At 62.9% G+C, this 55,155-nt stretch carries 56 protein-coding genes and 1 riboswitch (1 of these 57 cut by a window edge); of the genes, 21 read left to right on the top strand and 35 right to left on the bottom strand.

Going from position 1 to position 55,155, the window contains the following annotated elements:
* Window positions 1–154: 154 nt before the first annotated feature.
* The 11 genes from IGS58_RS07950 to IGS58_RS07900 form a co-directional block, all read right to left on the bottom strand.
* Window positions 155–490 carry a sigma-E factor negative regulatory protein gene (locus IGS58_RS07950; RefSeq protein WP_230521034.1) on the bottom strand — a complete coding sequence of 112 codons (336 nt, stop codon included), beginning with the start codon at window positions 488–490 and terminating at the stop codon, window positions 155–157.
* A 72-nt stretch (window positions 491–562) separates the two neighbouring features.
* Window positions 563–1,186, bottom strand: coding sequence for an RNA polymerase sigma factor RpoE (gene rpoE, locus IGS58_RS07945; RefSeq protein WP_070280215.1), 624 nt, complete (start codon window positions 1,184–1,186; stop codon window positions 563–565).
* A 66-nt stretch (window positions 1,187–1,252) separates the two neighbouring features.
* Window positions 1,253–1,741, bottom strand: a complete 489-nt coding sequence (locus IGS58_RS07940; RefSeq protein ID WP_070255342.1) for a hypothetical protein — start codon at window positions 1,739–1,741, stop codon at window positions 1,253–1,255.
* 162 nt (window positions 1,742–1,903) lie between these two features.
* Window positions 1,904–3,154, bottom strand: coding sequence for a beta-ketoacyl-ACP synthase II (gene fabF, locus IGS58_RS07935; RefSeq protein ID WP_070255345.1), 1,251 nt, complete (start codon window positions 3,152–3,154; stop codon window positions 1,904–1,906).
* A 29-nt stretch (window positions 3,155–3,183) separates the two neighbouring features.
* On the bottom strand, window positions 3,184–3,423 hold the full coding sequence (gene acpP, locus IGS58_RS07930; protein WP_008449912.1) for an acyl carrier protein: 240 nt from the start codon (window positions 3,421–3,423) through the stop codon (window positions 3,184–3,186).
* Between the two features lie 178 nt (window positions 3,424–3,601).
* Complete coding sequence (gene fabG, locus IGS58_RS07925; protein ID WP_034749638.1) at window positions 3,602–4,345, bottom strand: 3-oxoacyl-ACP reductase FabG; 744 nt, start codon at window positions 4,343–4,345, stop codon at window positions 3,602–3,604.
* Window positions 4,346–4,394: 49 nt separating this feature from the next.
* Complete coding sequence (gene fabD, locus IGS58_RS07920; protein WP_230521033.1) at window positions 4,395–5,336, bottom strand: ACP S-malonyltransferase; 942 nt, start codon at window positions 5,334–5,336, stop codon at window positions 4,395–4,397.
* Window positions 5,337–5,368: 32 nt separating this feature from the next.
* Entirely contained in the window at window positions 5,369–6,367 is a 999-nt protein-coding gene (locus IGS58_RS07915) for a beta-ketoacyl-ACP synthase III (protein WP_230521032.1), read from the bottom strand.
* A 15-nt stretch (window positions 6,368–6,382) separates the two neighbouring features.
* Entirely contained in the window at window positions 6,383–7,450 is a 1,068-nt protein-coding gene (gene plsX / locus IGS58_RS07910; RefSeq protein ID WP_034779241.1) for a phosphate acyltransferase PlsX, read from the bottom strand.
* A gap of 210 nt (window positions 7,451–7,660) precedes the next feature.
* Window positions 7,661–7,843, bottom strand: a complete 183-nt coding sequence (gene rpmF, locus IGS58_RS07905) for a 50S ribosomal protein L32 (protein ID WP_034749653.1) — start codon at window positions 7,841–7,843, stop codon at window positions 7,661–7,663.
* 332 nt (window positions 7,844–8,175) lie between these two features.
* The gene (locus tag IGS58_RS07900; protein WP_034779242.1) at window positions 8,176–8,673 is read right to left on the bottom strand and encodes a YceD family protein; all 498 of its coding nucleotides are present in this window, start codon (window positions 8,671–8,673) and stop codon (window positions 8,176–8,178) included.
* A gap of 223 nt (window positions 8,674–8,896) precedes the next feature.
* Between IGS58_RS07900 and IGS58_RS07895 the strand changes: the two genes are divergently transcribed.
* Both IGS58_RS07895 and IGS58_RS07890 read left to right on the top strand, forming a co-directional pair.
* Window positions 8,897–9,505: a Maf-like protein gene (locus tag IGS58_RS07895; protein ID WP_230522211.1), complete on the top strand. Its 609-nt coding sequence runs from the start codon at window positions 8,897–8,899 to the stop codon at window positions 9,503–9,505.
* An 18-nt stretch (window positions 9,506–9,523) separates the two neighbouring features.
* On the top strand, window positions 9,524–10,273 hold the full coding sequence (locus IGS58_RS07890; protein WP_230521031.1) for an SAM-dependent methyltransferase: 750 nt from the start codon (window positions 9,524–9,526) through the stop codon (window positions 10,271–10,273).
* Window positions 10,274–10,350: 77 nt separating this feature from the next.
* Here IGS58_RS07890 and IGS58_RS07885 read toward each other — a convergent pair whose 3' ends face one another.
* Window positions 10,351–11,268, bottom strand: a complete 918-nt coding sequence (locus tag IGS58_RS07885; RefSeq protein WP_034749665.1) for a 23S rRNA (adenine(2030)-N(6))-methyltransferase RlmJ — start codon at window positions 11,266–11,268, stop codon at window positions 10,351–10,353.
* 277 nt (window positions 11,269–11,545) lie between these two features.
* Here IGS58_RS07885 and IGS58_RS07880 point away from each other — a divergent pair, with 277 nt between their 5' ends.
* A complete protein-coding gene (locus IGS58_RS07880) occupies window positions 11,546–11,974 on the top strand; it encodes a thioredoxin family protein (RefSeq protein WP_230521030.1) in 429 nt (142 codons plus the stop codon).
* Window positions 11,975–11,980: 6 nt separating this feature from the next.
* Here the strand turns inward: IGS58_RS07880 and IGS58_RS07875 are convergent, their stop codons facing one another.
* Complete coding sequence (locus IGS58_RS07875) at window positions 11,981–14,254, bottom strand: xanthine dehydrogenase family protein molybdopterin-binding subunit (RefSeq protein WP_230521029.1); 2,274 nt, start codon at window positions 14,252–14,254, stop codon at window positions 11,981–11,983.
* Between the two features lie 10 nt (window positions 14,255–14,264).
* Window positions 14,265–17,402, bottom strand: a complete 3,138-nt coding sequence (locus tag IGS58_RS07870; RefSeq protein ID WP_230521028.1) for an EAL domain-containing protein — start codon at window positions 17,400–17,402, stop codon at window positions 14,265–14,267.
* A gap of 259 nt (window positions 17,403–17,661) precedes the next feature.
* Here IGS58_RS07870 and IGS58_RS07865 point away from each other — a divergent pair, with 259 nt between their 5' ends.
* Complete coding sequence (locus IGS58_RS07865; RefSeq protein ID WP_070255365.1) at window positions 17,662–18,168, top strand: DUF1993 domain-containing protein; 507 nt, start codon at window positions 17,662–17,664, stop codon at window positions 18,166–18,168.
* 107 nt (window positions 18,169–18,275) lie between these two features.
* Here IGS58_RS07865 and IGS58_RS07860 read toward each other — a convergent pair whose 3' ends face one another.
* Together IGS58_RS07860 and IGS58_RS07855 are read right to left on the bottom strand one after the other, a co-directional pair.
* Window positions 18,276–18,470: a DUF1289 domain-containing protein gene (locus tag IGS58_RS07860; RefSeq protein ID WP_070255368.1), complete on the bottom strand. Its 195-nt coding sequence runs from the start codon at window positions 18,468–18,470 to the stop codon at window positions 18,276–18,278.
* A complete protein-coding gene (locus IGS58_RS07855) occupies window positions 18,470–19,042 on the bottom strand; it encodes a DUF1415 domain-containing protein (protein WP_034779269.1) in 573 nt (190 codons plus the stop codon). The genes IGS58_RS07860 and IGS58_RS07855 overlap by 1 nt, the downstream gene beginning before the upstream one ends.
* Window positions 19,043–19,380: 338 nt before the next feature.
* On the opposite strand from IGS58_RS07855, the gene IGS58_RS07850 reads away from it, so the two are divergent.
* The 5 genes from IGS58_RS07850 (at window position 19,381) to IGS58_RS07830 (ending at window position 24,352) form a co-directional block, all read left to right on the top strand.
* Window positions 19,381–20,793 carry a transglycosylase SLT domain-containing protein gene (locus tag IGS58_RS07850; protein WP_034779271.1) on the top strand — a complete coding sequence of 471 codons (1,413 nt, stop codon included), beginning with the start codon at window positions 19,381–19,383 and terminating at the stop codon, window positions 20,791–20,793.
* Window positions 20,794–20,896: 103 nt separating this feature from the next.
* Entirely contained in the window at window positions 20,897–21,685 is a 789-nt protein-coding gene (fabI, locus tag IGS58_RS07845; RefSeq protein WP_034779273.1) for an enoyl-ACP reductase FabI, read from the top strand.
* Window positions 21,686–21,757: 72 nt separating this feature from the next.
* On the top strand, window positions 21,758–22,036 hold the full coding sequence (locus tag IGS58_RS07840; protein ID WP_230521027.1) for a hypothetical protein: 279 nt from the start codon (window positions 21,758–21,760) through the stop codon (window positions 22,034–22,036).
* Between the two features lie 5 nt (window positions 22,037–22,041).
* Window positions 22,042–22,563, top strand: coding sequence for a helix-turn-helix transcriptional regulator (locus IGS58_RS07835; protein ID WP_230521026.1), 522 nt, complete (start codon window positions 22,042–22,044; stop codon window positions 22,561–22,563).
* A gap of 382 nt (window positions 22,564–22,945) precedes the next feature.
* Window positions 22,946–24,352: a DEAD/DEAH box helicase gene (locus tag IGS58_RS07830; protein WP_035820280.1), complete on the top strand. Its 1,407-nt coding sequence runs from the start codon at window positions 22,946–22,948 to the stop codon at window positions 24,350–24,352.
* A gap of 85 nt (window positions 24,353–24,437) precedes the next feature.
* Here IGS58_RS07830 and IGS58_RS07825 read toward each other — a convergent pair whose 3' ends face one another.
* The 4 genes from IGS58_RS07825 to IGS58_RS07810 all read right to left on the bottom strand — a co-directional run bounded on the left by IGS58_RS07825 (window position 24,438) and on the right by IGS58_RS07810 (window position 26,024).
* Complete coding sequence (locus tag IGS58_RS07825; RefSeq protein WP_034750191.1) at window positions 24,438–24,896, bottom strand: acyl-CoA thioesterase; 459 nt, start codon at window positions 24,894–24,896, stop codon at window positions 24,438–24,440.
* A gap of 84 nt (window positions 24,897–24,980) precedes the next feature.
* On the bottom strand, window positions 24,981–25,349 hold the full coding sequence (locus tag IGS58_RS07820) for a hypothetical protein (RefSeq protein ID WP_034779283.1): 369 nt from the start codon (window positions 25,347–25,349) through the stop codon (window positions 24,981–24,983).
* Window positions 25,350–25,478: 129 nt separating this feature from the next.
* On the bottom strand, window positions 25,479–25,616 hold the full coding sequence (locus IGS58_RS07815) for a hypothetical protein (protein WP_162483240.1): 138 nt from the start codon (window positions 25,614–25,616) through the stop codon (window positions 25,479–25,481).
* A gap of 234 nt (window positions 25,617–25,850) precedes the next feature.
* Window positions 25,851–26,024, bottom strand: coding sequence for a hypothetical protein (locus tag IGS58_RS07810; RefSeq protein WP_230521025.1), 174 nt, complete (start codon window positions 26,022–26,024; stop codon window positions 25,851–25,853).
* Between the two features lie 134 nt (window positions 26,025–26,158).
* Between IGS58_RS07810 and IGS58_RS07805 the strand changes: the two genes are divergently transcribed.
* The 3 genes from IGS58_RS07805 (at window position 26,159) to IGS58_RS07795 (ending at window position 29,664) form a co-directional block, all read left to right on the top strand.
* Complete coding sequence (locus IGS58_RS07805) at window positions 26,159–27,391, top strand: glycosyltransferase (protein ID WP_230521024.1); 1,233 nt, start codon at window positions 26,159–26,161, stop codon at window positions 27,389–27,391.
* Window positions 27,392–27,578: 187 nt separating this feature from the next.
* The gene (locus IGS58_RS07800; protein WP_070255383.1) at window positions 27,579–28,559 is read left to right on the top strand and encodes an EDSAP-1 family PEP-CTERM protein; all 981 of its coding nucleotides are present in this window, start codon (window positions 27,579–27,581) and stop codon (window positions 28,557–28,559) included.
* 109 nt (window positions 28,560–28,668) lie between these two features.
* Window positions 28,669–29,664 carry an EDSAP-1 family PEP-CTERM protein gene (locus IGS58_RS07795; RefSeq protein ID WP_230521023.1) on the top strand — a complete coding sequence of 332 codons (996 nt, stop codon included), beginning with the start codon at window positions 28,669–28,671 and terminating at the stop codon, window positions 29,662–29,664.
* A 26-nt stretch (window positions 29,665–29,690) separates the two neighbouring features.
* On the opposite strand, the gene IGS58_RS07790 is transcribed toward IGS58_RS07795, so the two are convergent.
* The 5 genes from IGS58_RS07790 to IGS58_RS07770 all read right to left on the bottom strand — a co-directional run bounded on the left by IGS58_RS07790 (window position 29,691) and on the right by IGS58_RS07770 (window position 36,601).
* Window positions 29,691–30,791, bottom strand: a complete 1,101-nt coding sequence (locus IGS58_RS07790; RefSeq protein ID WP_230521022.1) for a nitroreductase family protein — start codon at window positions 30,789–30,791, stop codon at window positions 29,691–29,693.
* The gene (locus IGS58_RS07785) at window positions 30,792–31,661 is read right to left on the bottom strand and encodes a ThiF family adenylyltransferase (RefSeq protein ID WP_230521021.1); all 870 of its coding nucleotides are present in this window, start codon (window positions 31,659–31,661) and stop codon (window positions 30,792–30,794) included. It lies immediately after the preceding gene.
* Between the two features lie 86 nt (window positions 31,662–31,747).
* Complete coding sequence (locus IGS58_RS07780) at window positions 31,748–33,331, bottom strand: methyl-accepting chemotaxis protein (protein WP_230521020.1); 1,584 nt, start codon at window positions 33,329–33,331, stop codon at window positions 31,748–31,750.
* A 144-nt stretch (window positions 33,332–33,475) separates the two neighbouring features.
* Window positions 33,476–33,673, bottom strand: coding sequence for a hypothetical protein (locus IGS58_RS07775; RefSeq protein ID WP_010399555.1), 198 nt, complete (start codon window positions 33,671–33,673; stop codon window positions 33,476–33,478).
* A gap of 93 nt (window positions 33,674–33,766) precedes the next feature.
* A complete protein-coding gene (locus IGS58_RS07770) occupies window positions 33,767–36,601 on the bottom strand; it encodes a M16 family metallopeptidase (RefSeq protein ID WP_230521019.1) in 2,835 nt (944 codons plus the stop codon).
* A 185-nt stretch (window positions 36,602–36,786) separates the two neighbouring features.
* Window positions 36,787–37,056, top strand: a riboswitch (FMN riboswitch).
* A 95-nt stretch (window positions 37,057–37,151) separates the two neighbouring features.
* On the opposite strand from IGS58_RS07770, the gene ribB reads away from it, so the two are divergent.
* Window positions 37,152–37,799, top strand: coding sequence for a 3,4-dihydroxy-2-butanone-4-phosphate synthase (gene ribB, locus IGS58_RS07765; protein ID WP_070255398.1), 648 nt, complete (start codon window positions 37,152–37,154; stop codon window positions 37,797–37,799).
* A gap of 1 nt (window position 37,800) precedes the next feature.
* Here ribB and IGS58_RS07760 read toward each other — a convergent pair whose 3' ends face one another.
* A complete protein-coding gene (locus IGS58_RS07760; protein WP_230521018.1) occupies window positions 37,801–39,177 on the bottom strand; it encodes an MFS transporter in 1,377 nt (458 codons plus the stop codon).
* Window positions 39,178–39,311: 134 nt separating this feature from the next.
* Here IGS58_RS07760 and IGS58_RS07755 point away from each other — a divergent pair, with 134 nt between their 5' ends.
* From IGS58_RS07755 to IGS58_RS07735, 5 genes are all read left to right on the top strand, one after another.
* Window positions 39,312–40,187, top strand: a complete 876-nt coding sequence (locus tag IGS58_RS07755) for a LysR family transcriptional regulator (RefSeq protein ID WP_230521017.1) — start codon at window positions 39,312–39,314, stop codon at window positions 40,185–40,187.
* Between the two features lie 61 nt (window positions 40,188–40,248).
* Entirely contained in the window at window positions 40,249–41,067 is an 819-nt protein-coding gene (locus IGS58_RS07750; protein ID WP_092605990.1) for an MlaE family ABC transporter permease, read from the top strand.
* A 55-nt stretch (window positions 41,068–41,122) separates the two neighbouring features.
* Window positions 41,123–42,154 carry an MlaD family protein gene (locus tag IGS58_RS07745; protein ID WP_034779304.1) on the top strand — a complete coding sequence of 344 codons (1,032 nt, stop codon included), beginning with the start codon at window positions 41,123–41,125 and terminating at the stop codon, window positions 42,152–42,154.
* Window positions 42,151–42,822 carry a hypothetical protein gene (locus tag IGS58_RS07740; RefSeq protein ID WP_070255404.1) on the top strand — a complete coding sequence of 224 codons (672 nt, stop codon included), beginning with the start codon at window positions 42,151–42,153 and terminating at the stop codon, window positions 42,820–42,822. Before IGS58_RS07745 ends, IGS58_RS07740 begins: the two co-directional genes overlap by 4 nt.
* 87 nt (window positions 42,823–42,909) lie before the next feature.
* The gene (locus IGS58_RS07735) at window positions 42,910–44,238 is read left to right on the top strand and encodes an ATP-binding protein (RefSeq protein ID WP_230522210.1); all 1,329 of its coding nucleotides are present in this window, start codon (window positions 42,910–42,912) and stop codon (window positions 44,236–44,238) included.
* Here the strand turns inward: IGS58_RS07735 and IGS58_RS07730 are convergent.
* The 8 genes from IGS58_RS07730 to IGS58_RS07695 form a co-directional block, all read right to left on the bottom strand.
* Window positions 44,235–45,560 (bottom strand): HD domain-containing phosphohydrolase, encoded by a 1,326-nt coding sequence (locus tag IGS58_RS07730; RefSeq protein ID WP_230521016.1) that lies wholly within the window; start codon window positions 45,558–45,560, stop codon window positions 44,235–44,237. The two genes, IGS58_RS07735 and IGS58_RS07730, sit on opposite strands and share 4 nt — an antisense overlap.
* Window positions 45,561–45,574: 14 nt before the next feature.
* On the bottom strand, window positions 45,575–47,038 hold the full coding sequence (locus tag IGS58_RS07725; protein ID WP_230521015.1) for an ATP-binding protein: 1,464 nt from the start codon (window positions 47,036–47,038) through the stop codon (window positions 45,575–45,577).
* Between the two features lie 14 nt (window positions 47,039–47,052).
* Entirely contained in the window at window positions 47,053–47,892 is an 840-nt protein-coding gene (locus tag IGS58_RS07720; RefSeq protein WP_230521014.1) for an HDOD domain-containing protein, read from the bottom strand.
* Entirely contained in the window at window positions 47,889–48,221 is a 333-nt protein-coding gene (locus tag IGS58_RS07715) for a hypothetical protein (RefSeq protein ID WP_230521013.1), read from the bottom strand. Before IGS58_RS07715 ends, IGS58_RS07720 begins: the two co-directional genes overlap by 4 nt.
* A complete protein-coding gene (locus IGS58_RS07710; protein WP_230521012.1) occupies window positions 48,218–49,066 on the bottom strand; it encodes a response regulator in 849 nt (282 codons plus the stop codon). The genes IGS58_RS07715 and IGS58_RS07710 overlap by 4 nt, the downstream gene beginning before the upstream one ends.
* Window positions 49,067–49,214: 148 nt before the next feature.
* Window positions 49,215–49,679, bottom strand: coding sequence for a hypothetical protein (locus IGS58_RS07705; protein WP_092606000.1), 465 nt, complete (start codon window positions 49,677–49,679; stop codon window positions 49,215–49,217).
* An 82-nt stretch (window positions 49,680–49,761) separates the two neighbouring features.
* Window positions 49,762–51,024: a DEAD/DEAH box helicase gene (locus IGS58_RS07700; RefSeq protein ID WP_230521011.1), complete on the bottom strand. Its 1,263-nt coding sequence runs from the start codon at window positions 51,022–51,024 to the stop codon at window positions 49,762–49,764.
* An 85-nt stretch (window positions 51,025–51,109) separates the two neighbouring features.
* On the bottom strand, window positions 51,110–52,168 hold the full coding sequence (locus IGS58_RS07695; protein WP_230521010.1) for an Lnb N-terminal periplasmic domain-containing protein: 1,059 nt from the start codon (window positions 52,166–52,168) through the stop codon (window positions 51,110–51,112).
* Window positions 52,169–52,340: 172 nt separating this feature from the next.
* On the opposite strand from IGS58_RS07695, the gene IGS58_RS07690 reads away from it, so the two are divergent.
* Both IGS58_RS07690 and IGS58_RS07685 read left to right on the top strand, forming a co-directional pair.
* Window positions 52,341–53,045 carry a hypothetical protein gene (locus IGS58_RS07690; RefSeq protein ID WP_230521009.1) on the top strand — a complete coding sequence of 235 codons (705 nt, stop codon included), beginning with the start codon at window positions 52,341–52,343 and terminating at the stop codon, window positions 53,043–53,045.
* Window positions 53,046–53,087: 42 nt separating this feature from the next.
* Window positions 53,088–53,450 carry a glyoxalase superfamily protein gene (locus IGS58_RS07685; RefSeq protein WP_070255437.1) on the top strand — a complete coding sequence of 121 codons (363 nt, stop codon included), beginning with the start codon at window positions 53,088–53,090 and terminating at the stop codon, window positions 53,448–53,450.
* Window positions 53,451–53,453: 3 nt separating this feature from the next.
* On the opposite strand, the gene IGS58_RS07680 is transcribed toward IGS58_RS07685, so the two are convergent.
* Window positions 53,454–54,623, bottom strand: a complete 1,170-nt coding sequence (locus IGS58_RS07680; protein ID WP_230521008.1) for a mandelate racemase/muconate lactonizing enzyme family protein — start codon at window positions 54,621–54,623, stop codon at window positions 53,454–53,456.
* A 98-nt stretch (window positions 54,624–54,721) separates the two neighbouring features.
* Here IGS58_RS07680 and IGS58_RS07675 point away from each other — a divergent pair, with 98 nt between their 5' ends.
* Window positions 54,722–55,155, top strand: partial view of a LysR family transcriptional regulator gene (locus IGS58_RS07675; RefSeq protein ID WP_230521007.1) — the beginning only. The gene runs 487 nt beyond the window's last position; only the first 434 of its 921 coding nucleotides appear in the window; it begins with the start codon at window positions 54,722–54,724; its stop codon lies beyond the right edge, outside the window.

Raw genomic sequence — 55,155 nt, 5'->3', positions numbered from 1 at the left:
AAACCAGGGGCAAACTCACCTGACAGCGCGCATGGCAGCAACAATATATCGCAAAAGCAAGATATTGCCTGTGCACAGTGTCAATCGTACCGAAGGCCAGTGTCAAGAGAGTGACAGGAACGTTAAGCCTGGCATAAGATGGAAAACGCGACAGCTAGCGCTGCGCCAGCGGCCCCGCCTCCAGCGGTTCGGCCGCGCCCGGCGGCACGATGGCCGCGGACAGGGGCAGCAACGGTTCCGCATGGGCAGCCGGCTCATCGGGCGCCGGCTCGGCGGCCAGGCGGCTGGCCAGGCGCGCATCGAACTGGGCGCTCAAGGCATGGCCGTACTGCTCCGAGCGCAGCACGTCACCGATATGGCGATAGGCATCCCAGGCTTGCCGTCCCGATGGCGTATCGAGGGCGGCAAAAGCCAGTTCGAGTTCGTTCGCCGCCAGCTCGCCATCGGCCAGCGCGGAAATAGTCTCGTGCAATCGTGTGTGCGTATCCATGATGGATCCTGCCATTTCAAGAGGGTCGGTGCGGAAAACGGACGCAGCCATGCCAACCTCATACTCCCCAGATTACCAGCGCTTGTCAATCGGCATGTCCAGCAATGGCTTCAATTTCTCCGCAATCACTTCGCGCGCGCGAAAAATCCGGCTGCGCACGGTGCCGATGGGGCACGCCATGATCTCCGATATTTCCTCATAGCTCAGGCCCTCGATCTCGCGCAGCACGATGGCCGTGCGCAACTCGATGGGCAGCACATCCATGGCCGCATTGACGGTGGCGGCAATCTGCTTGCTGGCCAGCACCGATTCGGGTGTATTGTTATCGCGCAATTTATTACCGTCATCGAAAGACTCCGCCTGCTCGGCGTCGGTATCGCTGGACGTGGCGGCGCGCCGCCCCTGCGTGACGAGATAATTCTTGGCCGTATTGATGCCGATGCGGTACAACCACGTATAAAAGGCAGCCTCGCCGCGAAAATGGCGCAGCGCCCGGTAGGCCTTGATAAAGGTTTCCTGCACCACATCTTCGGCCTCCGCCGGGTCATGCACGAGGCGCGACACCAGGCGCATCAAGCGGCGCTGATATTTCGATACCAGCACATCAAATGCCCGTTTGTCGCCAGCCTGTACCCGCTCGACCAGTAACTGATCATACTCGCGCTCTGTCCTCACGCCCGATGTCCCTGTAGTCATGCAGCGTGGGCGCCTGTATGGATATAGAGTTGGCCCGCTGCAAGAAGTTCAGTGTTCGCCGCACTTTTATTCTTCCCTGTTCCGCGCCGCGATCGCCCGGCAAGCCACGGCCAGCGGACGGAAGGCGGCGCAGCTGCCGCCACGCTGCACCAGCACATCCGTGCGCCGCCCGGCCGCATCGGCCAGGCACAGCACGAGCAGCGACGGCCACAAGGTCGAGCCCGGCAACAGGCGCAGCCCCTGCACCCCCGCAAGTCCCGGCCCGGCCGGCTCCGCTCCCCCGTCAGCAATAGCCCCCGGCACCTCGCCACGCTCCAGATATACCGCCAGGCGCACCTGGCCAACCGGCGAAATATCAAGCGCCTGCGGCTTTCTGCGCCGGCGCAGCAAAGCCAGCAAAAACACGCCGCCAGCCGCACTCAGCAGCGCAGCACTCCAGCCCAGCGCGTAGCCGCCCACCAGCTGACCGGACACGGCAGCAACGCGCCACGCACCGCTCAAGGGCCAGGCGGCCAGCACCGCGCACAGCCCCAGCGCCGCTTGTAACAGGCGCAAACAGACAGGCGTGCGAATGACAGCCGCTACTGCGATAGACATACTTCATGGGAAAAAAAGGCGCGCCGACACCATGCCGGGCAAATTCAGGCGCCAACGAACGTTGGCGCCGAATCAGCGCTCACTACAGTTTGACCGTAGCGAGCGCTTGAAAGTTCCTGCTTATTTCGCCTTACCGAAAATCAGCGTGCCATTCGTTCCGCCGAAGCCGAACGAATTCTTCACTGCATAATCGATCTTCATATCACGCGCCGTGTTGGCACAGAAATCGAGATCGCAAGCCGGATCCTGGTTGAAGATGTTGATGGTCGGTGGCGACACCTGATGGTGCAATGCCAGGACCGTAAACACCGCTTCCAGACCGCCCGCGCCGCCCAGCAAATGGCCCGTCATCGACTTGGTCGAGTTGACGACCAGATTCTTGGCGTGCTCGCCGAAGGTGCGCTTGATGCCCATCACTTCCGCCACGTCGCCTTGTGGGGTCGACGTGCCGTGCGCGTTCAGGTACTGAATCTGATCCGCGTTCAAGCCAGCGTTGTTGAGGGCCGCGATCACCGATTTGCTGCCGCCGCTACCATCTTCCAGCGGCGAGGTCATGTGATAAGCATCTGCGCTCATCCCGAAACCATGCACTTCGGCATAGATCTTGGCACCACGGGCCACCGCGTGCTCGTACTCTTCCAGCACCATGACGCCAGCGCCCTCGCCCAGCACGAAGCCGTCGCGGTCGGTATCCCACGGACGCGATGCCGTTGCCGGATCGTCGTTGCGGGTCGACAAGGCACGTGCCGAAGCGAAACCGCCCAGGCCCAGTGGCGACACGGTCGATTCAGCACCGCCGGCGATCATGACGTCGGCATCGCCGTACTCGATCATGCGCGCTGCGGCACCGATGCTGTGCAAACCGGTGGTACACGCTGTAACGATCGCCAGGTTCGGGCCCTTCAGACCATATTTGATCGAAAGGTTGCCAGAGATCATGTTAATGATCGAGGCAGGCACGAAAAATGGCGAGATACGGCGCGGACCGCGCTTTTCGTACTCGGACTTGGTGTCTTCGATCAGCGGCAAGCCACCGATACCGGAACCGATGATCACGCCGATACGCTCGGCGTTTTCTTCGGTGACTTCCAGACCGGAATCCTGCATCGCCTGGATGCCTGCAGCCATGCCGTAATGGATAAAGGTATCCATGTGGCGGGCTTCCTTACCGGAGATGTACTCTTCGATATTGAAGCCTTTGACTTCACCAGCAAAATGCGTGGTGAATGGCAGTGCATCGAACTTGGTAATCGTGGCAATGCCGGATTTACCTTCAATGATTGCGCCCCACGCCTCGGCAATAGTATTGCCGACAGGTGAAACGCAGCCCAGGCCGGTGACAACAACACGACGGTTTTTAGAACGGCTCAAGCGATTCTCCTGAAGTCGGTCAGACAGGCTTAGGCCTTGACGTGTGCAGTGGCGTAGTCGATCGCCTGTTGCACGGTGGTGATTTTTTCAGCTTGTTCGTCAGGGATTTCCATTTCGAATTCGTCTTCCAGGGCCATGACCAGTTCCACGGTGTCCAGGGAATCGGCGCCGAGATCGTCGACGAAGGAGGATTCGATTTTGATGTCTGCTTCTGCAACGCCCAGTTGCTCAGCGACGATTTTCTTAACGCGTTGTTCGATATCCGACATGTTATGGCTCCAAAGTGTGTGTTACGGAAAGTGCGCGCATTTTATCAGGTTTGCGCGTCCGAATACTAATTTCGGTGTCTGCTGCTAATTCGACCGAAGCTGCTGCTAAAAGATGCGATTATAGACAAAAACGGCCGTTGAATCATGCCACAAACGCCCGCCCCGTCTAGCTTTCACATCAATTCATGTACATTCCACCGTTCACGTGCAGGGTTGTGCCCGTGATATACGCCGCTTGCGGCGAAGCCAAAAAGGCCACCGCCGCTGCCACGTCTTCCGGCTTGCCCAGGCGGGACAGGGGAATTTGCGTCAACAGGGCCGCGTGCTGCTCTTCGCTCAGCGCCTTGGTCATGTCGGTATCGATGAAGCCCGGGGCGATGCAGTTCACGGTAATGTTGCGGCTGCCGATTTCGCGCGCCAGGGCGCGGCTCATGCCTTCCACGCCGGCCTTGGCCGCCGCGTAATTCATTTGCCCAGGATTACCCGACGAAGCCACCACCGACGTGATATTGATGATACGCCCAGTTTTGGCTTTCATCATGCCGCGCAACACGGCACGCGACAGGCGGCCGACGGCCGACAGGTTGGTGGAAATGACGCTGTCCCACTCTTCATCCTTCATGCGCATGGCCAGCTGGTCTTGCGTGATGCCTGCATTGTTGACCAGGATCGACAGGCTGCCGTAGGTTTTCTGCACCTCATCGACGACGGCAGCGCAGCGCGCCGCATCGGTCACATTCAGGACCAGACCCTTGCCCGTCACGCCTTCGGCGGCCAGGTAATCGGTGATGGCTTGCGCGCCGCTTTCCGAGGTGGCGGTGCCGACCACGGTGGCACCCTGCTTGCCCAGTTCGGTGGCGATGGCGCGGCCGATGCCGCGCGAGGCGCCCGTGACCAACACGACTTGATTTGCTAAATTCATGAGTATCCTTAAGAGCAACCGTGGCAGGCAGGCTGCCGCGGTCTGATGTTTATTTGAGCTGCGTCAAAATGCGTTCCAGCGATGCCTGATCGACGATGGCGTCGCCCACCAGCACCGGATCGATGCGCTTGGCCAGGCCCATCAGGACCTTGCCCGGACCGCACTCGATCACTTGCGTGATGCCGTCGGCCGCCACTTTTTGCATGGTTTCCACCCAGCGCACGGGGCTGGCTGCCTGGCGCACCAGTGCATCCTTGATGCCGGCCACATCGTTGACGATGGCCACGTCGACGTTGTTGATCAGGGCGATTTGCGGCGCCGAGAACGTCAAGCTGGCCATGTATTCGCGCAAACGGTCCGATGCGGGCTTCAGCAGCGACGAGTGGAATGGCGCGGAGACGGGCAGCTTCATGGCGCGCTTGGCGCCCTTGGCCTTGGCCAGTTCGCAGGCGCGCTCGACGGCCGCCGTATGGCCGGCGATGACGACTTGTGCAGGCGCATTGAAATTGACGGGCTCGACCACCAGGGCCGGGTTTTCCGCCGCCGCTTCCGCACAGGCGGCGTGCACGTCGTCATCCGACAGGCCCAGCACGACAGCCATCGTGCCCTGCCCGACGGGCACGGCTTCCTGCATGGCTTGCGCGCGGAAACGCACGAGCGGCACGGCATCCTTGAACGGGATGACGCCGGCGGCGACCAGCGCCGAGTATTCACCGAGGCTGTGACCGGCCACGACCGTCGGCACGGGGCCGCCGGCCGCCAGCCAGGCGCGATAGAAAGCCACGGCCGCCGTCAGCATCACCGGCTGCGTATTGGTGGTGAGATCGAGTTCTTCCTTCGGACCTTCGGCGATCAGCTTGCCCAGGTCGAATTGCAGGGCGTCCGACGCTTCGGCAACGGTCTGCGCAACCACGGGGTTGCCGGCGAAACCGTCGAGCATCGCAATCGCTTGCGAGCCTTGACCTGGGAAAACAAATGCAAATTGTGTCATGTCGACTCCGTTTTTTTAATAGTGTTACGGGATTACATGCGCGCCAGCACAGCGCCCCAGGTAAAGCCGCCGCCCACGCCTTCCATCATGACGTTGTCGCCCTTCTTGACGCGACCATCGCGCACGGCGATGTCGAGCGCCAGCGGGATCGAGGCGGCCGAGGTGTTGCCATGCTGGTCGACGGTGACAACCATCTTTGCCAAAGGCAAGCCAAGTTTCTTGGCCGTGCTGTTCATGATGCGGATATTCGCCTGGTGCGGGATCAGCCAGTCGATCTGGTCCGACGTCATGTTGGCGTGTTCCAGCGCTTCGTGCGCGACCTTTTCCAGCACGGACACGGCCAGCTTGAATACGGCCGGGCCATCCATGTAGAGGAAGGCGCTGCCGTCCAGCGCGCCGCCAGCCAGGCTGCCCGGCACGCTGAGGATGTTCGAGTGGCGGCCATCCGCGTGCAGCTTGGTGGCCAGGATGCCCGGCTCCTTGGAGGCCGTCATGACGATGGCGCCAGCGCCGTCGCCGAACAGCACGCAGGTGCCGCGGTCGTCGAAATTGAGGATGCGCGAAAACACTTCGGCGCCGATCACCAGCACATTCTTGTGCATGCCCGACTGGATGAAGCTGTCGGCCGTGGCGACCGCATACACGAAACCGCTGCAGACGGCTTGCACGTCGACGGCAGCGCAGTTGTTCGTGATGCCCAGCTTGTTTTGCACGATGCAAGCCGTGCTGGGGAAGCTGCCGAAGAAATCGGGAGTCGAGCTGGCAACGATGATCAGGTCCAGGTCATTGCCGTTCAGGCCAGCCATTTCCAGGGCCTTTTTGGCCGCTTCCACGCCCAGGTCCGAGGAGTTTTGCGACGGCGCCGCATAATGGCGCGCCGAAATGCCGCTGCGCGATACGATCCATTCATCCGACGTCTCGATGCCCTTGGCGGCGAGCTGTTCGGTCAAATCCTGGTTGGTGACGCGCTTCTCCGGCAAGTAGCTGCCGGTACCGATAATTTTGCTGTAAGTTTTGCTAAAAACAGTCATGCAAATACCCGTCCACTAAATGGTAGAGCTTGTTGATGTAGGTTCGTCCGGTACTGGCGTGCGCGGCATCAGCTCGGCGATCAGGCTGGCCAGGTGCGCTTGCACGTCATTTTTTGCCGCATCAAAGGCGCGGCGCAAGGCCCATTCGAACGAATAGGCATCGGCGCTGCCATGGCTCTTGAAGACGAGGCCACGCAAGCCCAGCAGGCTGGCGCCGTTGTAACGCGATGGATTCAAGCGGTTGCCGATGGCTTTCAGGGCCCCGCGGGCGATCAGCGCGCCCAGCATGGTGATCGGATTGCGCTTGAATTCGGAAGTGAGCACGTCTTTCATGAAGCGCGCCAGACCTTCGATGGCTTTCAGGGTGACATTGCCGACAAAACCGTCGCAGACGACGATATCGGTCGTGCCCTTGAAGATATCGTTGCCTTCCACGTTGCCGTAGAAGTTCAGCGCGCCACGCTCGTGGTCGGCCTGCAGCAGCTTCGAGGTGAGCTTGACCACTTCATTGCCCTTGATATCTTCCGTGCCCACGTTCAGCAAGCCGATCGTCGGGCGTGCGATGCCTTCCATGGCGGACACCAGCACGGAACCCATGATGGCGAACTGGTGCAAGTGATGCGGTTCGCAATCGACGTTGGCGCCCAGGTCCAGCATGTAGGTGGGGCCGTTCTTTTGATTCGGCAAGATGCTGCAGATGGCCGGGCGGTCGACGCCGGACATGGTTTTCAATACATAGCGCGACACAGCCATCAGGGCTGCCGTATTACCGGCGGAAACGGAGGCTTGCGCCACGCCGTTCTTGACCTGTTCGATGGCCACGCGCATGGAGGAATCCTTCTTGCGGCGCAGGGCCACTTCCAGGGGATCGTCCATGGTAACTTGTTCGGAGGCATGCAATACCGACAGGCGCGGATGCGTGTCGGCTTTATGTTTTTTCAGTTCGGCACGGATCACGTCTTCCAATCCAACAAGGATCAGTTCAGCTTCAGGCTCATGTTTTACGAAGGAAATTGCTGCGGGGATAGTGACTGAGGGACCGTGATCTCCGCCCATGCAGTCGATAGAAATTTTGATTGTCATTTGTGTTGATTCAATACCGCTGCGGGCGTGCGGCAAGATGTGAATCGGACTGGAGCATATGCAGGGCGCAGCATGTCATGCACCGCCTGAGCAAGCTTGATTCAAAATGACGGGTGCGCAAGATGAATTGCAGCCGATAAAAAAGAAGAAGCGGCGCCACGCCGAATAACCACGCAACACCGCTTTCATCTTACCCAACAAAAACGTCGATTACTCGTCGTTTTTGGTCTTCAACACTTTACGGCCACGATAGAAGCCGTTAGGGCTGATATGGTGACGCATGTGTGTTTCGCCGGTAACTGGCTCGACGCTCAATTGCGGCGCGACCAGGAAGTCGTGCGAACGGTGCATGCCGCGCTTGGAAGGGGTTTTCTTGTTCTGTTGAACTGCCATGATGACTCCTAATACATAAGTTCTAAAATTTTAGCACAATCGATTAGCAAATACATGCGAATCGAGTATCCCAGCGGCAAAGACTACCCGAAAATAGCCCGGACCGACATCGTTTATTACAATTACATTTCACTACACTTGCCATACTCGATTACTACACGCGTTTGACACGTTCTCTAAGCGGAGCCTCACAAACCTACTGCGCGTCCCACTATCGCCTCGGCGTTGCTCAGCGTACTTCCGTACGCTTGCGCTACTCAAGACGATATTGGGCCGCTCGCTACGGTTTTTGAGGCCCCCTACAAACTACCACTACTACTTATTCTCTTAACTTATTCTGGCTTCAAGTCTTTCAGGGCCGCAAACGGCGACTTCTTTTCAGTCTTGAGAGCATCGAGTTGCGCCGTATCGGGGCAGACGTCGTGTTTGGGTACCTGCGGCAGGGCCAGCAAGGCTTCATCTTCGATCAGGGCCGCGGCATCCATGCTGCGGCTGCCGACGATCACGTCGATCGATTCATCGTTGATGATTTCTTCGATCTCGTCCGCGTGCTCGTCATCCTTGCCCAGCATCAGAGTGGTCGTCGAATCAATTGCGTAAGCATACGGAGTCAGGCAGCGCTGGCAAACCAGCTGAACGGTGCCGTTGACCGACAAGGTCAGTTGTGGGTAGCCCAGCTTGCTGGTGCCGCCGACGATCTTCCAGGCGATCTCGCCGGAACTATCTGCACAATCCTTGGTCAACCGGGTCATTTCAGCGACAGGAGTTACACCCTCGCGGCTCCCGCTGATACGACAAAAATCAAAGGCGTCGATCACAAAAGCATTCATTGGTAGAAAATTTCCCCGGAAAACCTGCGATAATAACAGGGTTTTTAGCACGGAGTCAAAGGCTAAGCATCTTTTTTGACGCAATCATTGCCATAAACATGACAACTTCATCAACACCGTCATGCCGCATGGAGCCTCAGTTGTGGGCTCTGCGCCCTGGAATTTGCGTGAAATTCCACTGACATCGACCAGCGCGGCCATGCCGGCCGCCATCCACTACCGAATGATACCAACTTCCGTCCCATTGCGCTTGATTCTTGCATCGAGTTCGACCTACCGCAAGGAATTGCTGGAACGCCTGCGCCTGCCTTTCGAGGTCGCCGTGCCCGATCTCGACGAAAGCCCGCTGCCAGGCGAAAGCCCCAGCGCCACGGCCCTGCGCCTGGCCCAGGCAAAGGCGCAGGCCGTGCTCGACCGCTACCCTGGCAGCCTCGTCATCGGCTCCGACCAGGTCGCCACCCTGGATGGCGCGCAGATCGGCAAGCCCGGCAACCATGCGAATGCCCTGCTGCAGCTGCAAACCATGCGCGGGCGCCAGACCGTGTTCCACACGGCCCTGTGCCTGCTCGATGGCCGCCAGAGTCCGCCTGTGGCGCAAGTGGAAGATATCCAGACCCTCGTCACCGTGCGCGACTTGCCCGATGCCGAGCTGGATGCCTACCTGCGCATCGAGCAGCCGTACGATTGCGCCGGCAGCGCCAAGAACGAGGGCCTGGGCATCGCCCTGCTCGAGCGCATCGACAGCGTTGACCCGACCGCCCTGACCGGCTTGCCGCTGATCGCCCTCACCGGCATGCTGCGCAAGGCGGGCGTCGCGTTTTTCACCCTTTAATTTACCGACAATACAAATATGACCGGCACCCTGTACCTGATTCCCAACCACCTCGGCCTGTCCGACAGCCCGGCCGACCCGCTGGCCCACATCATTCCAGAGCAAGTACGGCAGATCACGTCGCAGCTCGATTATTTCGTGGCAGAAAACGCCAAGACGGCGCGCGCCTTCCTGAAACTGATCGGCAACCAGCATCCGCTGGCCAAGCCGCTGCAGGAAATCACGATTTCCGAACTTAACGTAAATACCCCGGCGCAAGCGCTGACCGGCTTGCTGGCACCCCTGCTGGCGGGGCGCGATGCGGGCCTCGTCTCGGAAGCAGGCGTACCCGCCGTGGCCGACCCCGGTGCAGACCTGGTGCGCCTGGCGCATCAGCACGGCATCAAGGTGCGCCCGCTGGTGGGGCCATCGTCGATCCTGCTGGCCGTGATGGCCAGCGGCTTGAACGGCCAGAGCTTCGCCTTCAACGGCTACCTGCCCACGGATGCGGCCCTGCGCGCCAAGCGCATCAAGGAACTGGAAGTGCGTTCGCGCACGGAAAAGCAGACCCAGCTGTTCATCGAAACTCCGTACCGCAATGCGGCCATGCTCGAAGCGCTGGTGGCGCAATGCGCGCCATCGACCCTGATCTGCGTTGCCACCGACCTGAGCCTGGACACGGAAAGCGTGCAAACGTGGAATGGCGGCCAGTGGAAGAAACAATTGGCCGCCGGCAAGGCACCTGACTTCCACAAGAAACCGACCGTGTTCTTGCTGCTGGGACAGTAATCCCCCGCCCATAAAAAAACGCCACGGGTACAATGCCCGTGGCGTTTTTTATTACAGCACTACCAAGAGAAGTATGATTACACTCTTCTTGTACCGGTATTTTTCTGTCCGCCCTTGCCCGTTTCCAATACGAACTTCGCGCCATCGTCGCGGCCCAGCACCTTCACCAGGTACGGCATGACTTCGCGCAACATCGGCTCCAAGGTGTACGGCGGGTTCAAAATGAACATGCCGCTGCTGTGCAAGCCAAAACCGTCCGGCGACGGGGTGTTGACCGTCAGGGTCACGTGCAGCCAGTCCGAGCTGGGCAATTGCTTGAGCTTGTCGGCAAACTGGCGCGATTCCATGCGCTGCAGCACCGGGTACCAGACGGCATACATGCCCGAAGGGAAGCGCACGAGGGCGTCGGCCAGGGTGTCCTTGACCTTGCGGTAATCCATCTTGTCTTCATACGGCGGGTCGATCAGCACCAGCGCGCGGCGCGATGGCGGCGGCAGCAGGGCTTTCAGGCTCTGGAAACCGTCTGCCTTGGTGATCAGCACGCGCTTGCCGCGCACGGTCGGACGCTCGCCCTGGGCCAGCGCATGCGCCTCGACCTTGCGGAAGTTGTCGGCCAGAATCTTTGCGTCCGCCGGATGCAGCTCGAACAGGCGCAGACGGTCTTGCTCGCGGCTGACCTTGTCCGCGCAGTACGGCGACCCCGGGTAGTAGCGCATCTTGCCGCTCGGATTCATTTCCTTGATCAGCTTCATGTACTCGGCCAGCGAGGCCGGCAAGTCCGTGCGATCCCACAGGGGCGCGATGCCCGTTTCGTACTCGGCATTTTTCGACGCATAGCCGCCGTCGAGCGCATACACGCCCGCGCCGGAGTGGGTATCAATATAGCTATAGGCGGTATCTTTTTGATTCAGATATTGCAACAACTGAATCTGCACATAATGTTTCAACACATCGGCGTGATTACCCGCGTGAAAGGCGTGGCGGTAACTCAACATAAGCTGGCTAATTCCATAATAAAAATAAATAAAGGCGGGAGCGCTGACACCGGGCAGGGCATGAAAACAGACTGGAGGGGTCAGGCTGCGGGGCCAGGAAACAGCATGGACCAGCGTAATCAGCGCGCAATTACCAGCATTATCCACCAGAAAGGTGTATTGCATCAAAAAACACGGATAAACAAGCCCATGCATTCCCGGGACTGCGGTGGCCGGGCGCGGTAGAATACGCGCATCGGGCGCCCGGCGCCCATCGCCCTACTAACCAGATACGACCATGCACAGCCTGACCCTCACGACCGATAACCGCGCCGACGTCGCGGCAGCCCTGGCCGGCCCGCGCTGGACGGTGGCCTGCCTGTGCGCGCTGTGGTGCGGCACTTGCGGCAGCTACCGCGCCACATTCGAGGAACTGGCCGCGCGCCATCCGGACACCGTCTTCGTCTGGGTCGACATCGAAGACCAGGCCGACGTGGTGGGCGACCTCGACATCGACAACTTCCCCACCCTGCTGATCCAGCACGAGGACAACGTGGCCTTCTTCGGCACCGTGCTGCCCGACGGCGGCCTGGCGCACCGCATGGTGCAGGCGCAGCAGGCCCTCAGCGGGGCGGAACTGGCGGCGCTGGCCGGCAGCACGCAGGAGCGGCGCGACTGGCAGCGCGACTGCAATCTGCGCAACCTCCTCGCCGCCACCCTGGCTTGATGTAAATTAACCCAGGCGCAGCGGCAGGCTGCGCAGCCGTTTTCCCGTCAAGATGAACACGGCGTTGGCCACGGCCGGCGCGATCGGCGGCGTACCGGGCTCTCCCACGCCTTCGGGGTGTTCCGCGCTGGCGATGATGACGGTTTCCACCTCGGGCGTTTGCCCCATGCGCAGCACGGGATAGTCGTGGAAGTTAGCCTGCTCGACTTTCCCCTCCTTGAAGGTGATCTCGCCACCCAGCGCCGCTGACAGGCCAAACAGCACGGCCGACTCCATCTGCTGGGCGATGATGTTCGGATTGACGGCGATGCCGCAATCGATGGCGCACACCACGCGCTGCACGCGGATTTCTCCGTTTTCCACGGACACTTGCGCCACTTGCGCGACGATGCTGCCGAACGACTGATGCAAGGCCACGCCATGCGCATGGCCGGGCGGAGGCGTTCCCGCCTTGGCAACTGCCGCATCGAGCACGGCCAGGTGGCGCGGGTGCCGCACCAGCATGGCACGGCGGAAAGCGATGCCATCCTGCCCCGCCGCGTGGGCCAGTTCGTCGATAAAGCTTTCCTTGAAAAAAGCGTTGTGCGAGTGCCCCACCGAGCGCCAGTAACCGATGGGCACAGGACTGTCGGCGATCACGTGGGCGATGCGCTGGCTGGCAATTTCATACGGCATGTCGAATTCGCCTTCGGCCGTGGTCTTGTCCGGCCCCGCACCGGGCAAGCCGAAATTACGCTGCAAAAACTGGTGCGTGATGGAGCCGCTGACGGATTTGTTGTCCCAGGAAGCGATGCGGCCGTGTTCATCGAGGCGGGCCGCAAAGCGGGCCAGCGCGGCGGGACGGTACATATCATGCTGCGTATCCTGTTCGCGCGTCCACACCAGCTGCACGGGCGCACCGCCGCACTGCAGTGCGATGGCCACGGCCTGGGCGATCATGTCCACTTCCAGGCGGCGGCCGAAACCGCCACCGAGCAGCAGCACCTCGATGACGACGTCCTTCGCATCGACGCCGGCCACTTTCGCCGCCACATCGACGGCGATGCCGGGCGCCTGCGTCGAGACCCACAGCATCACCTTGCCATCCTTGACCTGCGCGGTGCAGTTGACGGGTTCCATGGCGGCGTGCGCGAGGAATGGCGCGCGGTACTCGGCGCTAACCTGCCGCATGCCCTGCACGGCCTTGCTTTCCACCTGGCCGCTGGCGTGATAGGCATAGCCCGCTTCGCTATCGAGCAGGCGGGCAAACTCCGCATACACGCCGGCGCTGGACAAATTCGCCTGCGGGCCAGCCTTCCACTGCGTCGGCAAGGCGGCCGCCGCCTGCCTGGCGCGCCACCAGGTGTCGGCCACCACGGCGGCACACGAGACGCTGCGCTGAGCCAGGTGCGGCGTCAGGTCCAGCACCTTTTTCACCCCGGGCATGGCCAGCACGGGCGCCGCGTCGAACGCGGACAGGATATCGCCCAGGCGCGGCGGCAGATGCAGGGCCGCATACAGCATGCCGGGCGGGCGCGCATCGATGCCGAAACGCGCGCTGCCATTGACTTTGGATGGCGTGTCGCGGCGCGGCGCCGGCTGGCCGATCAATTTGAAATCCCTGGGCAGCTTCAGCACGGGCGTGCCCGGGTCGATTGCGGCGGCGCGCTGCGCCAGGCTGGCGTAGCTGGCGCGCCGGCCATCCGGGTGCAACACTGCGCCATTTTCCGTGCGGCACTGCGCAGCCGGCACCTGCCACAACGCGGCGGCGGCCCCCACCAGCATGGCGCGCGCCGACGCGCCCGCTTCGCGCATGGGACCCCAGCCATCCTTCACGCTCGACGAGCCGCCCGTGACAATCACGCCCAGCTCGCGCGCCGCCTTGGCCACCGTCCACTGGGCCAGCGCTTTTACGCGGCCCTGGTCGTCCGGGTGGAAAGGCAAGCCGTCCTGGAGCATGGCGACATTGCCGAAGATCTTGTCCATGGGCGCCTGGATCAGCTTCACGCTGGACAGCGGCACGTCGAGCTCCTCTGCGACCAGCATCGGCAAGGCCGTGTGCACGCCCTGCCCCATCTCGCTGCGCGGCATGGCCAGGGTCACCGCGCCGTCGGTGCCGATGGCCAGCCAGCCGTTCAGCGCCACGGCGCCATCCTGGAGCGGCAGCGGCACGCTGCCATGCAGGCGCTGGCGCGGCGGCAGCACGCCCCAGCCCAGCACCAGGGCACCCACGCCGGCCACGCCGAGACCCAGGCCGCGGAGCAGGAAACGGCGGCGCGACGTATTTTTTTCTCCGGCCATGGGATACCCTTTAATTGGTTAGTGGTTGATCCAGCGGGTCGATCCAGCGCTCCAGCATATCCTGTGCCAGCACCGGGCGGCTATAAAAATAACCTTGCGCCAGCTTGCAGCCATGGCGCAGCAGGAAAGCCGCCTGCTCTTCCGTCTCCACGCCTTCGGCGATCACGGACAATTGCATGCTCTTGCCCAGCTGGATGATGGCAATCGCAATCGCTTCGTCATTGACGTCCGTCGAGATATCCTTGATGAAGGAGCGGTCGATCTTCAGGGTTTGCACGGGCAGCTGCTTCAGATACGCGAGCGAGGAATAACCGGTGCCGAAATCGTCGATGGCCAGGCCCACGCCGATGGCGTGCAAGTCGTTGATGAAACCGAGCGCATCGCCCGTGTTCATGATGACGGACTCCGTCACTTCCAGCTGCAGGCGCTGCGGCTCGAGACCCGTTTCCTTCAGAATGTCGGCCACCATGCCGGCGATGCTGCCCCGCTCGAACTGCTTTACCGACAGATTCACGGCCATCTTCGGCACGTGCAAGCCCTGCGCCTGCCAGCGCATCATCTGGCGGCATGCTTCGTCGAGCACCCATTTGCCCAACTGGTTGATGAAGCCGCTGTCCTCGGCCAGCGGGATGAAGCGCGCGGGCGGCACCAGGCCCAGTTCCGGGTGGTTCCAGCGCACCAGCGCCTCGACGCCGACCAGGCGGCCCGTGTCGATTTCCACCTGCGGCTGGTAATTGAGGAACATCTCGTTTTTCTCGATCGAGCGGCGCAAGAAGGTTTCCAGGCGCAGCCGCTCGACGCCTTCGCCCGTCATCGACGGCGCATAGAAGCGGTAGCCGTTGCGCCCGCGCGCCTTGGCCTGGTACATGGCCACGTCGGCATTGCGGATCAACATGTTCAAGTCCAGCGCATCGTCCGGATACAGGCTGATGCCCACGCTGCAGGTGACGAACAGTTCGTGGTCGGCCACCGTGAACGGCTGGTCGAACATGGTCATCAGCTTTTCCGCCACCTGCGTCGCACCGTACTCGCCGTCGACGCGTTCGAGCAGCACGATGAACTCGTCGCCGCCCAGGCGCGCCAGGGTATCGCCCTCGCGCAGGCGGGCCGCCAGCTGGCCGGCCACCTTTTGCAGCAGTTCGTCGCCCACATGGTGGCCCAGGGTGTCGTTGACGTTCTTGAAGCGGTCCAGGTCGATGAACAGCACGGCCAGCTGCTCCTGGTCGCGCGCGGCGCGCAGCAAGGCGTGCTGCAGGCGGTCGTGGAACAGCAAACGGTTCGGCAGGGCCGTCAGCGGATCGTGGTGGGCCATGTGGTCGAGCTTTTCCTGCGACTCCTTGATCAGGGTGATGTCGCTGAACACGCCCACGTAATGCGTGGTGCCGGCGCGCGCGTCGCGCACGGCGCTGATGGTCAGCCACTCCAGATACAGCTCGCCATTCTTGCGCTGATGCCAGATTTCGCCGCGCCAGAAACCGCTGGCCTTCAGCTCGTTCCACATGGCTTCGTAGAACGCAGAGTCGTGGCGCGCCGAGCGGGTCAGCGAAGAGTGCTGGCCCACCGCCTCCGCTTCGGCATAGCCGGTGATCTGCGTGAAGGCGGGATTGACGGTGACGATGATACCGCTGGCATCGACCACCATCACACCGTCGGCGATATGTTCGAGCACGGTGGCCGACAGGCGCAGTTTTTCCTCGGCTTCCTTGCGCGCCGCGATGTCGGCATACACCCAGATGCTGCCTTCATTGGGGCGCAGCGGATCGAGCGCGCAGCCGCTGACCAACGCCCAGAACAGGCTGCCGTCGCGGCGCTTGTACTGGCGCTCCTCGCTGAAATCGCCGCCCATGGCCAGCGCCGGATACTGGCGCTCACCCGCCTCCTCGAAGTCATACGAACTCATAAACACCATGGCCGTCGAATTACCCGTCATCTCGGCATGCTCGTAGCCGAACAGTTCCTCGCAGCGGCGGTTGACGGAAATGATGCGGCGGTGGCGCACGAACATCACGCCGAACATCACGTTGTCGAGAATCGCGCTCTGCTCCGTCAGCAGCGCTTCGATGCGCATCTCGTGGTGCTTGCGCTGGCTGATGTCGGCAATGATGCCGTCGACCCAGATGACGCCCTGCTCGCCCGCCTGCGGCTGGCCATTCTCGGCCACCCAGCGCTCGATGCCGAAAGCGTCGATGATGCGGTATTCGAGCGCATATGGACGTACCTCGGCCACCGCCTGGCGGACGGCGCGGCGGTGCTCGCGGCGGTCTTCCGGGCAGATCAGGTCGGCCCAGGCATGCGTGGTGCCGCGCATGAACTGGCGCGCCGAATAGCCGGAAATCTCTTCGATGGCATCGCTGACAAAATCGATGGGGCCGTCGGGCCGGTAGCGGAAGACGGCGCCCGGCACCTGCGTGACGATGGTGCGGAAACGCTCTTCCCGCTGGCCCACATCCTCGAACAACTGGCCGATGGCCGCGCGCATTTGCTCAAGCTGGGCCGTCAGGCGACCCAGCTCGTCAGTGCTGTGCGAGGTCAGGGGCGTGTCGAAATCGCCGTGCGACAGGCGGTCGGAAAAGCGCGTCAGGCGGCGCAGGGGTTTCAACAGGCGGCGGTTCAGGAACAGCACGATCAGCGCCATCGACACGGCCAGTTGCGCGCCCAGCACGAAAATATAGGAGATCTGCTTTTCGCGCAGCTCCTGCTGGCTGCGCGCATCGTCCATCTCGACGACGACGTGGCCGATGCGTTCGCCGCGCACGAAGATGTCGCGCTCGGCGCGGTACAGATTGCCCACGGGCCGCTGCGGCGCCTGCAGGCGGATGAATTCCGTGTCGCCCTGCCCCAGCACCTTCACCAGCAGCACGGAACGGTCGCGCATCACCGACTCGACCAGCGAATGGGCCGATTCCGCGTTCATGTTCCACAGCGACTCCTGCATGCCCAGCGCCAGGATATCGGCATTGCGCTGCAAGGCTTCGTTCAGGCTGGTGCGCGCCGACTGGCGCTCATGCACGCCGACCAGCACATAGCTGCCGAAGATGGCGGGAACGACGAGGCCGCCAAACACCACCAGCAGCAAGGCGCCATAGATAGACGAGCCGTACAGCACACGCAGGCTGGCGCGCAGGCGCTGGTAAGGTGAATTAAACATGCGGCAACAGGGCAACAGGGATCAGGCGGGCGATCATTGACTTTACAGGGGAATCGGGTGGTGAGGCGGGAAGAAACTTTATCAGGAGCAATTATGCATGGAAAAAGCGGGGAAAGTCACCAATAAACACACGCCAACGGCTACCTCATGTCATATAAACAGGGTTGAAAAACCACACGCCGCCCGGCGCGTCCGGCCGGCGCCAGCAGAAAAGCGCGCAGCTTGCTATCATCGCGCCACTTTACCTAGAGGAACCACCATGACCTTCTCCATCTACTCCGCTTCGATCCCCGTCTTCAAACAGATCCTGGGCAGCCTGGCCACCATCCTGGACAAGGCGGAAACGCACGCGCAAGACAAGAAAATCGACCCGAACGCCCTGCTGCAATTCCGCCTGTTCCCGGACATGCTGCCGTTCGTGCGCCAGATCCAGATCGCCACCGACTTCGCCAAGGGCTGCGGCGCGCGCCTGGCAGGCGTGGCCGTGCCACCGTATGAAGACAGCGAACAGAGCTTTGCGGAACTGAAAGCGCGCATCGTGAAAACCATCGCCTTCCTGGAAAGCCTGCCGCAAGCGGACATCGACGGTAGCGAAACGCGCGCCATCACCACCGGCAGCGGCGAAAAGACCAAGCACTTCACGGGCCAGACCTATCTGTTCCACTACGCGCTGCCGCACTTCTTCTTCCACGCGACGACGGCGTACGACATCCTGCGCCATAACGGCATTGAAGTGGGCAAGAAAGACTTCATCGGCAGCTTCTGATCGTTAGCGCCAAAAGTACCGGGGTCAGTTCCTTCGGAATCGGAATGCTTCCCATTGGGAAGCATTCCCCCGTCTGGTCTGACCCCGACAGTTGCAGTTGGGTTAAATCAGGTATTCCGGCGCGGATAGCCTTGCGAAAGAATCCGCACCCATACCACTTCCTTTTCTTCATCCGTCATCGACACCCAGTGGGCCACTTCCACTACGCTGCGGCCGCAGCCGCGGCAGATTTCATCGAAGGTTGTCGAGCACACGGCCACGCAGGGCGTGTCTGGACGCGGCGGCAATTCCTTGTCCGCCATCAGGACACCTTCGGCAAGCCGAGCTTTTCCCAGCCTTCGGTACCCAACGCTTCCAGCGTGGCAATATTCTTGTCAAAGATCTCCGACGCTTCCGGGAACGCCTCGACGGCGCGCTCGATGCTGTCTTCGCGCAGCAGGTGCAGGGTCGGGTACGGCGAGCGGTTGGTGTAGTTGCTGATGTCGTCCTCGAACGTTTCGGCAAACTGGTAATTCGGATGGAAACTGGCCACTTGCAGTTCGCCGGCCAGGTGCATGTCTTCCACGGCCGCGTCGGCCACGTCGAGAAACTCGTTGTAGTCGAGGAAATCGTTCAAGGTGTACGGATGGATCAGCAGGGTCGTGTCGATCTGCTCGGGATCCGTGTCGGCCAGGGTTTGCAACTCGTCCATCAGCATCGCCAGCAGATCTTCCGGATTGCCCGATTCGCATACCACGTAACGGATCTGCTTCTTGACGTGCACGGCCTTGGCGAACGGGCACAGGTTCAGGCCGATCACGGCCTTTTCCAGCCAGGCAACGGTATTGGCGATGATGACGGCGTTGTCGTCGTCGTGGCGCGGCGGGGTGTTCATATACTTGACTCTCTATTAATAAGGCGGCCGGCGGCTGAATGGCCGGCCAAAGCCAAATTGTACGCACTTTTGCGCAGCCTCATACCGGGCGCCATCCAGGCTTGCGCCAGCCTCCTCGCCATGTATGCTATAACAGCGGCCGAATCACGTATCGGGCAAATTAAATTTGCAATAATGACAGCATTTGCGAATGGAAACTCAGCCGTTACCCACTTATTGCCGCTTATTTCCTGTCATCATGCTGACATAATTCTTGACTCCTGCATGTGGATATACGTACACTCGCTGCTTGATCATGGGTCTGTCCGATGTTTCTCCGACGACAACAATGGAACACTATGCACGAAAACTCCTTTAAATCTACCGTCCTGGCGGCGTTGGCCCTGGCGCTTGCGCCCGCCCTCAGCCAGGCGTACGAAGCCGGTGTTGAGAGCGATAACGCGCCAGTCGCCGCCGCCGCACCCGCCCTGATCCCGATGACCGCCCAGGTCACGGCGAAACTCCCCACCCTCGACAACCGCCTGCAAAAGACCGACCGTCTGCTGAAAAACCTCAGCGATAATTCCGATCCGCTGCGCGAAGCCGACGTCTGGGGCCGCATCCGCAGCGGCTATGCGATTCCCGACATCAACAACCAGCTGGTGGCGAACCACGTCAACTGGTACGCCACCCGCCCCGACTACATCGCCCGCACCACGGCGCGCGCGTCGCGCTACATCTTCCACGTGGTGCAGGAACTGGAAAAGCGCGGCATGCCGACGGAACTGGCCTTGCTGCCGTTCATCGAGTCCGCCTTCAACCCGCAAGCATTCTCCAGCGCCAATGCGGCCGGCATGTGGCAATTCGTGCCCGCCACCGGGCGTGATTTCAACCTCAAGCAAAACATGTTCAAGGACGAGCGCCGCGGCGTGCTTGCCTCGACCGATGCGGCCCTGACCTACCTGCAGCGCCTGTATGACATGTTTGGCGACTGGCAACTGGCCCTGGCCGCCTACAACTGGGGCGAAGGCTCCGTACAGCGGGCCATCAAGAAAAACCAGGCGCTGGGCAAGCCGACCGACTTCGAAAGCCTGGCCGACCTGATGCCGGCCGAAACGCGCAACTACGTGCCGAAACTGCAAGCGGTGAAAAACATCATCGCCAATCCGGCCCAGTTCGGCCTGACCCTGCCCGTGGTCGACAACCAGCCGTATTTCACGGCCATCGACAAGACTAGCGACATCGACATCACCGTTGCCGCCCAGCTGGCCGAGCTGTCAATGGATGAATTCAAGGCCTTGAATCCGCAATTTAACCGCCCCGTCATCATCGGCGGTGAAAAGACCAAGATTCTGTTGCCGCAGGAAAACGCCGCCAAGTTCACCACCAACCTGGCGCAATGGGGCCATGCCTTGTCCAGCTGGACGACGCACAAGATCACCAATGCGCGCGAACGCATCGAAACCCTGGCGTCGAAATTCGGCACCACGGCCGATGTGCTGCGCCAGGCCAACAATATTCCCCAGCGCACCAGCCTGCGTGCCGGCTCCACCATCCTCGTGCCGAAAACTTCGGCCACGATGAACAAGGACATCACCCAGGAAATCGCCGACAGCGCCACCATGCTGCTGGAAGCGGACCGTCCGGAACGGGCCGCCAAGGCACTGCGCCGCGCCGCCAAGGGTGGCAAGGTGCAAGCCGCGCCAATTTCCCTGGTGAAACCGCGCATCCAGCGCGGCGGTGGCAACAGTCGCGCCAAGGCCCGTCACTGATCGCCTGAGCTGTATTGACCTACCTCACCGGCCGCCACAGCTTTGCTGTCGCGGCCGGTTGTACATCCGCCCACCCCGCCCACCTACCCAGACAGGAGTCGTCATGGCTTTCTTGCAAGGCAAAAAAATCCTCATCACGGGCTTGCTGTCGAACCGTTCCATCGCCTATGGCATCGCCAAGGCTTGCCACCGCGAAGGCGCCACCCTCGCCTTCACGTATGTGGGCGAACGCTTCAAGGAGCGCATCACGGAATTTGCGGCGGAATTCGGCAGCGAACTGGTATTCGACTGCGACGTTTCCAGCGATGAACAGATCAGCGCCGTCTTCAGCGACCTGGCGCGCCACTGGGAACATCTCGATGGCCTGGTGCACGCCATCGGTTTTGCGCCGCGCGAAGCGATCGCCGGCGACTTCCTCGATGGCCTGTCGCGCGACAGCTTCCGTATCGCGCACGACATTTCCGCCTACAGCTTTCCCGCCATGGCCAAGGCCGCCCTGCCCCTGCTGCACCCGGGCGCTTCGGTGCTGACCCTGACCTACCTGGGCGCCATGCGCGCCGTGCCCTACTACAACACCATGGGCCTGGCCAAGGCGTCGCTGGAAGCATCCGTGCGCTACCTGGCCGAATCGCTGGGTCCGCGCGGCATCCGCGCCAATGGCATCTCGGCCGGCCCCATCAAGACCCTGGCCGCGTCCGGCATCAAGGATTTCAGCAAACTGCTGGGCTTTGTGGCCGAGCACGCCCCGCTGCGCCGCAACGTCACCATCGAAGAGGTCGGCAATACGGCCGCCTTCCTGCTCTCAGACCTGGCCTCCGGCATCACGGGCGAGATTACCTACGTCGATGGCGGTTTTTCGCAAGTGATGGCCGTCAATCCCGAAGTAGAGTGAGGCGGTGATGGCCGATGTTTTGCGGTTGTCACTTGACAACCGACCAGTATCGACCTACATTGGAGGCATCGCATGGCGCGCTCCCCGCACCCGAAGAAAGACATCGAAGCGGCATTGCGCCACGCGGAAAGCCAGGGCTGGCGCGTGGAAACGGGTGGCAGCCATGTCTGGGGCAAGATCTACTGCCCGTACAATGATGCCGGCTGCCGCTGCGGCGAATTCTGCATCGCCTGCATCTGGAGCACGCCGAAAAATCCCGGCAACCATGCGCGGGCGATACGGCGGGTGGTCGACAATTGCACTTTCAATAAGCTGATGCACGACTGCATGCAACGCAAATCCAAGGGGTAGCCATCATGGATTACATCTTTACTCTCAAATACCGCCTGCCCGATAACGAAACCGACCTCGATGCGCTGGCCGATCGCCTGGGCGGCGGCGGTTGCGACGATGCCCTGGCCGGCATCGGGCAAGCGGGACGCCTGGCGCTGGAATTCACGCGCGAGGCCAGCAATGCCAGCGAAGCACTGCTGAGCGCCATGGCCGATGTGAAAGCCATCGTGCCCGGGGCCGTGCTGGTCGAGGCCGCCCCCGACTTCGTGGGACTGACGGACGTGGCGCAAGTGCTGGGCTTGTCTCGCCAAAACCTGCACAAGCTGATGAACAAACACCGCCACAACTTCCCCGCGCCCGTGCATGAGGGCAGCGCCACCATCTGGCACCTGGCCGACGTGCTGGCTTGGCTGCAGGCCAAGGGGACTTACCAGCTGGAACGCAGCCTGGTCGACGTGGCGCAAGCGGCCCGGCAAATCAACCTGGCCAGGGAAACGCGACAGGCGCCGCCGCTGCCCGCCGACATCGTGGCCATGCTCCATTAAACGGAAGAAAACTACGTACTCTTACTGATTTCACATAGGAAACATGATCAAAACGTGGTAGGACTGTCGTTTCTTCCCATTTAAGCCGTGCAAAACGGCTGCAAATACGGTATAGTGTCGTTGTGCGCTGCAATATGTTTCCTTGAAGCGATGGCAACACCGCAGTTACATGCACTACAAACTTAGCAGCTTCGCAAGCCTTAGCGCATCCACAGGATGCCGCTTATAAAGCCCTCCCGCCTTGTGTGTCGCACCTGACACCGTCCCGGCGCAAAGCTTTTGTGCCGAAATTTCTTTCTAGTTGAGTCATTTCGTTTTGGTTGGCGTTGCTATTTTGCGTTCTGCTTTTTGCAAGAACGCTGATTTTCACGAAAGAAAAAGAATGACATTTGAATCCTTAGGCCTGCATCCGTCCATCATCGCCGCTCTGACCGAATCGGGCTACACCGCGCCAACCGCGGTACAGTCGCAAGCGATTCCAGCCGCGATCGAAGGCCGTGACCTGCTGGTCTCGTCGCAGACCGGTTCGGGCAAGACGGCAGCTTTCATGCTGCCATCGCTGCACAAACTGGCCAGCGCCGAACAAAGCGCCGCCGGCAAGACGCCGAACCAGGAAATGCAAGCATCGCGCGCCCGCGGCGAGCGTCCACGTTTCAAGGCCGCCCAGCCAAAAATGCTGGTGCTGACGCCAACGCGCGAACTGGCCCTGCAAGTGACCACCAATACCGACAAGTACAGCACCGGCATCCGCCGCATCAAGGCTGTGTCGATCCTGGGCGGCATGCCTTACCCTAAACAGATGCAATTGCTGGCCAAGAATCCTGAGATCCTGGTCGCTACCCCTGGCCGTCTGATCGACCACATGGACTCGGGCAAGATCGACTTCTCGCAACTGGAAATCCTGGTGCTGGACGAAGCCGACCGCATGCTGGACATGGGTTTTATCGACGATATCGAAAAGATCGTGGAAGCGACGCCGGAAGGCCGTCAAACCATGCTGTTCTCGGCAACGCTGGACGGCGTCGTCGGCAACATGGCTCGCCGCATCACGAAGAACCCGCTGGTCATCCAGGTGGCAAGCTCGAGCAACAAGCATGAAAACATCACCCAGCGCGTTCACTTCGTCGACGACCTGTCGCACAAGAATCGCCTGCTGGACCACCTGCTGCGCGACGAATCGCTGGACCAGGCTGTTGTGTTTACCGCCACCAAGCGTGACGCCGACACCATCGCCGACCGTCTGAACATCGCCGGCTTCTCGGCTGCCGCCTTGCACGGCGACATGCATCAGGGCGCGCGCAACCGCACCCTGGACGGCATGCGCCGCGGCCAGGTCAAGGTGCTGGTTGCCACCGATGTTGCCGCCCGCGGTATCGACGTGCCAACGATCACCCACGTGTTCAACTACGATCTGCCGAAGTTCCCGGAAGACTACGTCCACCGCATCGGCCGTACCGGCCGCGCTGGCCGCAATGGCCTGGCCATCTCGCTGGTGAACCACGCTGAAGGCATGAACGTCAAGCGTATCGAACGCTTCACCAAGCAATTGATCCCGGTCAATGTCATCGAAGGTTTCGAGCCTAAGAAAACGGCATCGGCACCACGTTCGAGCGCCCGTCCAGGCGGCTGGAAACCAGGCGACAACCGTGGCGGCGCGAAGCCAGGTCAACGCACGTTCAGCAAGCCAGGCGCACCACGCAAAGACGGCGCACCGAGCACCGGCGGCGGCTACAAGGGTTCCAACCCGCGCAGCACCGACGGCGCACGCCGCAGCTACGGCGACCGTTAATCACGGTTTCCCATTGCCTCTAGGCATGCAATGAAAAACGGCCACCAGATCGCTCTGGTGGCCGTTTTTTTATGTCCGCAACGACTTATTTCTTCGACACCTTCTGGCGCGAAAGCTTGCGCAGCTTGGCCTGCTCGAAGCGCGCGTGCTGTTCCGGCGTTTCCAGTACCAGCGGCGGCACGGCCACCGGTTTGCGGTTGGCATCCACGGCCACCATCGTGAAATAGCAACTGTTGGCGTGGCGCACCAGGCGCTGCTGGATGTTTTCCGTCACCACGCGGATACCCACTTCCATCGACGTCGTGCCCGTGTAATTGATCGACGCGAGGAACGTCACCAGTTCGCCCACGTGGATAGGCTGCAGGAACATCACCTGGTCCACCGACAGGGTCACCACATAGCTGCCCGAATAGCGGCTGGCGCAGGCATAGGCGACGCTGTCGAGGTATTTCAGGATGGTGCCGCCGTGCACATTGCCGGAAAAATTGGCCATATCGGGCGTCATCAAGACCGTCATCGTCAGTTCGTGGGCCGACCAGTTCATCGCGCTGTCCAAAGTATTCTCCAAAGGGGGAAATTAAAAGTGAGGGGAGATGTGAAAACCGGCCACGAGGGCCGGTTGTGAGCCTTACAGGCCCAGGGTGTCGATGTCGGCCAGCGACTCGCGGCCCTTGTCGGAAATGTCGTAGCCTTCGCCTTCGGCGCGCGCCACGATGTGGGCCTTCTTGCCCAGGAAATAAGCCACGTCCGATTCCAGCTTGGTCAGTGGATCGGTGGCGACGGCGCGCAGCCCCATGATGCAGCGGCGCAGGAACAGCAGTTGCTGTGCTTTCTCGGTGATGGACAGACGGCCATCGCGTGCATAGCTGAGCAGCTTCAGGCCGGACAGGCGCTTGGCATTGCGGGCAACGCAAGCGCTGGGGCGCTCGGTCTTGATGCCGCGTGCAACTTGCTCCAGCGCGTCATATTCATCGGTTGTTAATTTCTCGTTCTTCATTACTTTTCCATAAAAGGCCAGGTGTTCGGCCCCCATGGTACGCGCCCCGCTGCGCATCGGCAACAGGCAACGTGAATCAGTCATCGCCCGCGCGGCGGACGGCTGACTGGAAGACGGGCAGGACAGCCCTTATTTATAGTTGCGCAGCAGCAGCCAGGCCAGGCCGCAACCCGCCACGGCGCCCGCCAGGGCCAGCGCCACGAGGTTTTTGCTGGTCATCACAGGCCGCCGGCCCAGGTAGATTTTGTTATGCAAGGAATTGCCCATGATGGTCTCCTGTACAAGAATTTTTATGATGTCTCATTATAAGAACAGAATCGTGACGGCCGCATGACACTCGACAGTTAGAGTTTGATTTGTATCCACTCGGCAACATTTATTGACGTTTTTGTTGTTTAAATGGCGTGGCGCCAGCGGCCACCGCGCAGTCCATTTCCGATCGGAAATAAACGCGGCGCACATCTCCCTGTCACCGCCATGCCGGCGGCGCACCGCGCCCCGTCACTGCATTTTCACAGGCGGTGGCGGCGGCGTCGGTTCCTCGACGGGCACGGGCTCGATGTGGGGAGGCGTTTCCGGCGGCGGCGCGAGGGGATCGCCTTCCGGCGGTGGCGGCATATCGGGTTCGGGCGTGCTGTGCGCACGCAACAGGGCAGGACGGAATTGGGTTTGCATGTGACCTCCTTTGCCCCACTCTAGCCGATACGGCCAAATCCTGGCGCCCGCCAGTGGCACGCGACGGGGGAACTAAACGGCGTGGCGCCACTCCAACCTGGCAGGCATCCCCTCCTGCGAGTACAGCGGTTCCCATGGCGCGCAAAAAAATCCTCTTTATGGCCGAGGCAGTGACCCTGGCCCACGTTGGCCGCCCCCTGAGCCTGGCACAGGGACTCGACGAGGACAAATATGAGGTGCATTTTGCCTGCGCCGATGGCTATGACTTTTGTTTCAAGCAAACCTCCTTCCGGCGCTGGCGCATCGATAGCATTTCATCGCTGCAATTCCTGCAGGCGCTGGCCCACGGCAAGCCTGTCTACACTGAAAGTACCCTGCACGCGTACGTGGAAGACGACTTGCGCCTGCTCAATGCGGTCCAGCCCGATCTCGTGATCGGCGACTTCCGCCTGTCGCTGTCGGTCAGCGCGCGCCTGCAGCGCATTCCCTACATTACGCTCAGCAATGCCTATTGGAGTCCGTACGTGCGCCAGCACTACACGGTACCCAGCCTGCCCCTGACAAGCCTGCTGCCCATCTGGCTGGCCGCCCCCCTGTTCCGCCTGATCCGCCCGCTGGCCTTCGCCTCGCATGCCGTGCCCCTGAACCGCGTGCGCCGCCGCCATGGCTTGCCCTCGCTGGGCAGCGACCTGCGGCGCATCTATACGGATGCCGACCGCACCTTGTATGCGGATATTCCGCAACTGTTCCCGCCGCAGGCCATGCCGCCCACGCACGACTACCTGGGCGCCATCATCTGGGCGCCGCCGCTCGACTTGCCGGACTGGTGGCAGCGTCCGGAACTGAGCAGCGGACGACCCATCATCTATGTCACCCTGGGCAGTTCCGGCCAGGGGCAATTGCTGCCGCGCGTGCTGCGCGCGCTGGCGCCCCTGCCTGTCACCGTATTGGCAGCCACGGCCGGCACCATCCGCGTCGACACCGTGCCGCCAAACGCCTATGTCGCGCCCTTTCTGCCGGGCGACGCGGCCGCGCGGCGCGCCAGCCTGGTGATCTGCAACGGCGGCAGCCCCACCAGCCAGCAGGCGCTGACGGCGGGCGTACCCGTCATCGGTATCGCCGGCAACCTCGATCAATTCCTCAACATGCACGGCATCACGGAGGCCGGGGCCGGCCTGCTGCTGCGGGCCGACCGCTTCCAGGAAACCGCCCTGCGCCATGCCGCCACGCGCATGCTCGACGATGGCCGGGCCAGGCTGGCGGCGCGCCAGCTGGCCACGGCCATGCGCGACTATGTACCAGGGCAACGCTTGCTACCCCATGTGCACGCCCTGCTGGGCTCGTTGCCGCAAGGCAGCCAGCCTTGACGGGCAGCGTCGGTTTTTCTTACAGCGAGTCCGGCAAAGCCTGCACTGCATCAACAAAAACACGCCAAGTCATTGATTTCAAAAGGGCCTCATGCGTTGGCATGGAAGTCGCTAGGTACTGGCCATGAGCACCTGCCGACAGGACTCAGCAAGACTTCCAGACTCACTCAACCACGAGGTGAATACAATGAAACTCTCGAAACTGAAACTGCTCCCGGCCGCAGCGGCACTGGCCATGCTGTGCGCCGCAGGTAGCGCACAGGCGGGCGCCTACGGCTATTCCTACAACAACATCTTCGGCCTCGTGATCGGCGTGCCAACGGGCCAGATCACGGTGGCCAACAGCACCACCATCTCGCGCAGCACGGCCACCCTGAATGGGGTAAGCGTCATCAATGGCGGCGCCGGCTCGCTCGATGCCCTGCGCGCCAACGTCGGCGCCGTCACCAAGGGCGAGAACGACTTCACGCAGCAAGGCCCCACCAACACCTATTCGCGCGGCGATGCGCAGATCGTCAGCACGCAGTTCCCTTCGTTCCCGCCCGGCTCCACTTCCACCCAGGTGGTGAACGTGGCCGAAGCCCACCTGGACGGCCCCGCCGGCACGGCCGATGCGTCCGGGCGCAATGGCTCGACCACGGGCTTCTCCGTCGATTTCATCGTCGGTTCGCCCACGGCAACGCTGAGCTTTGACTTCCTGGCCTCGCCCTTCATGCAGGTCTTCCTGCAAAGCACGGTCGGGCAGCTGTCCACCGCCACGGCCAACCTGGTCGTCACCTTCACCATCACGGATGCAACCGGCGCAACGGTGTTCAACTGGACGCCCGATGGCGCGATCGGGTCTGGCATCTTCGGCGGCACGGAAAACGCCGATGGCGCCAACCTGAACACCAGCCTGGCGACCAATTTCCTCACGCGCGGCAACCTGTTCACCTACGACCCTTCCGGCTGCGGCACGCCCACGGGCACCGGTGTCGGCACCGCGTGCGGCAGCAACTTCAGCTCCGTCAGCAATGCTTTGACAGCCGGCAACTACACCTTGACCCTGAATGCGGTGGAAAGCGTGGATCTGGTGAAACAGGCCGCGCCTGAGCCCGGCACCCTGGCTCTGCTGGGCCTGGGTCTGGCTGGCCTGGGCTATGCCCGTCGCCGCAAGGTTGCCGCCTGAACCAGGCAACAGGGGGATTCACAGGCGAGGAGGCTCTCCTCGCCTTTTTTATGTGGCAAGCCTGTCGGTTTTCCTTACAACGCGGCCGATCAGGAGATGAGGATTTTTCATGACGACATTTTCTTGCACCCGACTGCCAACGGTCTTGTTAGCCTTTCTGCTGCTGGCCAGCAGCGGCACCGCCAGCGCCGCCGCCTACGGCTATTCCTACACCAGTGTCTTTGGCCTGGTCATCAGCAATCCCTCCGGCTCCGTCTCCCTGCTCAGCAACATCGACCTGTCGCGCACCACCGCCACGCTCAACGGCAGCAGCATCATCAACGGCGGCAGCAATGAGATCGACGCGCCGCAAGCGACACGCGGCGCCGTCAGCAAGGGAGAAAACGACTTTACCCGGCAAGGCATGGGCAATGCCTCGTATGCGCGCGGCGAGGCGCAAATCCTCACCTCGCAAATCCCCCCCTTTCCACCGGGCTCGACCAGCACACACACCGTAAACGCGGCAGAAACTTTCCTGGCGGGCGGCGGCAGCGCCGACGCCTCGGGACGCAATGGTTCCAGCACCGCGATGACCGTCAATTTTGTCGTCGGCCAACCGGGCGCAACCATGGCCTTCGACTTCCAGGCCCTGCCCTTCATGCAGCTGTACCTGGACGCCTTGGCCGGCACAGGCTCGGCGGCCACCACGAATATGGCGATGACGTTTAGCATCATCGATGAACATGGCCAGATCGTCTTCAGCTGGGCGCCCGACGGCAACCTCGGTTCCGGTATCCTGGGCGGCACCGAACTGGCCGATGCCGCCAACCTCAATACCGGCTACGCGCAAACGCCGCTCACCAGCGGCAGCATGTTCACCTACGACCCCAGCGGCTGCGGCGCACCCACAGGCACCGGCATCGGCACGACGTGCGGCGGGCAATACAGCGCCGTCACGGATCACCTGGTGGCGGGCAACTACACGCTGGTGTTGAACATGCTGAACAGTTCCGAACTGGTCTACGTGCCAGTCGTCACGCCAGTGGCGCTGCCGGGAACCTTGCCGCTATTGGCGGCTGGCCTGGCAGCGCTGGCCAGCCTGGCGCCAAGGCGCCGACAAGGCTGAGGCGCGCGCCTGGCGTCACGCGCGCCTCACTGCCCCGCCGTTGGCGCCACCAGCAAGTCTTGCAGCGGACGGCGCAGCGAGCGCGCACTGGCCGCCGGCCCGGCGCCTATGCGCCCGAGAAACACGGCCCGCTCAACCGCCGTGGCGCCCAGCACGGTCTGGCATTGCGCGGCCAGCTCCTGCGCCAGCTCCTGCATGCCATCGGTGCGCGAAAAAGTGCGCCGTTCGCGCACATAGCGGGCAAAGATCAGCGGCGTCAGTTCCGGCTGCAATTGCAGGCCCAGCTGCGTGGCCGTCAGCCAGAAGCGCTGCATGGCGCGGCCGGCCGCCACGTAATCGTCGATGTGGCGCGGCGGCGCATCGGCCAGCAGCATGAAATGCGCGGCGCAATACAGGCCCGGCAGCAAGTCCATCTGCAGGCGCGGCGCGACGGTGCCAGCCAGCCAGGTATTGAAAAAATCCACGCGGCGCCAGCTGTGCATGACCCAGCGCATCAGGCGCGCCGTCATCGGGTCGACGCCGAGCGCCTGCTCCGGAATGCGGTCGCTGCTGAAGCGCGCGCCCCATTCGATGACGTCGCGGTGCACCTTGTGCGCCTCGGGCATGGTCAGGCGCAGCTTCGCATTGTCGAACATCAGGCGCGCGCAGGCCAGGCGCGCGCGCCCGCCTTCGAACCACTGCACGCCGTACCCGGGCGGCAAGCTGGCCGCCAGCGCCGCCTTTTCGCTGGCGCGCAAGCTGCGCGTGCTGAGCCGGCGCCGCTGCACACTGCGCTGCGGCAAGCAGGCCGCCAGCGGGTCGGGCTGCTTGCCGGGACTGTCGACCAGGCGCACATCGAAGGTGGGTAGCGTGTCGGGCATGGACAGACGCCGGCGCGCTTCCATGCGCAAGCCATGGCTGCTGGCCGCCAGTGCCATGCTTTCGAGCAAGGCACCGAGCGATAGCTGGCTGGGATGGCCGTCGAGGTCATACACGCAATGGCTGCGCGTATCGAAGCCATGCACGACCACGTGCCGCGGGTCCACGACTTCAAAGCGCCACGGCTGCGTGTTGTCGCCGCTGGGCGCCCAGCGCGCCTGGTCGAGGATGTTTTCCAGTACGGGATCGATCTGCGGTGCTTGCGCCATTTATACCCCCTGCGCCGCGCGGCGCCGCTTGATGATGGCCATCGTCAGGCGCTGCAGCGGATGACGGTTACCGCCCGGACGCCAGGTATGCACGAGCTTGTTGCGGTAGGCGTCGAAATGCATGCCGTGCGGCGCCGCCATCACCTTGCCCCGCTTTAACAATATCTTCAAGGCTTCCGTGGCGGCCGCGCCCGCGCACAACTGGCAGCCCATGATGGTCGACGGCCCGCGCCGCTCCTTCAGGTTGATGGCGGACGGGTCGACCAGATAGGAGCCGTGCAAGCCGGCCGGCGCCAATCCGACCAGGAAACGCAAGGCTTTTTCTTCCTCAGGCAAGTCGCCCCAGCCAAAATACTCTTCGAACGTCATGCCGCCCGGCATGAAGCTGAGCACGGCCGTGCCCATGCCCAGCGGCGCGGCCGTGATGGCGGGGATGCCCAGGCGGGCGCACGTGGCGAAGGTAGCCTGACGCGCGGGAAAGGCGAAGAAATCCAGGCCGTCCACATACAGGTCGACACCGGCAAAAAACTCGGCCAGGTTGCTGTCGTGTATACCGTCTGGAAATTGTTTAATCTCAAGTTCGGGATTGATGTCACGCGCCATCTGCGCCAGCACGGCCACCTTGGGCTGCCCCAGGGTGGAGACCATGGCGCCGGCCTGGCGGTTGAAGTTGGCGATATCGAAGGTGTCGAAATCGGCGATATGAAAAGCGCCGATACCGAGCCGCGCCAGGGTCAGCAAGTGCACGCCACCGACGCCGCCCATGCCGGCAATGGCCACGCGCTTGCCGCGCAAGCTATCCTGCTCCGCCTGCGTGACCCAGCCCAGGTTGCGGGCGAACGCCGCGTGATAGGAAAAACCGTCTGTCATGCTCACCTCTTCTGTGCGTCCAGTGCGGACGAAAAAGTTTGGACAGGTGAGCCAGGGTTAAGTTCCCCAGTGACAGAAAAAAGCGCTTAGCGCGTCAGGCGCCGCGCCGCAGGCACGCTGCGCTGTAGTGTTGCCGCTGCCGGCGCCACTGCGCCCACCTTGAACACGCTGACGATCTGCGCCAGCCCCGCCGCCTGCTCGTTCATGGCTTGCGCCGCCGCCGACGCCTGCTCGACGAGGGCCGAGTTTTGCTGCGTCATGTTGTCCATCTCGACGATGGCCTGGTTGATCTGCTCGATGCCGGCGCTTTGCTCGGCGCTGGCAGAGGAAATCTCGGCCACGATATCGGTTACATGCTGCACGCTGGAGACGACTTTTTCCATCGTCTCGCCCGCCAGCGCCACCAGTTTTTCACCGGCGCCCACTTGCTCGGCGGAACTGTCGATCAATTGCTTGATCTCCTTGGCGGCCGCAGCCGAACGCTGCGCCAGGTTGCGCACCTCGCTGGCGACGACGGCGAAGCCACGGCCCTGCTCGCCCGCGCGCGCCGCTTCCACGGCCGCGTTCAAGGCCAGGATATTCGTCTGGAAGGCGATGCCGTCGATGACGGCGATGATGTCGCCGATCTTCTTCGACGAGGCATTGATGGCGCCCATGGTGTCGACCACCTGGCTCACGACGCCGCCCGCCTGGCTCGCCACTTGCGAGGCAGAAATAGCCAACTGGTTCGCCTGGCGCGCATTGTCCGCATTCTGACGCACGGTCGAGGTCATTTCTTCCATGGTCGAGGCCGTCTCTTCCAATGAGCCCGCCTGCTGCTCCGTACGCGCCGACAGGTCGTGGTTGCCGGAAGCGATCTCGCCCGATGCCGTGGAAATGGATTCCGCATCGTTGCGCACCTGGCTCACCAGATGGGCCAGGTTGTCGCGCATGGCCTTGATCGCCATCAACAGACTGGACGTATCGCCGGGACGCGTATCGATCTGCGTGGTCAGGTCGCCCTGGGCGATTTGCGCCACGATGGCCGCTGCATAGTCGGGTTCGCCACCGAGCTGGCCCAGGATGCGGCGCAGCATCAGGGCCGCCAGGGCGCCCACCACCAGCATCAGCGCGCCGCCGATGGCCAGCAGCACGCCCGCCTGGGCCCAGAATTTGTGGTTGATGTCATCGATGTACGTGCCTGTGCCGATCAGCCAATCCCACGGCGCAAATTTCACCACGGCATACATCTTCGCCACCGGGTCCTTCACGCCCGGACGCGTGCCATCCGCCTGCACCAGGCCGATGCGGCTGGTGGCCAGGGCCGCGCGGTAGCGGTCGCCCGACTGCTTCATGTTCTTTTGCGGCGTGCCGATGCGCGACGCATTCGGGTGCACGTACAGCAAGTCCGTGCTGAAATCGCGCACGAAATAATACATCTCGTCCTTGACGAAGCTGCCGATGGCCAGCTTGGCCTGCTGCTGCGCCTGCTCACGCGTGAGCTTGCCAGACTGTTCCAGCGCATACGCCTTTTCCACCGAGGCATTGGCCAATTCCACCAGCACCGTCAGCTGCTCCACCCTTTCCGCCATCATGGTCTGGCGCAAGGAATACAGGGAAAACGAAGCGATGAGGACGATGCCCAGCAAGGTGCTGAAACACAGGAGGAGAATGCGCGAACGGAGTGTCATGGGTGCCTGGGTAAAGAATAAAATGTGGAATTATAAACAATTTCCATATGGAAATCTTTTCAGAAAAGCAAAGCGGGCGGCGCTACCAGGCTGATGCCCGGCAGGCACCGCCCGCATATGTCTTGCTGAAGTCTGACTGAAAGGTCAGGCCAAGGCTTCCTTGGCTGCCTCTTCCGGCGTCAAGCCGTCGTAGAACTGGTCGGTAAACCACTCGACCTGTTCTTCGATGTGGTCCTGTGCCTGCGCCACGGTGGCGCCGCCCGCCACGAGGAAGCCTTCGACCTCGATACACCAGTTGATCAACTCCAGGGTCTCCGGATCGAGTTCTTCTTTCTTAGCCATCGTATTTCCTTGCTTGTTAAATTGCGATCACATCAATAAGCAGCAGTTTAACAGCTTCGCCACACTGCCGCCCCTGCAGTTCAACAATGAAGCTTACTTGGCTGCAACGTTTTTACGTTCCGGATACAGCACTACCTGCACATAATTGTGCATGTCCAGGTAGCGCTGCGCCGCCAGTTTCACGGCTTGCGGCGTGATGGCGCGCACGCGCTGCTCGTAGCGCAGGATGTGCGCAGGGTCGCGCCCCTGCGTTACCGAACCCATCAATTGGTTCATCCAGTAGTTGTTTTCCCGCAAGGATTTCTGCTGGCGCGTGATCCAGTTCAGCTTGACCTTTTCCAGGTCCGCCGCGGATGGCCCGTCCGTCTTCATCTTGTTGATTTCGGCAAACGCCGCGGCGATCACCTTGTCCACGTTTTCCGGTCCGGTGGGCAAGTTCAAGGCCACCGAGTAATGGCCGTACGGATGCTGGCCCATCGAGGTTTCAAAGCCGCCGCCATAGATCATGCTCATCTTTTCGCGCAGCACTTCGATGACTTTCAGGTTCAGCACCTCGCCCAGCGCCTGCAGGGTCAGCTTTTGCTCATCCGAATACGCCACGTCGCCATTGAAGGTGATGGAAATCGTGCTTTTGGGCTCGCTGCCCATGTAGATATCCTTCTTGACGATCCCGGTCACTGGGCGCATGCCCACGTCGCGGTAGGCGTGCGGCACGTCGGCCACGGGCAAGGTGCCCAGGTAGCTGGCGATCAGGGGCTTGATCTTGTCGAGCTCGAAGCTGCCCGTGAAGATAAAGGTCATGCCGCGCGCGCTGGAAAAACGCTGGCGGAAGATTTCCAGCGAACGGTCCAGGCCCACCTTGTCGAAGTCGGCCACGCGCGGCACGCCATCGACGCGCGGGTTGTCGCCAAACATGGTGTGCTGGATGGCATCGTAAAACACGGCCTCCGGCTGCGCCATGCTGTTTTTCGCCAGGTCCTGCTGCTTGCCGATGAAGGACTGGTACAGGCCCACATCCTTGCGCACGTCGTTGAAATACAGGTACACCAGTTGCAGCATGGCTTCCACGTCGGCGCTGCTGGCCGAGCCGCCAAAGCCTTCGCTCAGTTCGCCCAGCGAAGCGCCCACGTTGACCGTCTTGCCAGCCAGCACTTTCTGCAAGTCCAGCGGCGCCAGGTCTTTCAGGCCCATGCTGCCGACCACGGCGCTCGCGTAGCGGGCGTTGTAGATGTCGGCATCGCCAAACAGCGACTGGCCGCCGAAACGCGTCGAGCCCATCAGCACCTGGTCATTCTTGAAGTCCGTGGGTTTGAGCAGCACGCGCACGCCATTGCCCAGGGTCAGTTCCGTCACGCCGATGGCGCTATTCAACTTTTCCGAGGCGATGCTGCCGCCGGCCGGCGGGCCGTCCATCAGCTTGCTGGCCAGGACTTTTTCCGTGCGCGGCTCGATGGTTTGCTGCTCGGCCTTCGCCACCGCGTCGAGCAATTGCTGCTGCGTCGGCACGCTGGCGCCCGCTTTCGATTCGGCGCCCATGAAGACCACCAGTTTCTTTTGCTGGTCGGGAATCACCTTGGCCACCGTCTCGTTGATTTCCTGCAGAGTTACTTGCGGCAAGAGTTCCTGCGCGTACAGCAATTCATTGGCGATGCCGGGGATGGCTTCCTGCTCCAGGAAGTTACGCGAATACTCGGCCACGAAACCGGCCGAGTCGGACTTGTCGCGCTCGCTGTACGCGCGCTCGTAATTGCGCAGCATGTTCTTGCGCGCGCGGTCCAGCTCGTCCTGGCTGAAACCGAAGCGGCGCGCCCGCTCATCTTCCTGCACCAGCGCATCGACGGCCGGCTGCACGCCGCCCTTGCCCAGCAAGGCGTACGCACTGAACGATTCATAGCCGCGCACCAGCTTGCCCATGCTGCTGCCGCCCTGGATGAACGGGGGATTGGCTTGCTGCGTCAATTCCTGCATGCGCGCGCTGAGCATTTGCCCGTACAGGTTTTCGATCATCTGGCGGCGGTAGTCGGCAATGGTGACGGGCTCCTGCGCGGATCGGATCGGGTAGCGGATGAAGACGGTGTCGTCCGGCGCTTCCTTGTCCGTGATCACCAGCGCTTCCGTTTGCGAGCGCTGCGGCACTTCCGCATACAGGCGCGGACGCGGTTTCGCGGGATTTTTCAGTTTGCCGAAATGCTGCTGGATCAGCTTTTCAGCCTGTTTCGGTTCCACATCACCGACCACCATCACGGCCATCAGGTCGGGACGGTACCAATCCTTGTAGAAACGCTTGATGGCTTCCGGCTTGAACGTCTTCAAGACGGATTCCTTGCCGATCGGCATGCGTTCCGCATAGCGCGAACCGTTCAGCAACTTCGGATACAGGATCTTGTTCATGCGGTCGCTGGCGCCCTTGCCCAGGCGCGCCTCTTCCAGCACGATGCCGCGCTCGCTGTTGATGTCGGCCGGATTGAATTTCAAGCCATGCGCCCAGTCTTCCAGCACGAGAAAACCCTTTTCCAGGTTTTCCTTCTTGTTCGTCGGAATCGGCAGCACGTACACGGTTTCATCAAAGCTCGTGTAGGCATTCAGGTCGGCGCCGAACTTCACGCCGATCGATTGCAGATAGGAAATCAGTTCATTGCGCTTGAAATGCGTGGAGCCATTGAAGGCCATGTGTTCCGTGAAATGGGCCAGGCCTTGCTGGTCGTCATCTTCCAGAATGGAACCGGCTTTCACCACCAGGCGCAATTCCACTTTTTGCGCGGGACGGGCATTTTTCTTGATGTAATAGGTCAAGCCGTTCGGCAGTTTTCCGACGGTAACTTCTGGTGCCAGCGGCAGGGGATCGCTCAAACGGATTTCCGCCTGGGCCATGCAGGCGCACGCCAGCAAGACGGCGCCCGAGATCAGGCGTAATTTACTCAGCTTCATGTATTCTCAACGGTAAGATTCAGTAAGCGTACCTTACACTGAAATCGTCTTTCCGCCATTAAAAACAGCTTAGGAAGAACTGCTTTCCCCAGGCAACTTTGCCGAATGACAAACTCAACAGTGCCCTGCCAGCTTCTTTCAATTGTGCTAAAGTATTGCCGCCGGTCATGTGGACCGGCACAACAATACGTCTTCGGGGCGGGGTGCGATTCCCCACCGGCGGTAAGACCGGCAACGGTCAAGCCCGCGAGCGCTTTCCGACAAGGATTGGCATTAGTAACCGTCGCGAGCAAGCTCAATATCGGCTTGAGTAGCGCAACTGTACGAAGGTACAGTGAGCAACGCAAAGTCGAGAGTGGGCTGCGCAGCAGGTTAATAAGCCAATCCGAGGAAAGGTCAGCAGATCTGGTGTAACTCCAGAGCCGACGGTATAGTCCGGATGAAAGAAGATGTGCAGTAAACGCGATGTCCGATCGACCTGTCGATGCGGCCGGCTGCGTCTATTCGCTTGCCCTGCAGCGTTTTTCGCCTATGCGAGGAGCGTTTCACCATGTTAGTCAACAGCTACACCCTGCTTTCCAACGACCTGGAAGGTCGCATCCAATCCGCCCTGGCCGCCATGCGCGCCGGCATTCCCGTCATCCTGCTTGACGATTTCGACCGTGAAAACGAAGCCGATTTGATCCTGTCGGCCGAAAAATTGACGAACGAAACCATGGCCCTGCTGATCCGCGAATGCAGCGGCATCGTCTGCCTGTGCCTGCCGACGGACGTCGTCAGCGCGCTGGAATTGCCGCCCATGTCGTCCGACAATGGCAGCCGCTACGGCACGCCGTTCACGGTCTCCATCGAGGCGCGCGACGGCGTCACGACGGGCGTGTCGGCCGCCGACCGCGTGACCACCATCCGCGCCGCCATCGCGCCGAACGCCAAGCCATCCGACCTGGTGCGCCCTGGCCACGTGTTTCCCCTGCGCGCCGCGCCCGGTGGCGTGCTCGAGCGCCGTGGCCACACGGAAGGCTCCGTCGACCTGTCGCGCATGGCGGGCCTGAACCCGGCCGCCGTGCTGTGCGAGCTGATGAACCCGGACGGCACCATGATGCGCGGCGACGATATCGAACGCTTCGCCGAATTGCACGGCATGCCGATCCTCACCATCGAGGAACTGGTGGAGTGGCGCAGCACGCGCGAACAGTAAGCTAGCTTAAGGCGGCCACGGCCTTGGGCAAATGTACATGCTTGTACACGAGGCCCGCCGCCAGGCCATACGCGATGGCAATCGTCGCGTAGGCCAGCGGCAGGCGCAGCGACCAGTCTTGCACCATGTGCAGGATGCTGCCGACCAAGGCCACGCCCACCAGCGCGCCGATTTGCCGGTTCGCATTCAGGGCTGCCGCCGCGCTGTTCGCATGCTGCTTGCCGGCCACCCGCATCACGGTGGCCGTCATGGCGGGAATGGCGATGCCGATGGCCACGTTCATGACTGCCGTGCCAAGCGCCAGCAGGAAATATGGCGTGCCCGGACGCAAGGCCATCAGCAGCAAGGCCATGCCAGCGCCCACCAGCAAGCCTAGCAGCATGGGCAAGCGCGTGCCATAACGCGCCGCAATACTTCCCGCCATAAAGTTTCCCACCGTATAGGCCGCCATCATGGGCAGCAGGCGCAAGCCCGATTGCAAGGCATCGGCGCCGCCGGACTGCTGCAGGAACAGGCTCAATAAGAACAGCTGGCCGAACACGCAGAAATTGATCAGGAAACCCACGCCATTGGCCGCGCCAAAGCTGCTGCTGTGGAACAGTGCGCGCGGCAACAGCGGATGGCTGCCGCTGCGTTCGCGCCGCAGCAATTGCCCGGTGGACAGCACCGTCAAGGCCCCCGCCGCCAGCACGCCCGGCGACAGCCAGCCTAGCACGGGACCTTCGATCAGCACGAAACTGAGGCCCGCCAGCGCCGCCACGCCCAGGGCATGGCTGAGCAGCGACAGATCGCGCGGCTGGCGCGCCGGCGCGGCCAGCAGCACTTGCGCCATGACGATGGCCAGCACGCCCAGCGGCACATTCACCCAGAACACGCTGCGCCAGCCGAACTGGTGCACAAGGATGCCGCCGATCAAGGGGCCGGACGCGCCGGCCACGCCCACCAGCGCCGACCAGGCGCCCAGCATGCGCGTGCGCTCGCGCTCGTCGTCAAAGCTGTGCGTGAGCAAGCTCAGGGAACTGGGCATGAACAGGGCCGCGCCCGCCCCTTGCAGCAAGCGCGCGGCAGTGAGGAAATGCCCGTCGGGCGCGGCGCCGCACAGGATCGAGCCGAGGAGGAAGACGCCCAGGCCGCCCTGGTACACGGCTTTTGGGCCGTAGCGGTCGGCCAGCGCGCCGCCGGCCAGCAGCAGCGCGGCAAACGTCAGGGTGTAGCCGTCGACCACCCAGACCAGGCCCGTCAGCGGTATGGCCAGGTCCAGCGCGATATCGGACAGGGCCACGTTGACGGCCGTGACGTCGATCATCGCCATGACGAAGCCGAACGCCAGGGTCAGCAGGATGAAGCCGCTGGCGCGGCGCGGTGTGGGGGCAGACATGGTATTTCCTTGCAGGGACAGCGGGGCAGCCATTATGCGAGCGTTGCGCGATGCAGTAAACAGGCATAAAATCAGCACTATGATGCAAAAATGCATCATCATCACGACAGGAAAACAAGTCATGGACTGGGCTTATGGACTGGGATAACGCGCGCATCTTTCTGGCCATCGGCCGGGCCGGCACCCTGCGCGGCGCGGCGGCCCTGCTGCACATCGACCAGGCCACGTGCGGGCGCCGCCTGGCCGCGCTGGAAAGCTCGCTGGGCGCCACCCTGTTCCTGCGCACGCCGTCCGGTTACGTGCCCACGCCGGCCGGCGAACTGGCGCTCACGGCGGCCGAAGCCATGGAACGGGCGGCCGACAAGCTGCAGCGCGAAATGCAGGGCGTCGACAATCGTTTAAGCGGCCTGGTGCGCGTGGCCACCACCGACACCATGGCCAGCCATTTCGTCATCCGCGCCATGCAGCAGCTGCATGCGGCGCACCCGGACATCCGCATCGTGCTCAACGTGGCACCCGCGCTGGCCAGCCTGACGCGGCGCGAAGCGGACCTGGCCGTGCGCGGCGTGCGTCCCACCGACCCGGACCTGATCTCGCGCCACCTCGTCAAGCGCAGCCTGGGCCTGTATGCGTCGAAAAGCTACCTGGCCGAACGGGGCGAACCCGTGCGCGGCACGGCGCTGGCCGGCCACGACATCGTCATCTACCACCATTCCGTGACGCCGCGCCACGGGGAAAAACTGGCCGGTGAATCCGTCGCCAACGCCCGGGTCGCCATGGAAGTGAACTCGGCGGCGATGCTGCAGGACGCCACGCGCGCGGGCCTGGGCGTGGCCGAGCTGGCCACGCACCTGGGCGACATCGACCCGCAGCTCGTGCGCATCTGGCCCGAGCGGGCGGAAAGCTACGACGTGTGGCTGGTCATGCATGCCGACCTGAACCGCTCTGCCCGTGTACGGGCGGCGGCCGACGCGATTATCCACAGCGTCGCCAGCGTGGCCGGCCAATAGCGGGCCTGCCGTGCACTGCTGGACAATCGCTTGTATCGAACGCATCCAATGTTAAGATGCCATGATGACCCTATCCGTCTCCCTCATCATCAGCCTGCGCCGCCTGCACCGGGCCACCATGGCCTGGCTGGTCAGCTGGTGGCGCATGTTGCATTTCGCCATCCTCGTGTTTTCGCTGGCCCTGTCGCCATCGAGCTATAACCGCGACAACCGCCCCATCCTCGCGCACCGCCTGGTGACGAATACGGCGCCGAACCTCGTGTGGTTCAGCGTCGCCTGCGCGCTGGTCAGCCTGGTGCTGATACGCATCGTCGTCGTCAGCGCGCAAAGCTACGGCCTGTCGCGCTATGCGCTGGAAATGGTGGTGCGCGTGCTGGTGCTGGAACTGATACCGCTGACGGCCGCCTTGTTCGTGGCGCTGCGCCTGACCTTGCCCGACGGCATTGCGTTCGCGCAAATGCGCTCGTCCGGCATGCTCGAGAAAATGCAGCGCCAGGGCGTCGACCTGCTGCGCCGCGAATACTTTCCGCGTGTCATGTCGGGCATCTTCGCCGTGTGGATGCTGGCCATCGTCAGCTGCGTCACTTCGCTCATCCTCGCCTATGTCACCATCTACGGTTTTACGCCGTGGGCGCTGCAAGGCTACACGCGCGTCGTGGGGCAGATATTCAATCCGGCCGTGGCCCTGATCCTGATGCTCAAGGTCATCTTCTTCAGCTTTGCCGTGGCCCTGATCCCGCTGGCCTCCTCCTATTATCCGGAAGAGCCGCACGGCCGGCGCAACCGCCTGTGGGCCGCGCACGGTCTGTCCGAAATGCTGCGCCTGTTTTCCGTCATCCTGCTGGTCGAAGTGGCTTCGCTGATGGGCAATTACTACTGATGCCCCGCCCGCCACCGCCAGCGATCCCGAACCACCCATACGAGAGCCAGAAGCCATGAGCCAGAGCCAACCCCCGAATCCCGACCAGGTCGACGTCACGGCGCCCGCCGGTCTCACGCAAGATTCCGTGCTGCCCGCCCCGCCGCCCGTGCGCCACGCCGAACTGAAGGCGGCCATCCTGCTCGTCTTCATGTTCGTGCTGGTGGTCGGCTCCGTCGTCTACCTGATGTATGCGCGCGGCGCCTTCGAAGCCACGCAGACCTTGGTGCTGACGGCCGACGATTCCGACGGCGTCGGCGTGGGCGCCGACCTGACCTTTTCCGGCTTTCCCATCGGCCGCGTGCAACGCATCGAGCTGGCGCCGGACGGCCGCGCGCGCGTCATCATCGACGTGCCGAGAAAAGACGCGCACTGGCTGCGCACCAGCTCCATCTTCACCCTGGAACGTGGCATCGTGGGCGGCGCCAAGCTGCGCGCCTACAGCGGCATCCTGACGGACCCGCCGCTGCCCGACGACGCCACGCGCGACTTGCTGGTGGGCGACATGGCGGCGGAAATCCCCCGCCTGCTGGCCGCCGCCAAGGACTTGCTGAACAACGTAGCCAGCCTGACGGGCACCGATTCCGCGCTCGACGGCACCTTGCGCAATGTGCAGGCCGTCACCGGCAAGCTGAGCGGCCCAGGCGGCGCCATGGGCTTGCTGACGGGCGACGACAAGCAGTCGCGCCTGCTGGTCGAGCGGGCCAATGCCCTGCTGATCACGGCGGACCAGCTGGCCCGCCGCACGGATGGCCTGGTGGCGAATGCCGATACGCGCGTCTTCGGCGACAAGGGCGTCATGACGGATGCGCAGGCGACCATCGTGCAGCTGAACGCCCTGCTGGCCGACACCCGCAACAGCCTGAAAAAAGTCGACGCCGTGCTGGTCGAGGCGCAAGCCGTGGGCGCCAATGCCAAGGCGGCGACAGCCGACCTGGGTCCGCTGCGCGCCGACGTGGAAAGCAATCTGCGCAAGGTCGAGCAGCTGGTCAATGAAATCAACCGCAAATGGCCGTTCAAGCGCAATCCGGAGATCAAACTGCCATGAAAATATCCCGCCCCGCCATCGCCGCCCTGCTGTGCACCTTGCTTGCCGCCTGCTCCAGCGGCCCGCCCGTGCCGGACTGGAAAATGAATGCGCAAAGTTCCGTCGAGCGTTTCCAGGCGGCCTACCTGGGCGGCAACGCGCTGGTCGAGCAGACGGAATTCCGGCGTGCCCGCAGCCAGGTGGCGGGCACGGGCAAGCTTGAACTCGTGGCGCGCATCGAACTGCTGCGCTGCGCCACGCGCGTGGCCAGCCTGGCCTTCGAGGACTGCACCGGCTTTGACGCCCTGCAAGCCGATGCGACAGCCGCCGACCGCGCGTATGCGGCCTGGCTGGCCGGCAAGGCGCAGGCGGCCGACGTCGCCCTGCTGCCGGAAGCGCAGCGGGCGGCAGCCAGCGCCAGCTCCGACACGGCCGCCGCCAGCGCCGTGGCAGCCATCAAGGACCCGCTGTCGCAACTGGTGGCGGCCGGCGTGCTGCTGCGCTCTGGCCGCGCCACGCCGGAACTGCTCGATACGGCCGTGGCCACCGCCTCGGACCAGGGCTGGCGCCGGCCGCTGCTGGCGTGGCTGGGCGTGCAGCGCCTGCGCGCCGAACAGGCGGGCGACACGCAGGCGGCGCAGCGCATCGCGCGGCGCATGGCAATCGTCGAGCAGCCGCTGGCCCCCTGAGCGCGCCGATGCCGGCCCAAGGCAGGCGGAATCAGGCATAATCGAAGCAGGACGACAGCTATGCCGTGCAGGCAGCGAGGTGTGACGATGCAGTTCGAGGATTTCGACCTTTCCACTCCCGATACCGGCCGGCATGCCGGGGCGGCGCCTGGCGATGATGCACCGGCCGCCACGGCCGTGCGCCTGCAATACCTGCTCGACAATACTCCCTCCATCATCTATTGCACCGTGCCCAGCGGCGACTTCAAGATGACGTTTGTCAGCAACAATGCCCTGAATGTGCTGGGCTACCAGCCCGAGGAGATGGTGGCCGACCCCAATTTCTGGTTCGACCATATCCACCCCGACGATGCGCCCGGGATTTTTTCCAGCCTGGCGCAGATCTTCGTCGAAGGCGCGCGCGCCTACGAATACCGTTTCCGCGTGCGCGACGGCAGCTATCTGTGGATGCACGACAGCCTGCGCCTCGTGCGCGACGAGCATGGCGTGCCGTTCGAGGTGATCGGCTCGCTGACGGACATCACGGAACGCAAGGGCATGGAAGCGATGCTGCAAGCGCGCGGCGAAGAGCAGCAACTACTGATCAGCAAGCTGCAGGAAGCGCACGACCAGTTGCTGCAATCGGAAAAGATGGCGTCCATCGGCCAGCTGGCGGCCGGCATCGCGCATGAAATCAATAACCCGATCGGCTTCGTCAATTCGAACATGAGCTCGCTGCAAGGCTATGTCGGCACCCTGTTCGACGTCATCGCCCAGTATGAGGCGGCGATGCGCGAGCCGCTCGACGGCCCGGCCCTGGCCGCGCACGTGGTCCAGGTGCGCGCGCAGGCCGACCTGGCCTTCCTGCAGGACGACATCGGCGACCTGGTGCGCGAATCGATGGATGGCCTCAAACGCGTGCGCGACATCGTGCAGGCGCTGAAGGATTTTTCCCACGTGGGCGAGACGGACTGGCAAGTGGCCAGCCTGCATGCGGGCCTGGACAGCACCCTGAATATCGTCGCCAATGAATTGAAATACAAGGCGCGCATCGAGAAGCAGTATGGCGAGCTGCCGCCGATACTGTGCCTTGCCTCGCAGCTGAACCAGGTCTTCATGAACCTGCTCGTCAACGCGGGCCAGGCCATCGGCAGCGACGGCGTGATCAGCATCCGCACCGGCCATGCGGACGACTGGGTCTGGGTGGAGATCGGCGACACGGGCGCCGGCATCGCGCCCGAGCACCTGAACCGCATCTTCGAACCGTTCTTCACCACCAAGGCCGTCGGCAGCGGCACGGGCCTGGGCCTGTCGCTGTCATACGGCATCGTCAACAAGCACGGCGGCCGCATCGACGTGGCCTCGGAGGTGGGTCGCGGCACGCGCTTTACCGTGCACCTGCCCATATCGCCGCCAGCGGCCCAGGCAGTGTCCTAGCCTTCCTTGACGGGCACATACACGCGGATGCTGAGGCGCCCGCCATTCTTGCTTTCGAAGTCGAGCAGCTGGGCGATCACGCGGGCCGTCAGCACGTGCTCGGCCGCCAGCAGCATCAAGCCATCGCGGCTGATCAGGTCGCGCGACAGCACCATCCCCGGTTCCAGCTGGCCCGACAGCACGGTCAGGTCGCGCGCCGGCGGTTCCGTCTCCTCCATGATGCTGCGGAAAGCGGCCACCACGGCCGGGTCGTAGCGCTTGCCGACGCTGTCGTAGATCAGGGTGCGGGCCTCCTCGGCGCGCAGGCTGCGCTGCACCATGGCGCCGATCTGCAAGCCGTCGTAGTCCGACGCCAGCGCGAGGATGCGCGCCCCCATCGGAATGGCCAGGCCCACCAGGCCATCGGGAAAGCCGCCGCCGTCGAAGCGCTCGAGCTGCGAGCGCAGGATCACGGAGACGGCGCGCAGCTCCTCGAGCGCCATCAATAATTGTTCGGCGCGCAGCGGATGCTTGCGGAACGCGGCCAGCTGCTCGCCCGTCCAGGCGCTGGCCGGCAACTCCAGCACATCGTCGCTCAAGCTGAGCTTGCCGATATCCTTGAGCAGGGCCGCGATGAACACGTCGCGCGCCTCCTGCCCTTCCAGGCCCAGCGCCTGCGCCAGCTTGCGCGACAGCTCGGCCACCCGCCGCGCATGGCCTGCCAGCTTGCCGCCGCGCATCTCGATCAGGTTGGAAAACACCTTGATCGTCGTCACGAACGTGGCCTTCAGGCGCTCGTTGGCCGCCTGCACTTCGTCGTGCGACTGCTTCAGCTGCTGCGTGCGCGTGGCCACCTTCGCTTCCAGGCTGGCGTTGAGCGCCTGCAGCTCCACGTTCTGGCTGGCCGTCAGCGCTTCCAGGCGCAGCTTTTCCTGCTCCAGCGCGCGCCGTTCCAGCGCGTGGCGCACCACCAGCACGATATCGTTCTCGTCCCACGGCTTGGTCACGTAGCGGTAGATCTCGCCCTGGTTGATGGCGTCGAGGATGGACTGGATGTCGGCATAGCCGGTCAGCAGCAAGCGCATGGTGCCGGGCCAGCGCTGGCGCACCTGGGCCAGGAACTGCGCGCCATCCATGTGCGGCATGCGCATGTCGGAAATGACCAGATCCACCGTCTCGCTCTCGAGCAGGGCCAGGCCGGCCGCGCCGCCGTCGGCCGTCAGCACGCGGTAGCCATGCGGGCGGAACAGCCGGCGCAGCGACGAGAGGATATTCGGTTCGTCATCGACGCACAGGATGGTGGGCGGCGCGGCCGCGGTGCTGGCGCTGGTACTGGTGCTCATGCTGTCCTGTTCGGTCATGGTGCGACGGCCTGCGCCTGGCGCACGGGCAAGGTGATGCGGAAGGTGGTGCCGCGGCCGATGATGCTGCGCACGTCGATGCGGCCGTGATGTTTCTGCACCGTGGTGTAGGCCAGCGACAGGCCCAGCCCCGTGCCCTTGCCGACGGCCTTGGTGGTGAAGAACGGGTCGAAGATGCGCGACAGGTGTTCGGGCGCGATGCCGCCGCCCGTGTCCTCGACCTCGATCCACACTTCCGTCGCGTTGTCGCTGCCCGTGCGCAGGGTGATGCATCCGCGCGCCTCGCCCATGGCATGGGCCGCGTTGACGACCAGGTTCATGATCACCTGGTTCAGTTCGGAAGGCTGGCATTCGATATCGGGAATGTCGGCGTACTCGCGCACCACGTCGGCCTTGTACTTGACCTCGTTATTCACGATATTGAGCGTGGTATCGATGCCCTGGCGCAGGTCGGCCCAGACCCACTCCTGGTGCGCATCCGTGCGCGAAAAATCCTTCAGGTCCTGCACGATGCGGCGCACGCGCGCAATGCCTTCCTTCGACTCGCCCATCAGCAGCGGAATGTCGGTGCGCAGGAAGTCCAGGTCGACCTGTTCGCGCAGCGCCCGCAGGCGCGCCGCCACCGCGGGGTCGGCGACGGCCGGTTCGGCTTCCTCATAGGCGTCGAGCATGCTGAACAGGTCGTCCAGATACCCTTCCAGCGTGCCGACATTGGAAAACACATAGCCGATGGGATTGTTGATCTCGTGCGCCACGCCGGCGGCCAGCTGGCCGATCGAGGCCAGTTTTTCCGACTGCAGCAGTTTTTGCTGGGCCAGCGACAGCTTGCTGTTCAATTCCGTCAGGGCCAGGTTACGCTCGCGCAATTCGAGATCGGCGATCTGGCGCTGGCGGATATCGTCGGCCAGGCGCTCGTTCATGTCGGCCAGCTGGGCAGTGCGCTTGGCCACCAGGTGTTCCAGGTTATCGTGCGCCTTGCGCAGCGCCAGTTCCGCAAGGCGCCGCTCGCTCACGTCGCGCAGGGTTTCGATGGCGCCCACCAGGCGTCCCTGGCGGTCGCGCAGGGGCGCCGCCGTGAAATGCAGCCAGTGGCCTTCGGGGCCGATATCGGCAAAGAAATCCTCGGCCTCAAAGGCGCCCGGGATCACGGGAGAGCGCTTCAGCTTGCCGAGGTAGAGGTCATTTTCGCCGAGCGCGATATCGTCGGCCACCAGCAGGTCGGCCAGGCAGGCGCGCGGCTGCGGATAAAACGCCTTCCAGTGGTCGCGCGTGCCGACCATCTCGGCGGCCGTAAAGCCCGTCAACTGTTCGCAGGCGCTGTTCCAGTGCGTGATCACGTGGTCCGTGTCGATGGCGAAAGTGGCCACGGGATGGCCATCGAAAAACGCCGACAGCGCGATGGAATCGCCCTGGCGGCGTTCCGGCGTGGCGGACAGTGCCTGCCCTGCGTCTGTTTCCATGGCCTGTATCCTGTTCATGCCAGCATGATCCGCGACATTTCATCGAAGGTGTGTTCCGTTTGCCGCAGCAGCGCCAGCCAGGCCTGCTCATCCAGCGCGACGCTGCGCCAGCCCGCGGACGACAGGGGCGGCACCAGCGCATCGTCGACGCCGGCCAGGTCGAGCGCCAGGGCGACGGCATTGGCCAGATGCACGGCCAGCGGCAAGCCGCCCGCCTCCAGCCGGTCGATGGCGTGGTGGTCGGCCACCGCCTGCTGTATCGCCTCGGGAAACTTCCAGTAGGCGGCCAGGGCGCTGCCCACCTGCGCGTGGTCGATGCCGATGACGGCCAGTTCCGCGTCGGCCATCTGGCAGTCATGCGCCTGGCGGTAGCTGCGCACAAGCGCGTGCTCGGCCGGGAAGCGCGTCACCAGCACCAGGGTGCCCAGGTCGTGTAGCAGTCCCGCCGTGAACGCCGTTTCGGGATTGACGCGCAAGTGCGGCGCCAGCAGGCGCGCGGCGATGGCCGTGGCCAGCGAATGGCGCCAGAACGCCTGGAAATCGAAGCCGCCGCTGACGGGCGCGAAACTGCCCGTCAGCGCGCAGGCCGTGACGACGGTGCGGATGCTGTGAAAACCCAGCACGGAAACGGCTTGCGGAATGCTGGTGACCTTCGATTGCATGCCGTAGAACGAGGAGTTGGCGATGCGCAGGGTCTTCGCCGCCAGGGCCTGGTCCAGCTCGATCTTTTGCGCCAGTACATGCACGTCCGTGTCGTCCTGGTCCATGCTCGACAGCAGTTCCAGCACCACCACCGGCAGCGAAGGCAGTTCCTGTATCTGGCGGATGATGTGTTCAAAACTGAGCCGTGTCATGCCGCGCCCCCTTGCCGGTAGCGCTGCAGCAGCGCCAGCAGTTCCGCCCCTGCAGAATCGGGCGGCGTGGCGCGAAACAGCACGGCCAGCCGTTCCAGGCGGCGCGCCCGTTCCTGCTCGGCATGCGCCTGCGCGGCGGGGTCAATCGCCTCGTCCATGACGACATGGCAGCGCTCCACATTGCGCCTGCGCAAGGCCGTCAGGTTCGCCGCCGTCAGGGTGGCGCCCTGGGCCAGCAGTACGGCGCCGCTGGCATCGCTCAGCGCCTGCGCCAGCACCATGCCTTCCTGCGCCTGCTCCATGGAAATCTCGCGTCCGCTTTCACTCATGTATTCGCTCCATGACGACTCAGGGTGACCAGGCTGCCGCGCGAGCGCGAATGCAGGCCCATCGGATGGACCGCCACGACATACGGCTGGCCATCGATGGCGGCCAGGCGCGGCGTGTCCTGCCCGTCGAACAGTTGCGGCAAGACGAAGGCCGCCTCGTTGCCCAGCAGGGCCGCACCCCGTTCGAACAGGTTGGCCGCCGCCGCATTGATGAAGGCGATCATGCCTTCATCGTCGAGCCCGATCACGGGCAGCGGCAAAAATTGCAGGACTTCGCGCGCGATGCCCAGGCTGACTTCGTCGCGGCTGATCTGGTGCTGCTGCTGGCTCACCAGCGCCTGCATGGCGGCATTGGCTGCCGCCAGCGCCAGGTTGACCTCGCGCAACTGCGCATTGAGCCGCACATTGTCGTCATCGATGCCCTTCAGGCGAAAGGCTTCGGCGATATGCTCGCGCAGCTGATGGTCTTCCCATGGTTTGGTGAGGAACTTGAAGATGGCGCCCTCGTTGACGGCATCCGTGACGGCCTGCAACTCGGTATAGCCTGACAGCATGATGCGGATGGTTTGCGGACACAGCAGCTTGGCCTTGCGCAGGAAGTCGGCGCCCAGCATGCCGGGCATGCGCTGGTCCGACACGATCACGTCGACGGCATGGCTGGCCAGCACCTCCAGCCCTTCCTGGCCGCTGCCCGCCGTCAGGATATGGTAGCCATCGCGCCGCAGCAGGCGCTTGAGGGAAGCGAGGATATTCGGCTCGTCATCGACCAGCAGCAAGGTGCGCGGTGGCGCCACGGCGTCCGCCGCCACAATCCCTGGCATACCCTGTTCGTCGTGCAAATCCATCGGACCATCCTCTCATCGCCGCGGCGATATCGGAGCTTGCCTGGAGGGGGGAATCTGCTACGCGGAACAGTCTTGCGAGTCTTGCGCGGCAGCCAGCTTGCGTTGAAATTATACGACTAAATATTCCTGTATGGCATTTATCAGCTACCTATCCGCGCCGTGCCGGGCAAGGCGTATCGCGGTAAAACACAAAACCGCCCAAGCCGATGGCCTTGGTATCGGCTTTCACCCCATACACCAGCGTGCTCTTGTCCGCCTCGATGCGCAGCAGGTTCATGTGTTGCACGATTTGCGCGTGCGACAGTTCCAGCGATGGCGTCGGCGCCAGTTGCAAACGCAGCTCGGACGTGGCGCTGTCATACGCCCAGCGGCCCGGATTATAGAAGGCGAAGCCGCCATCGAAACGCAGGCTGCCATCCTTGAACTGGGTCAGGCAAATGCCGGGAAATTCGCTGGGCGGGTTGTACCAGGTGGCGGCCACGGCGGCATCGGCAGGCGTCTTGCCCGGCATCTGCATGCCGCTGCCATCACTTTTGCCGCCCATGCCGGCACAGCCTGCCAGCGCCAGCGCGCAAGCCAGAGCGCCCGCGCGCGTGATGAATGTCATGTGCATCAACAGTCCCCTTGCTTTATAGAAACATCATCTTAAAGCGGGACGGCCAGCCGTTCAAGCGGCTAGCGCACATAAGGCGGATTTAATTGCCCTCGGCCGCCTTCGCCGCCAGGGCTGCCGCTTCGCGCAATTTATCCTTCTTGCTCTTGCGCGCCCCCTTCACGCCGCCGTTCACCGTGTCCGTCACGGTGCTCACGGGCGCGGGCAGTTCCGTCGGCTCGAAACCGGCCACCACTTCGCGCACGATGCGCAAGTCGTTGCGGTTTTCGATCAGGCGGAAATGCGCTTCCGTATCGGCCGTCACGAAACTGATGGCCGTGCCGCTTTCGCCGGCGCGGCCCGTGCGGCCGATGCGGTGCGTGTAGTCGACGGCCGAACGGGGCAAGTCGTAATTGACGACGGCAGGCAGGCCGGCGATGTCGATGCCGCGCGCGGCCACGTCGGTAGCCACCAGCACCTGCAAGCGGCACGCCTTGAAGTCGGCCAGCAGCTGGCTGCGCGTGCCCTGGCTGAATTCGCCGTGGAAGGCGCCCACGTGCAAGCCCGCGCGCTGCAGCTTGTCGGCCACGTGTTCGGCCGCGTACTTGGTGGCGACAAATACCAGCACGCGCTCCCACTGCTGCTGCAGGATCAGGTAGCGCAGCAGCTGCGTGCGGCGCGGCACGTCGACCGTGATGGCCCGCTGCACGATGTCGGGCTTGTCCTGCGGTTCGGACGCCACTTCGATGCGCACGGGCTCCTTGAGCAGGCTGTCGGCCAGTGCCTGCACGCTGTCGGGGAAGGTGGCGGAGAAGAACAGGTTTTGCCGTTTCGCTGGCAGCAGCGCCAGGATGGCGTTGATTTCCTCGCTGAAGCCCATGTCGAGCAAACGGTCGGCTTCATCCAGGACGAACAGCGACACGCCGCCCAATTTGACGGCATTCTGGCGCACCAGGTCCAGCAGGCGGCCCGGCGTGGCGACGACGATATCGGCGCCGCCGCGCAAATCCATCATCTGCGGATTGATCGACACGCCGCCGAACAGCACGGAAATCTTCAGTTTGACGGGCAGCGGCTTGGCCAGCGCGTACACCGTCTGCCCCACCTGCGCCGCCAGCTCGCGCGTAGGCACGAGGATCAGCGCGCGCACCTGGCGCGGGCCGGAGGCCGGCGCCATCAGCGCCTGCAGCAGCGGCAGCGCGTAGGCGGCCGTCTTGCCGGAACCCGTCTGCGCCGCGCCCAGCACGTCGCTGCCGCGCAGGATGGCGGGAATGGCGGCCGCCTGGATGGCCGTCGGCGCGGCATAGCCGGCCTTGTCGACGGCGCGGACCAGGGAGGGAATCAGACCCAGTGAGGAAAATGGCATAGCGGGCCTTCTTATTATTGAGTCATGAAGTGAGACCGGCCGCAATGTGCGGCCGGTCGGAATAGCGACAGTATAAAGCAGGCGCTTACTGCCTGGGCATTTGCAGCTTCGGGAAGCCCGCTTCGTCATAGCCCGGCATGCCGCGCCGGATCGTGTGCGAAAAATCCGCATCGTCGTTGGCGGCACGCGCGCGCGCCGTGATGTGGCCCCCCGTGCGCAGCTGCTGGAAGGTCAAGCCGGGCACCAGGCCCTTGACGTCGAACAGGTAGCGGTCCAGGTAGCCGGAAGCCATCAGCCGGTAGTCGAGCGGCAGGCCAGGCACGATGCGGCGCACCATCTCGAAGACGATGGTGGTGCAGTTGGCCGTCAGGGTGTTGTAGAACTGCGGCTTGTTTTTCAGCGCCTGCGCCTCGTCCAGGTAGGCGAGGAACAGCGAGCGCATGGCCGCTTTCGGCATCATCACGCGGTACAGATGCATGTCCTCGCCCCGCGCATTCGTGCGCACGCGCAGGATGTCGCGCTCGTCGGCGGCGATCAGGCTCATCTCGAAATGCTTGAAGAAGCCGCCGATGGCGGAAAAGCTCTCGCCCTTCTCCTTGCGGATTTCGATGGAAAACGTCAGGAAGCGCCCGTCCGCAAAGCCGAACGAGATCAGGGTATGCGCGATATAGGGGCCCGTCCAGTACGACAGCGCCGTGTCGACCGTGCGCAGTTCGTCGAGGTCGTAGCTGCGCTGCTCCCACTTGACCGTGTAGTCGTCGTCGCTGCGCCAGTCGAAATTGCGCACATTGTCCAAGGTCACGAGATTGCCCTTGAGCGTGCCCGTCACATTGCGCGCCACGTCGTCGGCCCACACGCGCTGCTGTTTCGGCGTGATCAGGCTCCACCACACGAGCAGCAGGATAAAACCGGCCGCATACGGCAGCAGCACGCGCGCATCGCCGCGCATCCACCACAGCGCGATGCTGGCCACGCCCAGCGCACCCCACAGCAGCGCGCCGATGGCTTGCGCCGCCGTGCCGCCGGACAGCTGGTACCACAGCGCCAGCGCGCCCCACAGTGCGGTCAGCAAGAGAATCAGGGAAACGGCCATTTTGCCGATACTGCCCAGCACGGAGCGGGCACGCAGTGATAAGAAAGTCATGCCATGATTATAGGGGCAAGTACGGCGAGAGGTGAGTTCGGGCAAGTATTGGCAAAGCCAGCCAGACATGAAATATTGCTTGCATGGCAATTTACCTCATGAGAATATGTTGCAAAATGTATAGACAAGGCGCCCTATCTCACAGGGCTGCCTTGTCCTCCAGGGAGACACCTTGCAATCCAGTTCACTGTACGCCATCGCCGGCAGCCTCAACTCCCTCTTCATCGTCGTCAGCCTGCTTGGTTTATGGTCGCAGCTGCAAAAAATCTGGCGGCGCAAGCACGACGCCGGCATCGGCGCCGGCAAGGCGACGGACATCCTGTCGCTCAACCAGTTCACCGTCAGCTTCCTCGCCTACTGCGCCTTCTTCGTCTACGGCTATTCGATCACGCCCTTCAACCACTACATCGTCTGGCCGCGCCTGATCGCCTCGCTGATCGCGCTGGGCATCCTGTATGAAATCGACCGCGACCGCCGCAGCCGGGCATCGCGCAACGCGCTGCAGGCCTGCGCGCTGCTGCTGGGTGCGGGCGTGGCGGGATTGCTGTTCGGCTCCACCTTCACGGATGAAAAGCGCGCGATCTCGCAAAGCCTGATCGTTGCCGTCACCGTGCTGCTGGCGCAGGGCTACGCGCACCAGATCCGCTTGATCTGGCGCTCGGGCAGGACGGGTGCCGTGTCCCTGAAAATGAGCCAGTTCATCCTGGCGATGGATGTCAGCACCATCTTCTTTGCCTGCGCCATGGGGCTGGCGACAGGCTGGCCCTTGCTGCTGCTGGCCTGCGTCAGCGCCACGACCAAGCTGATCATCATGTGGCTGTTCCGCTGGGAGAAGGCCAGCCCCGCCGCGCGCATGAAACGGCAGGCGCTGGCCTGACGCTAGAATAGGAATCTTGCCACCTTTGTTGAAAGGGCCGCCATGCAGCTGTCCCCCGCCATCCCCATCCTGCGCAGCTTTTCCGAAGAAAAAACGCGCGAGTTCTACCTCGGTTTTCTCGGTTTTACCCTGGACTGGGAACACCGCTTCGCGCCCACGGCGCCGCTGTACCTGCAGGTGACGCGCGGTGATCTCGTGCTGCATCTGTCCGAGCACTACGGCGACGCCACGCCAGGCACGGCGCTCTTGATCCCCGTCGACGACATCGCCGCCCTGCACGCGGAGCTGCAGGCGAAGGATTACCCGTATGCGCGGCCCGGCATCCGCGACGAGGACTGGGGCCGCATCCTGGAAGTGGCGGACCCGTTCGGCAACCGGCTGCGCTTCTGGCAAAGAACGCCATAGCGCTTACTGGCCGCTCAGGGCGCGCATTTCCGCATACAGGTTGGCCTTGCCCTCGAAGCCGATGCCGACCAGCTCCGGCATGGTGATGTGGCCGTTTTCCACGCGCACGCCATCGGGAAAACCGCCGAACGGCTGGAACAGATCGGGATACGATTCATTGCCGCCCAGGCCCAGGCCGGCCGCGATATTCAAGGACATCTGGTGGCCGCCGTGCGGAATGCAGCGGCTGCGCGACCAGCCGTGCTGGTGCAGCATATCCAGCGTGCGTAAATATTCCACCAGACCGTAGCTGAGGGCGCAATCGAACTGCAGCCAGTCGCGGTCGGCGCGCATGCCGCCGTAGCGGATCAGGTTGCGCGCATCCTGCATGGAAAACAGGTTCTCGCCCGTCGCCATGGGCTTGTCGTAATAGCTGCGCAAGGTCGCTTGCAGTTCGAAGTCGAGCGGGTCGCCCGCCTCTTCATACCAGAACAGGTCGTACTGGCGCAGCGCCTTGGCGTAGGCGATCGAGGTGTCCAGGTCGAAACGGCCGTTGGCATCCACGCACAGCTTTTGCCCATCCCGCAGCACCTCCATGATGGCGTCGATGCGGCGCAGATCCTCGTCCAGCGAGGCGCCGCCGATCTTTTTCTTGACCACCGTGTAGCCGCGGTCGATATAGCTGCGCATCTCGTCCTGCAGCGCCGTCAGGCTCTGGCCCGGGTAGTAATAGCCGCCGGCCGCATACACGAAGACTTTTTTGTCCGGCACGCCCGTGCCGTGGCGCTCGGCCAGCAGCTGGAACAGCGGCTTGTTCTCGATCTTCGCCACGGCGTCCCAGATGGCCATGTCGATGGTGCCGATGGCCACCGAACGTTCGCCGTGGCCGCCCGGCTTTTCATTCGTGTACATGCAGTCCCACACCTTGTGCGGATCGAAATTGCTGCCGTCATCCTTCACCAGCGAGGCGGGATCGGCGTCGAGGATGCGGGGAATGAAGCGCTCGCGCATCAGCATGCCCTGGCCGTAGCGACCGTTCGAATTGAAGCCATAGCCGACGACAGGCTTGCCGTCGCGCATCACGTCCGTGACGACGGCCACCAGGCTCAGCGTCATCTTGCTGAAATCGATGTAGGCGTTGCGGATGGGGGAAGAGATGGGGATGGTCTTTTCGCGGATTTCAACGATTTTCATGCGGGTCTCCTGTAGTGAAAACAATGACGCCAGCTTAACCGCGATATGAAACCGTATAATCGATAGTAATTTAAACCATTCTTCACTTGAAGTTAACAATGAAAAGCGACGCCACCACGGAAATGGCCTTCTTTGTGCTGCTGGCCAAGCTGGGCAGCCTGTCGGCCACGGCGCGCGAGCTGGGTATCACGCCGCCCGCCGTCAGCAAGCGATTGGTGCTGATGGAGCAGCGCCTGGGCGTGCGTTTGCTGAACCGCAGCACGCGGCGCATCAGCCTGACGGGCGACGGCGAAAGCTATCTGCAACAGGCACGGCAAATCCTCGACGATATCCGCGCCATGGAAGAGTCCTTGGCCAGCGGCAGCGCCGAGCCGCGCGGCTTGCTGCGCGTGAATGCCACCCTGGGTTTCGGGCGCACGGTGATCGCGCCCCTGCTGTCGCAATTCGCGCTGCGCCACCCGCAGCTGGAAGTGCAGCTGCAGCTGACGGACAGCCCCATCAACCTGGTCGAGCAGGCGTACGACCTGGGCAT

This window comes from Janthinobacterium sp. EB271-G4-7A, assembly GCF_020858075.1.
Classification (GTDB): Bacteria; Pseudomonadota; Gammaproteobacteria; order Burkholderiales; family Burkholderiaceae_D; genus Janthinobacterium; species Janthinobacterium lividum.
The sequence above is the reverse complement of the archived record's forward strand: the minus strand, read 5'-3'. Positions and strand labels throughout refer to the sequence as shown.

Excerpts from the sequence above, each read along its gene's own strand:
- IGS58_RS07760 (WP_230521018.1), bottom strand. The coding sequence starts at position 39,177 with ATGTCTGCCCCCACACCGCGCCGCGCCAGCGGCTTCATCCTGCTGACC.
- IGS58_RS07700 (WP_230521011.1), bottom strand. The coding sequence starts at position 51,024 with ATGCCATTTTCCTCACTGGGTCTGATTCCCTCCCTGGTCCGCGCCGTC.
- IGS58_RS07815 (WP_162483240.1), bottom strand. The coding sequence starts at position 25,616 with ATGGGCAATTCCTTGCATAACAAAATCTACCTGGGCCGGCGGCCTGTG.
- IGS58_RS07735 (WP_230522210.1), top strand. The coding sequence starts at position 42,910 with ATGCAGTTCGAGGATTTCGACCTTTCCACTCCCGATACCGGCCGGCAT.
- IGS58_RS07795 (WP_230521023.1), top strand. The coding sequence starts at position 28,669 with ATGACGACATTTTCTTGCACCCGACTGCCAACGGTCTTGTTAGCCTTT.
- IGS58_RS07695 (WP_230521010.1), bottom strand. The coding sequence starts at position 52,168 with ATGACTTTCTTATCACTGCGTGCCCGCTCCGTGCTGGGCAGTATCGGC.
- fabI (WP_034779273.1), top strand. The coding sequence starts at position 20,897 with ATGGCTTTCTTGCAAGGCAAAAAAATCCTCATCACGGGCTTGCTGTCG.
- IGS58_RS07685 (WP_070255437.1), top strand. The coding sequence starts at position 53,088 with ATGCAGCTGTCCCCCGCCATCCCCATCCTGCGCAGCTTTTCCGAAGAA.
- rpoE (WP_070280215.1), bottom strand. The coding sequence starts at position 1,186 with ATGACTACAGGGACATCGGGCGTGAGGACAGAGCGCGAGTATGATCAG.
- IGS58_RS07880 (WP_230521030.1), top strand. The coding sequence starts at position 11,546 with ATGCACAGCCTGACCCTCACGACCGATAACCGCGCCGACGTCGCGGCA.
- IGS58_RS07850 (WP_034779271.1), top strand. The coding sequence starts at position 19,381 with ATGCACGAAAACTCCTTTAAATCTACCGTCCTGGCGGCGTTGGCCCTG.
- IGS58_RS07755 (WP_230521017.1), top strand. The coding sequence starts at position 39,312 with ATGGACTGGGATAACGCGCGCATCTTTCTGGCCATCGGCCGGGCCGGC.
- IGS58_RS07720 (WP_230521014.1), bottom strand. The coding sequence starts at position 47,892 with ATGACACGGCTCAGTTTTGAACACATCATCCGCCAGATACAGGAACTG.
- IGS58_RS07810 (WP_230521025.1), bottom strand. The coding sequence starts at position 26,024 with ATGCAAACCCAATTCCGTCCTGCCCTGTTGCGTGCGCACAGCACGCCC.
- IGS58_RS07870 (WP_230521028.1), bottom strand. The coding sequence starts at position 17,402 with ATGTTTAATTCACCTTACCAGCGCCTGCGCGCCAGCCTGCGTGTGCTG.
- IGS58_RS07855 (WP_034779269.1), bottom strand. The coding sequence starts at position 19,042 with ATGAACACCCCGCCGCGCCACGACGACGACAACGCCGTCATCATCGCC.
- IGS58_RS07740 (WP_070255404.1), top strand. The coding sequence starts at position 42,151 with ATGAAAATATCCCGCCCCGCCATCGCCGCCCTGCTGTGCACCTTGCTT.
- IGS58_RS07950 (WP_230521034.1), bottom strand. The coding sequence starts at position 490 with ATGGATACGCACACACGATTGCACGAGACTATTTCCGCGCTGGCCGAT.
- IGS58_RS07895 (WP_230522211.1), top strand. The coding sequence starts at position 8,897 with ATGATACCAACTTCCGTCCCATTGCGCTTGATTCTTGCATCGAGTTCG.
- IGS58_RS07875 (WP_230521029.1), bottom strand. The coding sequence starts at position 14,254 with ATGGCCGGAGAAAAAAATACGTCGCGCCGCCGTTTCCTGCTCCGCGGC.
- IGS58_RS07770 (WP_230521019.1), bottom strand. The coding sequence starts at position 36,601 with ATGAAGCTGAGTAAATTACGCCTGATCTCGGGCGCCGTCTTGCTGGCG.
- IGS58_RS07750 (WP_092605990.1), top strand. The coding sequence starts at position 40,249 with ATGATGACCCTATCCGTCTCCCTCATCATCAGCCTGCGCCGCCTGCAC.
- IGS58_RS07885 (WP_034749665.1), bottom strand. The coding sequence starts at position 11,268 with ATGTTGAGTTACCGCCACGCCTTTCACGCGGGTAATCACGCCGATGTG.
- IGS58_RS07775 (WP_010399555.1), bottom strand. The coding sequence starts at position 33,673 with ATGGCTAAGAAAGAAGAACTCGATCCGGAGACCCTGGAGTTGATCAAC.
- IGS58_RS07805 (WP_230521024.1), top strand. The coding sequence starts at position 26,159 with ATGGCGCGCAAAAAAATCCTCTTTATGGCCGAGGCAGTGACCCTGGCC.
- IGS58_RS07840 (WP_230521027.1), top strand. The coding sequence starts at position 21,758 with ATGGCGCGCTCCCCGCACCCGAAGAAAGACATCGAAGCGGCATTGCGC.
- fabG (WP_034749638.1), bottom strand. The coding sequence starts at position 4,345 with ATGAATTTAGCAAATCAAGTCGTGTTGGTCACGGGCGCCTCGCGCGGC.
- IGS58_RS07890 (WP_230521031.1), top strand. The coding sequence starts at position 9,524 with ATGACCGGCACCCTGTACCTGATTCCCAACCACCTCGGCCTGTCCGAC.
- IGS58_RS07800 (WP_070255383.1), top strand. The coding sequence starts at position 27,579 with ATGAAACTCTCGAAACTGAAACTGCTCCCGGCCGCAGCGGCACTGGCC.
- IGS58_RS07915 (WP_230521032.1), bottom strand. The coding sequence starts at position 6,367 with ATGACTGTTTTTAGCAAAACTTACAGCAAAATTATCGGTACCGGCAGC.
- acpP (WP_008449912.1), bottom strand. The coding sequence starts at position 3,423 with ATGTCGGATATCGAACAACGCGTTAAGAAAATCGTCGCTGAGCAACTG.
- IGS58_RS07900 (WP_034779242.1), bottom strand. The coding sequence starts at position 8,673 with ATGAATGCTTTTGTGATCGACGCCTTTGATTTTTGTCGTATCAGCGGG.
- plsX (WP_034779241.1), bottom strand. The coding sequence starts at position 7,450 with ATGACAATCAAAATTTCTATCGACTGCATGGGCGGAGATCACGGTCCC.
- IGS58_RS07835 (WP_230521026.1), top strand. The coding sequence starts at position 22,042 with ATGGATTACATCTTTACTCTCAAATACCGCCTGCCCGATAACGAAACC.
- IGS58_RS07865 (WP_070255365.1), top strand. The coding sequence starts at position 17,662 with ATGACCTTCTCCATCTACTCCGCTTCGATCCCCGTCTTCAAACAGATC.
- IGS58_RS07785 (WP_230521021.1), bottom strand. The coding sequence starts at position 31,661 with ATGACAGACGGTTTTTCCTATCACGCGGCGTTCGCCCGCAACCTGGGC.
- IGS58_RS07680 (WP_230521008.1), bottom strand. The coding sequence starts at position 54,623 with ATGAAAATCGTTGAAATCCGCGAAAAGACCATCCCCATCTCTTCCCCC.
- IGS58_RS07860 (WP_070255368.1), bottom strand. The coding sequence starts at position 18,470 with ATGGCGGACAAGGAATTGCCGCCGCGTCCAGACACGCCCTGCGTGGCC.
- IGS58_RS07745 (WP_034779304.1), top strand. The coding sequence starts at position 41,123 with ATGAGCCAGAGCCAACCCCCGAATCCCGACCAGGTCGACGTCACGGCG.
- fabD (WP_230521033.1), bottom strand. The coding sequence starts at position 5,336 with ATGACACAATTTGCATTTGTTTTCCCAGGTCAAGGCTCGCAAGCGATT.
- IGS58_RS07790 (WP_230521022.1), bottom strand. The coding sequence starts at position 30,791 with ATGGCGCAAGCACCGCAGATCGATCCCGTACTGGAAAACATCCTCGAC.
- IGS58_RS07710 (WP_230521012.1), bottom strand. The coding sequence starts at position 49,066 with ATGGATTTGCACGACGAACAGGGTATGCCAGGGATTGTGGCGGCGGAC.
- IGS58_RS07820 (WP_034779283.1), bottom strand. The coding sequence starts at position 25,349 with ATGAAGAACGAGAAATTAACAACCGATGAATATGACGCGCTGGAGCAA.
- IGS58_RS07830 (WP_035820280.1), top strand. The coding sequence starts at position 22,946 with ATGACATTTGAATCCTTAGGCCTGCATCCGTCCATCATCGCCGCTCTG.
- IGS58_RS07715 (WP_230521013.1), bottom strand. The coding sequence starts at position 48,221 with ATGAGTGAAAGCGGACGCGAGATTTCCATGGAGCAGGCGCAGGAAGGC.
- IGS58_RS07725 (WP_230521015.1), bottom strand. The coding sequence starts at position 47,038 with ATGGAAACAGACGCAGGGCAGGCACTGTCCGCCACGCCGGAACGCCGC.
- ribB (WP_070255398.1), top strand. The coding sequence starts at position 37,152 with ATGTTAGTCAACAGCTACACCCTGCTTTCCAACGACCTGGAAGGTCGC.
- IGS58_RS07705 (WP_092606000.1), bottom strand. The coding sequence starts at position 49,679 with ATGCACATGACATTCATCACGCGCGCGGGCGCTCTGGCTTGCGCGCTG.
- IGS58_RS07825 (WP_034750191.1), bottom strand. The coding sequence starts at position 24,896 with ATGAACTGGTCGGCCCACGAACTGACGATGACGGTCTTGATGACGCCC.
- IGS58_RS07780 (WP_230521020.1), bottom strand. The coding sequence starts at position 33,331 with ATGACACTCCGTTCGCGCATTCTCCTCCTGTGTTTCAGCACCTTGCTG.
- IGS58_RS07730 (WP_230521016.1), bottom strand. The coding sequence starts at position 45,560 with ATGAGCACCAGTACCAGCGCCAGCACCGCGGCCGCGCCGCCCACCATC.
- rpmF (WP_034749653.1), bottom strand. The coding sequence starts at position 7,843 with ATGGCAGTTCAACAGAACAAGAAAACCCCTTCCAAGCGCGGCATGCAC.